Source organism: Arthrobacter sp. 49Tsu3.1M3 (assembly GCF_900168135.1).
In the GTDB taxonomy this organism is placed as follows: Bacteria; Actinomycetota; Actinomycetes; order Actinomycetales; family Micrococcaceae; genus Arthrobacter.
On record NZ_FUZD01000002.1, the window covers coordinates 401,077 to 458,368 of the forward strand.

The window sequence follows — 57,292 nt, forward strand, 5'->3', positions numbered from 1 at the left end:
CGCAAGCTCGGCCAGGGAACCCTGGCGGCGTGGGCCCAATCACCGCCACCCAACAACCGCGATCGATTGCTCCGCAACCGCCGTTTTGAGCGTCCGAAACGGCACCTGCGGAGCAATCGATGAGAAGGAATGGAAATGACAGAGAACAAGCTGATCATCGGCACCGCGCCGGACTCCTGGGGCGTCTGGTTCCCGGATGACCCCCAGCAGACCCCGTGGGAACGCTTCCTGGATGAGGTGGCCGAATCCGGCTACAAATGGATCGAACTGGGCCCGTACGGCTACCTCCCCACCGACCCGGCACGCCTGGCTGAAGAGCTCAAACAGCGGGACCTGCAGATCAGCGCCGGCACCGTGTTCACCGCCTTCCACCGCGGCTTGGACCAGTGGGACACCGCATGGGAACCGGCCCGCAAGGTCGCCGAACTCACGGCCGCGATGGGCGGCGAGCACATGGTGGTCATCCCGGCGATGTGGCGCGACGACGTCACCGGCGAGCCCGTGGAGAGCGGCGAGCTCAGTGAACAGGCCTGGAGCGACCTCTTCGCCGGCCACAACCGGCTGGGCAAGACCCTGCTGGAGGACTTCGGCCTGCAGCAGCAGTTCCACTCGCACGCCGACTCCCATGTCGGCGCGCAGGAGGACATCGAGACCCTCCTCGCCGCCACGGACGCCAAGTACCTCAACCTCTGCCTGGACACCGGCCACGCCGAATACTGCGGCGCCTCCAGCCTCGACCTGATCAAGAACTACCCGGACCGGATCGGCTACCTGCACCTCAAGCAGATCAACCCGGACATCCTCAAAAAGGTCAACGAGGAAAACATGACCTGGGCGGCCGCCAACCTGGCCGGAGTCATGACCGAACCGCCGAACGGCCTGCCGGACCTGCGCGCCGTCATCGAAGCCGTCGAGGCGCTCAACCGGCCGATCTTTGGCATTGTGGAACAGGACATGTACCCCGTGGCCTTCGACGTTCCGATGCCGATCGCCAAGCGCACCCGGAACTACCTGCTCTCCTGCGGCTCCCGCACCGCCGTCAACTAGAACTGAGGACAAGATCATGACTAAGACCCTCCGAGTAGCTGTCATCGGTGCCGGCCGTATGGGTGCCGACCACATCCAGCGGCTCAACACCCGCATCCACGGCGCGGAAGTCGCTGCCGTCGTCGACGTCGACCCCGCCCGGGCGCAGGCAGCCATCGAGGGCATCCCGGGCGCCGTCGCCCTGGCCGACGCCGAGGAGGCCCTCAACAACGGCGACGTCAACGCCGTGCTGATCGCCACCCCCGGTTTCCTGCACGAGGACATCCTGCTCAAGGCGATCGCCAAGGACATCCCGATCCTCTGCGAGAAGCCGCTCACCCCGGATGCCCAGTCCTCCTGGAAGATTGTCGAGGCCGAGCAGAAGCTGGGCCACAAGCGCATCCAGGTCGGCTTCATGCGCCGCTTCGACGCCGAATACGCCGCCCTTGGCAAGATCATCCACAACTCCGAACTCGGCGAGCTGCTCATGCTCCACCACCAGCACCGGAACCCCACCACCCCGGCGGGCTTCACCAACGAGATGCTAATCAACGACTCCGTGGTCCACGAATTCGACGCCATCCGCTACTTCACCGGCGAAGAAATCACGTCGGTCCAGGTCCGCCTCGGCAAACCCACGAGGAACGCACCGGCCGGTCAGCACGACCCGCAGCACGTGCTGATCGAGACCGAATCCGGTGTCCTGGCCGACGTCGAGATCTACGTCAACGCGAAGTTCGGCTACGAGGTGGCCACCCAGGCCTCCTTCGAGGACGGCATCGTCAGCATCGGCGGCGACAAGGGCCCCTACACCCGCAGCAACGGCCACTGGGGAGGCAACGTCACCCCCGGCTTCGAGGAGCGATTCGGGGCGGCGTACGACGTCGAAATCCAGTCCTGGGTCGACGCGGCCCTGCGCGATGAGATCGGCGGCCCCACCGCCTGGGACGGCTACGCCACCGCCGCCTGCTGCGAGGCCGGCGTCGAGGCGCAGAAGAACGGCGAAAAGGTCGCCGTGAAGCTCAACGCCAAGCCTGCCCTGTACCGCTAGGAACCCTGCCGGCCGGCGCCGCCTCCTGCCAAGGACCGCGGCGCCGGCCGCCCGCACGCCCGCCAGATCCACAATGGAGTGTCCACCGTGAAAATCGCCCTTGACCCCACGCCGTTCCACCACAGCCACGGACTCCTCGAGTTCCCGCGCGTGGTGGCCGACCTCGGCTACAAGTACATGCAGATGACCCCGCACGCCGACTTCATCCCCTTCTTCAACCACCCGAAGGCCGACGACGAACTGGTGGGAAAGCTGAAGGCGGCCTGCAAGGACGCGGGAATCGAGATCGCATCGGTGCTGCCCGTGCTGCGCTGGTCGGGACCGGACGAGGACGCACGCGAGGCCGCCGTCCGCTACTGGAAGCGCGCCATCCAGATCACCGTGGACCTCGGCGTCCGCACCATGAACACCGAGTTCAGCGGCCGGCCGGAGAAGGCCGAGGAATCCGAACGCGCCTTCTACCGGTCCATGGAGGAACTGCTCCCCATCATCGAGCGGGAAGGGATCGACCTGCTGATCGACCCGCACCCGGACGACTTCGTCGAGGAGGGCTTGGCCGCGATCCGGGTGATCCGCGGGCTGAACTCGAAAAACGTGGGCTTGGTCTACGTGGCCTCGCACAGCTTCCATATGAAGAACGCCCCGCTGGAGATCATGCGGGCCGCCGGGGACAAGCTCCGCCTGGTCCACGTCGCCGACACGATGGACCACCACGCCTCCCACGGCCTGCGCTACATCACCAACCCGCCCGGCAATCCCGTCCGCGTGCACCAGCACCTGAAAATCGGCGACGGCGACGTCAACTGGGACGAGTTCTTCGGCGGCCTGCAGGAAATCGGCTTCCTGGACCGCGAGGACACGGTGATGGTCTCAAGCGTCTTCGCCGAGGACGACCACGCCGAGGAGGTCTCCCGCTACCAGCTGGAGACTATGAAGCAGCGGATCGCGAAGGCGAGCCTATGACGAAGTCTGACGGCACACTGACCACCGCAGCGCCGGCCGGGGCCGGCTCCACGGCCCGGGAAACCCGAACCGCCGGCGCCTCGAACCCCCAGGGATTCCTGCGCCGGGTGGCACTTTTTTCCACGTTTGGCGGACTGCTGTTCGGTTACGACACCGGCGTCATCAACGGCGCACTGCCGTTCATGCAGCGGGATCTTGGCCTCACCCCGCTGACCGAAGGGCTGGTGACCTCCACCCTGCTCTTCGGCGCGGCATTCGGCGCCATTTCGGCGGGCCGGCTCTCGGACCGCTTCGGCCGACGCAAGACCATCATGGGACTCGCGTTGATCTTTGCGGTCGCCACGATCGCCTGCTCCATCTCGCCCGGCACCGAACTCCTCATCGCCTCCCGCACCCTGCTGGGACTTGCCGTCGGCGGGGCGTCCGTGATCGTTCCGGTCTACCTCGCGGAAATGTCCCCGGCAGCCCAGCGCGGACGAATCGTGACCCAGAACGAGCTCATGATTGTCACCGGACAGTTCCTGGCCTTCACCTTCAACGCCGTCTTGGGCAACGCCTTCCCGGAGGCCTCCCACGTCTGGCGGTGGATGCTGGTCATTGCCACGCTCCCGGCCGTGATCCTGTGGTTCGGCATGCTGCTGCTGCCCGAAAGCCCCCGCTGGCTGGCCTCGGCCGGGCGCTTCGGCGAAGTTCTTGAGGTACTGCGCCGGACGCGGGCCACCGGGGACATTTCCACCGAGTTCGACGAAGTCCGGCAGGCCGCGCGGGAAGACTACCAATCCAAGCTCGGCACCCTCCGCGACCTCACGGTCCCGTGGATCCGTCGCATTTTCGTCGTCGGACTCGGCATGGCCGTGATCAACCAGATCAGCGGCGTGAACGCGATCATGTACTACGGCACCTCCATCCTCTCCAGCTCCGGTTTCGGCGACCAGGGCGCCCTGATCGCGAACGTCGTCAACGGCGTCACCTCGGTGGTCGCCGTCGTCGTCGGAATGTCCCTCATGTCTCGTTTACCCCGAAAATCCATGCTGATCGCCGGTCTGATCGGCACCTCCACGTCCCTGCTGGCCATCGGCATCATCTCCATGGCCATCCCGGAAAGCACCCTCCGCGGGTACCTGGTGCTGGTGTTCATGGTGACGTTCCTGGCCTCGATGCAGTCATGCATCGGCACGGTGACGTGGCTGACCATGGCCGAAATCTTCCCGCTGCACGTCCGTGGCATTGGCATGGGGATCTGTGTCTTCGTGCTGTGGATGATCAACTTCCTGATCGGATTCTTCTTCCCGCAGATGGTGTCCTGGATTGGCGTCTCCGTGACGTTCTTCATCTTCGTCGCGATCCAGCTGGCAGCCATCCTCTGGGTCAAACGTGTGGTTCCGGAGACCAAGGACAAGTCCCTGGAGGACCTGGAACACTTCTTCAAACAGGCTGCTGCCAAGCAACCCGTCAACGCATAGCCCCAGCACATACAAAAGCCCCGCCCCCGGTTTGTCCCCGGGGCGGGGCTTTCGCGTGCTTTGGTGCGCTGCCGCGCTGGACCGCTGCCGTACTGGACCGCTGCCGCGCTAGACCGCGGCGTGCAGCCGGGGGAGGGCGTCGACCAGCGGCGCCAGTTCGGGGACTTCCTGGGCCTCGGCCAGCGCCCGTTCCAGCGTGGCGTCGTGGACCGGCCTGCTCTGCTCGAGCAAGGCGATGCCACTGGGGGTGAGCTCGGTGTAGATTCCGCGGCGGTCATCCGCGCACAGGATCCGGGTCAGCAACCCGCGGTCCTCGAGCCGGTTGACCAGGCGCGTGGTGGCACTCGCGCTCAACGCCGTGGCGCGGGCCAGCTGCTGCATCCGCATGTGCCAGCCGTCCTGCCGGCTCAGCGCATCCAGCACGGTGTACTCCACGACGGAGAGCTGCGCCTCGGCCTGCAAGGACCGCTCCAGCTCGGCCTCGATCAGCCCGTGCAGGGCCGCCAGGGTCCGCCAGCCTTGCGCCCGGACCTCGACGGCGTCGTCCTTGATGCCCATCAGGTGTTTCCCTTCAACTCGCGTGCCCGGCGGGGTGGTGACGGGCACATCAAATAATAGTTGCTTGCGCGCTGTATCTGCTTGTGCAAAAATAAATAACGCGTCTGCAACTACTAGCTTACGCGCCATACCCCATCCGTACAGCTTTGTAAGGAGCACCTCCATGCCTGTTGGCCTGATAGCACTCGCCCTCGGCGGGTTCGGCATCGGACTCACCGAGTTCGTCATCATGGGCCTGCTGCCGCAAGTGGCCGCAGACTTCCACGTCTCCGAGGCCACCGCGGGCTGGCTCATCTCCGGCTACGCGCTCGCCGTCGTGGTCGGGGCGCTGGGCCTCACCGCCGCCGTGACGCGTTTCGAACGCAAGCCCGTGCTGGCCGTGCTGATGGTGCTGTTCATTGCCGGCAACCTCGTCTCGGCGCTCGCACCGGATTACCCGGTCATGATGATCGGCCGCATCATTGCCGCGTTGTCGCACGGCGCGTTCTTCGGCATCGGCGCCGTGGTGGCTGCCAGCATGGTGGCGCCCACCAAGAAGGCCGGCGCGATTGCGATCATGTTCACCGGCCTGACGGCTGCGAATGTGCTGGGCGTACCGTTCGGCACCATGCTGGGACAGGCCGCGGGCTGGCGCTCCACGTTCTGGGCGATCACCGTGATTGGTGTCCTCGCCCTGGCCGGCATCCTCGCCCTGGTGCCCAGAACGGGTTCGGGAGATTCTGCCTCCGGCGGACTCCGCGGCGAGCTCCGTGCTTTCCGGTCCGGGCAGGTCTGGCTCTCCATCCTCGTCACGATCCTTGGCTACGGCGGCATGTTCGGCGCCTTCACCTACATTGCGTTCACCCTCACCGAGGTCACCGGCTTCTCCGCCGCCACGGTCCCGTGGCTGCTGATCCTCTTCGGCGTCGGGCTCTTCATCGGCAACACCGTCGGCGGCAAGGCGGCCGACAAGAACGTGGACCGCACCCTGCTCGTGGTGCTCGCCGCCCTGGTGCTGGTGCTCGTGGCCTTCGCCCTGACGGCCGGCAACCAGCCGGTGACGATCGCCACCATGGTGTTGCTGGGCGGCTTCGGCTTCGCCACGGTTCCGGGACTGCAGATGCGCGTCATGAAGTACGCCAGCAGCGCTCCCACCCTGGCCTCCGGCGCCAACATCGGCGCCTTCAACGTCGGCAATGCCCTGGGCGCCTGGCTGGGTGGCGTCACCATCACCGCCGGGCTCGGCTACACCTCGCCGATCTGGGCCGGCGCCGGGATTACCCTGCTGGGCCTGGCGGTGATGGTCTTCGCCGCGGCTCACGCCAAGCGCCTGGCGGCGGCTGGCGGTTCAACCGCCCCCGCCGCGGCAGCGGCGGAAGCCGGCGCCGATCTTCACGCCACCGAGGCTGCAGCCGTTGTCCGCTGACCTCCCGAACGCACCCACAGGAGACACCATGAGTTCCATTCCCCCTATCGTCCTCAACAACGGGGTGCGGATGCCGCAGTTGGGCTTCGGCGTCTTTCAGATTCCCGACGCCGAGACCACCGAGGCGGTAGCGGCGGCGCTCGACGCCGGCTACCGGAGCATCGACACGGCTGCCATCTATGGAAACGAAGCCGGAACCGGCCGCGCGCTCGCGGAATCCGGGATCGCGCGGGAAGACCTGTTCATCACCTCCAAGCTGTGGATCGACGACCTCGGCTACGAACCAGCCCTGGCGGCTTTCGACGCGAGCCTGGACAAGCTGGGTCTCGACTACCTTGATCTTTACCTGATCCACTGGCCCGCGCCGGCGTCGGACCGGTACGCCGACTCCTGGCTGGCCCTTGAAAAACTCCATGCCGACGGCCGGGTCAGGGCCATCGGCGTTTCCAATTTCGAACCGGGGCACCTGCAACGGCTGATCGACATGGGCGGAACGGTGCCGGCGGTCAACCAGGTGGAGCTGCACCCGGCCCTGCAGCAGCACGCCGTGACAGTGTTCAACGCGGCACACGGCATTGCGACGGAGGCCTGGAGTCCGTTGGCCCAGGGTGCACTGCTGGCAGATCCGGCCATCAACGAGATCGCCGCGCGGCACGGCAGAACCCCGGCGCAGGTCATTCTGCGCTGGCACCTGCAGCAGGGCAGGATCGTCATCCCGAAGTCAGTGACGCCGGCCCGGATCCGGGAAAACCTGGAGGTGTTCGGCTTTGAGCTTTCCGCGGGCGAACTGGCAGCCGTGAATGCCCTTGAGCGGGACGGGCGCACCGGACCGCACCCGGCCACGTTCAATGGCTAGCTGTCAGCGCTGGAGCCAGGCCGGAGCCGGGGCTGGCGGAGCCGGGGCCGGAACCGGGGCCGGAACGGCCTGACGGCCTAGCGGCTGAACGGCAACCGCGGATCCAGGTCCTGGCCCTCCCAGGTCTGGCGGATCCAGCCGTGGTGCGGGTCATCGCTGATGAGCCACTCGCGGACCGGGCCCGGGCCGGCCATGACGTTGAGGTAGTACAAGTCGTAACCCGGGGCAGCCATGGCGGGCCCGTGCCAGCCGTACGGCACCAGGACGACGTCGCCGGTCCGGACCTCGGCCGCAACGTCGATGGGCCGCTCGTCGGAGGCATAGACGCGCTGGTAGCCGATGGCGTCGTCGGCGCCCGGTCGTTGCGGGGCCCCGGGCGTCACGCGGGTTTCGAAGTAGTAGATCTCCTCGAGGTTGGTCTCGCCGTCTTTTTCCTCATCGTGCTTGTGCGGGGGATAGGAGGACCAGTTGCCGGCCGGGGTGAGGACCTCGCAGACAATGAAACGGTCCGCCTCCAGCGCGGCGGGGGTGCCGAAGTTGTGGACCTGGCGGGAGCAGTTGCCCGCCCCGCGCAGTTCCACCGGCGTCTCGGCGGCCGTGATGAGGCGGGTCGGGTAGGCAGCCTTGGCCGGGGCGGTGGCGACTGCCACCCGTCCGCCGTCGGCCGAGGCGATGGCCACCGCCTTGCCGGCTCCCGTGTAGAGCACGTCGCTGGGGCCGCTGAAGACGCTGACCCGGCCGGCCAGGGGATAGTCCTGCCCCTCGACGGTCGCCACGAAAGTGCCGTTGAGCGGGATCACGATGCGTTCCTCCGCCGCCGCGTCGAGTTCGACGGGGGCGCCGGCTGCCAGCGTGGCGACCTTCAGCCCGGTGTGTGCCCAGCCGTCCACCTCGAGTTTGGAGTCGGACGTCCCGATGGAGATGTCCCAGTTGCCGTCGGCGGCGGTGCCGAACGGATAGACCCAGTTGGCCATGGAAGCTGCCCTTTCGTTGTCGCGCCGGAGGTGGGCGTGTGTGTGTCCGGGTGGGGGCCGGTGGCGCCGATCGCTGGCGCCTCTCCAGAGGCCCATTCGTTGAGCGCCCTGTCGTTGACCGACCAGCCCTGAACTGCTAACTCTGGACGCTTACCTCTGGACCAGTGTCATTTCAAAGCTGTAGGAATCCGCCCTGTAGACGTGGTGGCCGGTTTCCACCATGCGCCCGGTGTCGTCCACCGCGGTCCGCTCCATGGTCACCAGGGCGGAGCCGGGGGTGGTCTCGAGCAGCGGCGCCTGGTAGTCGTTGGCGATCATGGCGCCGATCCGCTGCGAGGCCAGGCGGAAGTTCACGCCGCCGTTGCGCAGAATGGCGTAGAGGCCCTGCGCGCCCAGGGAAGCCTCGTCGAGGGCGGTGATGTCATCCCGCACCCAGTTCTCCATCAGGGCCAGCGGCTTGCCGCCCACTTTCCGGAGCCTGGTGAAGTGGTAGACCTTGGCGCCGGCCGGAAGCTGCAGAGCTGTCCGGATCACGGCGTCCGCCTCCTCATGCGAGAAGCTGAGCACGTCGGTGGTGGGCTTGCTGCCGTTGTTGCTCAGGTCGTCGTAGAGGCTGGAGAGTTCCAGTGGGCGGCGGACCTGGCTGGACACCACCTGGGTGCCGACGCCGCGCTTGCGGACCAGGAGGCCCGAGCGGACCAGCTCGTCCATGGCTTTTCGCATCGTGGGCCGGGACAGGTTCAGCTGGGCAGCCAGGTCGATCTCGTTTTCCAGCCGGCTGCCGGGTTCCAGCAACCCAGTGTGGATCGCTGCCTCGATGCCCTGGACCACTTGGTGGTACAGCGGCACCGGGGACGAGCGGTCGATCCGCAGATTCAGTTGATTCGCCACTGGGCTTGCTCCCTTGTGCTCCGCGGCGGCCGTAGTGCCGGCCTGGCCGCGTATGTCAGTGTATGTTCGCTTGATAGGACATACTGCCTTTTTCTGATAGTAGCAGTGCTGCCGAAGGGTGCCAAGGGCTGCCGCGACGGGCCTTGTTTGCGGGGGTCTGGCTGAAGGCGCTGGGCCGGCATGCCCCGCGAATAAGACATTTCGATTCCACTTCGTTACGTCAAAACATCCTAATGTCAGGACAAACTATTGACAACTGTGATTGGAGTCACCATGATCGGTTGTAGATGGCTCATGGACCGCCGCGATGAGGCGGCCGGCGTGGCCCGGAATCAAAGGAGATTGATCGTGACCAAGTTCTCGTGGCGGAAGGCGGCCCTCGTGGCGGCCGTTGTACCCATGCTGGCCCTGAGCGCGTGTTCCAGCACCGGCGGCAAGCCCGCCGACTCAGGCAACGCGGCCGGCGGAGGCCAGGCGGCCAGCACCCCCCGCATCAAGGTCGCCCTTATCACCCACGCCGCTGCAGGTGACACCTTCTGGGACATTGTTCGCAAGGGCGCCGAGGAGGCTTCGGCGAAGGACAACGTTGAGCTCCTCTATACGTCCGATCCCGAAGCCGGGCGCCAGGCCCAGCTCATCCAGCAGGCCATTGACCAGAAGGTCGACGGCATCGCGGTCACGCTCGCCAAGCCTGAAGCCCTCAAAGACGTCCTGAAGAAGGCCACTGACGCCGGCATCCCGATTGTGAGCCTCAACGCCGGCGAATCGGTCTCCTCCCAGCTCGGAGCATTCACCCACTTCGGTTCCAACGAGCAGCTCGCCGGTCAAGCCGTGGGCACCAAGCTGGCCGCGGACGGCTACAAGCACCCGGTGTGCGTGATCCAGGAGCAGGGCCACGTCGGACTTGAGGCACGGTGCGCCGGTGTGAAGGCCAAGGTGCCCGGAACGGAGATCCTTTACGTCGACGGCAAGGATATGACCTCCGTTCAGTCCACCGCGACTGCCAAGCTTCAGGCTTCCAAGGACGCCGACGTCATCATCGGCCTCGGCGCCCCCATCACCCTGACCCTCCTCAAATCGGTTACTGACGCCGGCAGCTCTGCCAAGGTTGCAAGTTTCGACCTCAACGCGGAGCTTGCCCAGAAGATTGTGGATGGTGCAGTCCTGTTCACCGTGGACCAGCAGCCGTGGCTGCAGGGCTACGGCGCCGTTGACGCCATCTGGCAGAACAAACGCGGCGGCTTCAACATCGGCGGCGGCCAGCCTGTGCTGACCGGCCCGGCGGTCATCGACAAGTCCAATGCGGCTGATGTCCTGACCTTCGCCCAGCAGGGTATCCGCTAACAGCCCGCTGGCCGGGCCGGCCCTGGCCGGCCCGGCAGCTAGGAGACTTATCATGACCGTCACCCAGACCAAGACAGAGTCAGCGGCGCCCGATGAGCGCGTCGCCAAGCGCAGTCCGTTCCAGAAGTTGCTCGGACGTCCCGAGGTCGGTGCCCTGGTGGGCGCGATCGTCCTCTTCATCTTCTTCGCGTTGGTATCCCCGACCTTTACCCAGCCCGGTGCCCTGGCGACCATCCTGTACGGGTCCTCCACGATCGGGATCATGGCGGTGGGGGTGTCCTTGCTGATGATCGGCGGGGAGTTCGACCTTTCCACCGGCGTCGCCGTGATCACCTCGGCGCTGACCGCGTCGCTGTTCAGCTGGTACTTCACCACGAACGTCTGGGTCGGCGTCGGCCTGGCCCTGGTGGTGTCCTTGTCCGTCGGGTTCATCAACGGCTGGATCCTGATCAAGACCAAGCTGCCGTCCTTCATCGTCACCCTCGCGACGTTCCTGATGCTGACCGGCCTGAACCTGGGCCTGACCCGGCTGATCGGCGGTTCGGTGTCCTCGCCCTCGATCTCGAATATGGACGGTTTCGCCTCGGCCCGGGCGGTGTTCGCCTCCTCGGTGAGCATCGGCGGGGTCGATATCAAGATCACTGTGCTCTACTGGTTCGCGCTCGTCGCGGTCGCGACCTGGGTGCTGATGCGGACCCGGGTGGGGAACTGGATCTTCGCCGTCGGCGGGGACGCGAACGCGGCCCGCGCCGTGGGCGTGCCGGTCAAGGCCACCAAGATCGGTTTGTTCATGGCCGTGGGGTTCTGCGCCTGGATCCTGGGCATGCACAACCTCTTCGCGTTCGACACCGTGCAGTCCGGTGAGGGCGTGGGCAACGAGTTCCTCTACATCATCGCCGCGGTGATCGGCGGCTGCCTCCTGACCGGCGGGTACGGCTCGGCGATCGGCGGCGCGATCGGCGCGTTCATCTTCGGCATGGCCAACAAGGGCATCGTCTACGCGCAGTGGAACCCGGACTGGTTCAAGTTCTTCCTGGGCCTGATGCTGCTGCTGGCCACCATCGTCAACCTCATCGTCAAGCGCCGCGCGGAACTGAAGTAGAAGGGCCCCGGAACCATGAACGCCAAAGAGATCGACCAGCAGACCCTGCTGCAGAACGAAAACGACCCGCTCACGCACACCCCGGTGCACCTGCTCTCCCTGGACGGGGTCGGGAAGCACTACGGGAACATCATCGCCCTCTCCGAGGTCACCATGGCGGTGGACAACGGCCGCGTCACCTGTGTCCTGGGCGATAACGGGGCGGGCAAGTCCACGCTGATCAAGATCATCGCCGGGCTGCACCAGCACGACGCCGGGGTCCTGAAGGTCATGGGGCAGGAGCGGAAGTTCAGCTCCCCCCGGGACGCCCTGGACGTCGGGATCGCCACGGTCTACCAGGACCTCGCGGTGGTGCCGCTGATGCCGATCTGGCGGAACTTCTTCCTCGGCTCGGAACTCACGTCCGGGTTCGGGCCGTTCAAGAGCATGGACGTGGAGAAGATGAAGGAGATCACGCTCGCCGAGCTCGCCGCGATGGGCATCGACCTGCGCGATGTGGAACAGCCCATCGGCCAGCTCTCCGGCGGTGAACGCCAGTGCGTCGCGATCGCCCGGGCCGTGTATTTCGGCGCGAAGGTCCTGATCCTGGACGAGCCCACCGCGGCCCTGGGCGTGAAGCAGTCCGGCGTGGTCCTGCGCTACATCCTGCAGGCCCGCGACCGCGGCCTCGGGGTCATCTTCATCACCCACAACCCGCACCACGCCTTCCCCGTCGGGGACCGGTTCCTGCTGCTCAAACGCGGCAAATCGATCGGCTACTACGACAAAAAAGACATCACCCTCGACGAACTCACCGCCCAAATGGCCGGCGGCGCCGAACTCGCCGAACTCGCCCACGAACTCGAACAACTCGGCGGCCACAGCGACGTCGTCAAGGAAGTCCAGGGCGAAGTCGCCGACGTCGCCCAGACCACCGGCAATACCTACCAGTAACGGCCGCCCCAACTTCTGAAAGGACAAGCCTTTGGCTTACCTCAACCGCACCCCGTCCGACGTCGCCCTGCCGGTGCGGATCGGACTTATCGGCTCGGGCTGGATGGGCGCCTTCCACGCCGAGAGCATTGCCCGCCGGGTCCCGGGCGCCGTCCTTGCCGCCATCGCGGATCCGAACCTGGAATCCGCCGGGGCGCTGGCCGGCGCCCTGGGCACCAAGAAGGTGACCGCCGACGCCGCCGACCTCCTGGCCGACCCGGCGATTGACGCCGTCGTCATTGCCAGCCCCGCGCGATTCCATTCCTCCCTGATCGGCCAGGCCGCAGCGGCAGGAAAGCACGTCTTCTGCGAGAAGCCCGCCGGCCAGGGGCTCGAGGAGCTCGACGCCGCCCTTGACGCCGTCGACGCCGCCGGAGTGCACTTCCAGATCGGCTTCAACCGCCGGTACGCCGCAGACTTCCAGGCGGCCAAGAAGGACCTCGCCGCCGGAATCGTGGGGCAGCCGCAACTGCTGCGTTCGCTGACCCGGGACCCGGGCACGGGGAGCATCGGCCACGCCGCAAGGATCCCTGCGTGGACCATCTTCCTCGAAACCCTGATCCACGACTTCGACACCCTGAACTGGTTCAACGAAGGCGCCGAACCTGTGGAGGTCTATGCGGTGGCCGACGCGCTTGTCGAGCCGGGACTGCGGGACCAGGGGTTCCTGGACACCGCCGTCGTGACCATCCGCTACAGCAACGGCGCGATCGCCGTCGCCGAGGCAAACTTCAGCGCACTGTACGGTTACGACATCCGCGGCGAGGTCTTCGGCTCCAAAGGCATGGTCCAGGCCGGCCGCGCCACCGAAACCGCCGCCCGCCGGTTCACTGTCGAGGGGATGTCCGCCGACACCCCACGGCTGAACGTCGAGCTCTTCCGGCAGGCCTACACGGACGAACTGGTGGACTTCGCCGACGCCGTGCGCGCCCGGCGTGACGGTACCGCGACGGAGCCAAAGCCCTTCACCCTCACCCCGGGAGCCAGTGACGCCCGGCGCGCACTGGCCATGGCGCTGGCCTGCATCGAGTCCGTCAAGCAGGGGACCCCGGCAACGGTCAACCCAGTGGCCCTCAACGAGAACGTGGTCCTCTGATGCGGCTCGCCGTGTGCGCTGAGATGGTTTTTACGGACCTGCCGTTCACGGAGCGGGTGAGCCGGCTCCACGAGGCCGGCTTCGACGTCGAACTCTGGGACTCGCGGCCCAAGGACATCGGCGCGCTCAAGGCCACCGGGGCGGTGTTCTCCTCCATGACCGGATACAGCTCGGGCAGCCTCGTGGATCCGGACACGGCGGACGAGGTGGTGCGGACCGCCGAGTCCCTGATCCCCACCGCCCTGGAACTTGGCGTCAGCCGGCTGGTGGTCCACCCGGCGGAACTCGTCGACGGCCACGCAGCCAGGCCTGTCTACCGCTCCAGCGGACACATGTGGGCCACCGGCGCCCGGACCCTGGAACGGCTCGGGAAGCTCGGTGAGAAGTACGGGGTGACGTTCTGCCTCGAGAACCTCAACACCATCCGGGACCACCCCGGCATCCCGCTGGCACGGGCCAAGGACACCCTGGCGCTCGTGCAGGCTGCCGGGCACCCGAACGCCAGGCTCATGCTGGATCTCTATCACGCCCAAATGGGGGAGGGGAACCTGGTCGAGCTCGTTCGGACCGCCCTGCCATACATCGGCGAGATCCAGGTGGCGGACGTTCCGGGCCGCTGCGAACCCGGAACCGGGGAAATCAACTACGCGGCCGTCGCCAGGGCGCTCGCGGACGCAGGCTACGAAGGGACCGTGGGCATGGAAGCGTGGGCCAGTGGCGAGACTTATGCGGCCCTGGAGGCCTTCCGTTCGGCGTTCACGGTGCCCGCACTAAACATGAGAGTAGAAGTATGAAGGACGTCATCCTTGGACTCGTCGGCGTTGGGCGGATCGGGGTCATGCACGCCAACAACATCGCCGCCCTCAACGAGGTCCTGAACCCGCAAGGGATCCGTGTCCGCCTCCGCCTCACCGACGTCGCCGAAGAGCATGCCCGGACGGTGGCAAGCGGTCTCGGTGCCGAATTCCTGCCCTCGGTCCAGGCGCTGCTGGCCTCGGGGCTGGACGGCCTGGTCATCGCCACCGGAACCGGGACCCACCCCGAGCTCATCAGGGCCGGCGTGGACGCCGGGATCCCGGTGTTTTGCGAAAAGCCCGTGGCCCTGAACGTGGCCGACGCCCTGCCGGTGCTTGACTACATCCGGGACCGGAACGGCGTGGTGCAGATCGGGCACCAGCGCCGGTTCGACGCCGGCTACCTGGAAGCCCGCCGCGCTTACCAGGCCGGCGAGCTCGGCTGGATCCATTCCCTGCGTGCCGTCACGTGCGACATGGCGCCGCCCCCGGTCGAGTTCCTGGCCAGCTCCGGCGGGCTCTTCCGTGACTGCTCGGTCCACGATTTCGACATCCTCCGCTGGCTCACAGGCCGCGAAATCGTCGAGGTCTACGCCAAGGGCTCCAACAACGGGGATCCGGCCATCGGTGAAGCCGGCGATGTGGACACGGCCCTCGCGCTGGTGACGTTCGACGACGGCACCGTGGGAACGGTTTCGGCGACCCGCTACAACGGGGCGGGCCATGATGTCCGGCTGGAAATCCAGGGCTCCCGCGGCTCGCTGATGGTGGGCCTGGACGACAAGACGGCGCTGGCCTCCGCCGAAGCGGGGATCGCTTTCCCCGCAGGGAAGCCGCACCTGACGTTTGCCGAACGGTTCGAGACGGCGTACCGCTCCGAAATGGAGGCGTTCGTCGAACTGATCCTTGGCCGCCGGGACAATCCCTGCACTCCGGAAGACGCCGTCGCGGCCTCCCGGGTTGCCGATGCCGCCCAGGAATCGCTGGCCACCGGCGCCCCGGTCAAGGTGACGGTGAGCGTCGCCAGCTGACCACGGCCCGGGGTTTCCGGTCCTCGGCGCTCAGGGCCGGGTGCGGCACACCTCGACGAAGGCCCGGAACGGCGCGAGCCGCTCCCCGGCCGGGAGCTCCTGGGCCTCGGGGTGCCACTGGACCGAGGACACCCAGCGCTCCGGATCCTCCAGCGCCTCGACAGTCCCGTCCTCGGCCACGGCCGTCACCCGCAATCCTCCGGCCACCCGGGCCACAGCCTGATGGTGGCCGGAGGCGATCTTCACGTTAACGGCACCGGAACCGCCGCCGTAGAGCGCGGCCACCCTGGAACCGGCCCGCACCGCCACCTCGTGCCAGGCCCACGGGCCGGACCCGTGAACCGGCGCGGGCTCGCGGTGCGCCACCGTGCCCGGTGCCATGTCCTGGATGAGCGTCCCGCCGTACAGCACATTGAGCAGCTGATGCCCGCGGCAGATGCCGAACACAGGCAGCCCGGCGTCGATCGCAAGACGCGCCACGGCGAGATCCAGCGCGTCCTGGGCAGGGCTGATGTCATAGCAGACGTCGCCGCGCAGCTCGCCGTAGAGGGCGGGGTCGAGGTCGCCGCCGCCGGGAAGCACGACGCCGTCAAGGGAGGCCAGCGCCGCGGCGAGGCCGCCGTCGTCGGGCTCCAAAGCGCCGAGCAGTACCGGTTCGCCGCCGCCCTCGCGCAGCAGCTCCACGATGTACTCAAACAATGCGTTGGCTTCCGCCACGCGCGGGTCGGGATCGGAGGAACTGCTGAGGCGGACGGGAACGCCGATGCGCGGCCGGCCGCGAAGGGGGTTGCGGGAAGTCTGCATGCCTCATTCTGCAACACGATCGCGGACTAGGATTACTAGATGAATCCCCGCTATCTCGTGTCCCGCAGCCGGTACATCGCCGCCGCCCCCGAAGCCATCTTCGAGGTGCTCGCCACGCCTGCCCTGCACAGCGTGATCGACGGCTCGGACACGGTGAAGGGCGCCCAGCCGCGCGGGCCGCGGCGGCTGTACCTCCGCGCCAGGTTCGGCATGCAAATGAACATGCGGGTGAACTACAAGATCCTCAATACCGTCTGCGAGTTCGAGGAAGGCCACCGGATTGCGTGGCGGCACTTTTACGGCCACGTGTGGCGCTACCTGCTCGAACCATCCACGGGCAAGGACGGCACCGCGGGCACCCTGGTCACCGAACAATGGGACGCGCGGCGGGTCCGCGGCAAGAGCCTGCTCCGGATGGCCGGCTACCTGCGACGCCATCCGGCCAACCTGGAGCAGACGCTGGCCAAGCTCGACGCCTACATGGCTGCGCACCCGGACATGGGTAATGTGGATGGCAGCACGAAACGAGACTGAAGGTGGGAACTGGGATGGGCCGCAGGACACTGGTCGACGATCTCGTCGACGGCCTGCTGACCGAAATCCTTGACGGAAAGCTCCTGCCCCACAACCCGATTCCGCCCGAGGCCGACATCGCCAAGGCCTACGGCGTCAGCCGGCTCACCGTGCGTGAGGCCCTCAAAGCCCTCCGCGCGCAAAACATCCTCTATGTGAAGGCCGGCCGGGGAACCTTCGTCAACCCCACGGACAACTGGACCGGCCTGGACGCGATCTTCAAGGCAGCCTCCCATGGCAATGCGGCCGACCAGGTCTCGGTGGGCCTGATTGAGATGCGCCGCATGGTGGAGACCGGGGCCGCCGCGCTCGCCGCCAAACGCTATACCCCGGAGCAGGCCGAGCGCATGCGCGAGTGCATCGCGGACATGAAGCGCTTCCACGACTCCGGCGACCTGGACCGTTTCGTGGAGGCGGACATTGGTTTCCACGACGCCGTCCTGAAGGCGTCCGGCAACCCCTTTGTCCGGGCCTTGTTCGCCCAGCTGGGCCAGCTGCTGTACGTCACCCGGCGCGAAACGTCGGCCGTCGAGGTGATCCAGCAGCACGCCATCGATTACCACCAGCGGGTCCTGGACAGCATCCTGAGCGGCGACGCGGAGCGGTCCCGGCAGGCGATGGATGAGCACATGGACCAGACCAATGCGGACTACGAACGCTACGTCCGGGGCGCGAAGTCCTGACGTCCACCTTGGACTCTTGACGTAATCCGAATCACATCCTAAGATTTTGGCTAGTTCCTGAATCAGATGTCTGACATCTGACTCAACAAGTATCCTGCAGCACGCGCTTCCAGGCGGGCAGGATCACCACCCCAATCCACCGCGTTCCTCACCCGGCACAGCCGCAGGGCAGGAAATCACTTAAGAAGGTCGATGATGACTTCATTAGCCCCCAAGTCCTTCGGACTCGGCGAACTGGGCGACCGCACGCTGCGCAAGGTCCGCCGCCGCGTCATGCCCCTGATTGTCCTGCTCTACTTCGTTGCCTACCTGGACCGCAACAACGTCGGATTCGCCAAACTCACCATGAGCGAGGACATCGGCCTGAACTCCGCTGCCTACGGTCTGGGCGCCGGCATCTTCTTCCTCGGCTACGCCCTCCTGGAGGTTCCCAGCAACGCCGGCATGTACCGGTTTGGCGCCCGGAAATGGCTGGCCCGCATCCTGATCACGTGGGGCATCTTCGCCACCGCCATGTGCCTGGTGAACGGTGAAACCACGTACTACATCGTCCGGTTCCTGCTCGGCGCCGCCGAGGCTGGGTTCTTCCCGGCGATCCTGTTCTACCTGACGCTGTGGTTCCCCGCCGCGCAGCGCGTCACCGTGCTGGGCATCTTCATCCTTGCCCAGCCCGTCTCCAACGCGCTCGGCGCCCCGGTATCCGGGCTCCTGCTGCAGATGGACGGCGTCATGGGCCTTCAGGGATGGCAGTGGCTCTACATCATCGAAGGCATCCCGGCGATCGCTCTCGGCCTGCTGACGCCCATCCTCATGACGGACCGTCCGCGGGACGCGAAATGGCTCGAAGCCGACGAGCGCAACTGGCTCACTGCCACCATGGACGCCGAACTGGCTGCCAAGTCCCAGTCGGGCAAGCACAACTTCATGGCCGGGCTCAAGGACAAGCGCACCCTGGTCTACTCCGCCCTGTACTTCGGCCTGGTGTGCGGAATCTACGGCCTGGGTCTGTGGATGCCAACCATCGTGGCGGCCCTCGGAAAGTTCTCCACGGCAGAGGTCGGCTTCATCGTCTTCATCCCCTATGCCGTGGCCGCAGTATTCGTCTACTTCTGGAGCAAGCGCGCGGACCGGACCGGCAAGCGTGCCTGGCACGCCTCGGTCAGCATGGTGCTCGCGGGCGTCGGACTCGTGGCCGCCGGCTACCTCCTGCCGGTCAACCCGTTCCTCGCGATGGTCGGCCTGACGCTCTCCGCCATGGGGATCTACGGGGCGATCGCCCCCTTCCTCTCGATGCCCTCCGCGGCACTGACCGGTGCGGCTGCCGCTTCCGGGCTGGCCCTGGTGAACTCCCTCGGAAACCTCGGCGGCTTCATCTCCCCGTACGCGGTCGGCCTCCTCAAGGACGCCACCGGAAGCAACCAGAGCGGGCTCCTGTTCCTGTCCCTGTGCCTGTGCATCACCGCCGTGGCCACCTACCTCTACGCCCGCCGGCGCCCCGAAGGCGACGCCGGCCTTGACCCCGCGGTCGCGGCGGCTGCCGCCGTCGACCCGGCCAAAGTATCCTGATCCGAACCCCTGAAGGAATCTTCGTCATGACATCAATTACCCCGTTCCCCACTGAACGCACAGTGGTCCTGACCGGAGCCGCGTCAGCCCGCGGCATCGGCCGGGCCGCCGCCGACCGCCTGGCCAGCGAGGGCTGGTCGATCGCAATCCTGGACATCAATGCCGAGGACGCCAGCGCCGCTGCCGCCGAAATCGGTTCCAACCGTGCGGTCAAGGCCATCGGCGTCGGTGCGGACGTCTCCGACGCCGCGTCGGTTGACCAGGCCATCACCGAGATCGAGGGCTCGCTGCCCCCGATCGTCGCGCTGGCCAACCTGGCCGGCATCAGTTCCCCGACGCCGTTCATGGACACCACGGTCGAGGAATGGGACAAGGTCTTCGCCATCAACATGCGCGGGTCCTTCATCGTCTCCCAGCGCGTACTCAAGGGGATGATCGAGCGCAAGCTCGGCCGGATCGTGAGCATCTCCTCGATTTCGGCGCAGCGGGGCGGGGGCACCTACTCAAAGGTCGCCTACAGCGCCTCCAAGGCCGGGATCATCGGATTCACCCGCGCCCTGGCCCGCGAGGTGGGCGAGTTCGGGGTCACTGTCAACGCCATCGCCCCCGGCCCCATCGACACCGACATCATGGGCGGCACCCTGAGCGAGGAACGCAAGGCGCAGATGTCTGAGGGCATCATGATGGGTCGGGTCGGCAGCCGCGAGGAAGTGGCGGCCCTGATCGCCTTCCTGCTCGGCCCGGACGCCGGTTACATCACCGCGGCCACCTATGACATCAACGGCGGCCTCCAGGTCTCCTAACCCGCACGCACCCCCGTTGCGCCAGCCTTTTGGGCCTTAAGATCCCGGAATGGCCACCAAGAGGGACAGCGCAACGGGGGAGCTTGGCCACGGTCTAGGCTGGCTCCATGAGCGCCGCCCGCAGCCTTCACCCCAGCCCCCGCACGTTGGAGGTCGAGAGCCTTGCCGGTTTCGACCAGCTGGTCGCGGCGGGGGCCCGCAGCATGCACGGCTGGCATGTCCAGTCGCTGGACCTGCGGGGCCGGCGGGCACAGCTGGAGGCGCTTGACGCCCAGGGCGCGGTCTTCCTGGGCTGCAGGTTCGACCACGGTGTGGAGGATTTGCTGCGCGGCCGGGGCGCCCTCATCTTTCCCCGGCTCACGGCCGTGCCGTTCAACCCCTACCGCGGGCAGCTGTACACACCGCAGGAACTCTATGCCGGGATCGCCACCTCACCCTACGAGGACACGCTCGACGCGCGGGTGTACCAGTGGAGCATCCGGCCGGGGCAGCGCCGCCGGCTGGATGCGACCCTGGCCGCCGCCCTGCATGACCATTCGATCGGCGTGGCCCTCGACGAACTGGCCGGCACCTATCTTCGCGCCGGCCGCACGATGGTGGGGGTCATGGGCGGGCACATTGCCCGCCGCGGCACCGCCGTCTTTGAGGGAGCCGCGCTGCTGGGCCGGCTGCTGGCCCGCAGCGGCCGGGTGGTAGCCACGGGCGGCGGCCCCGGCGCCATGGAGGCCGCGAATCTTGGCGCCTTCCTCAGCGAAGCCCCCGAGCCGGACTTCCGGCGGGCCCTGGCCGACCTCGCGGCGGTGCCGTCCTTCCGCCCTTCGGTGGCCGCCTGGGCGCGGACGGCCGCGGCGGTCGCCCGACGCCACCCGGAGGGTGTGCCGTCGCTGGGGATTCCCACGTGGTTCTACGGTCATGAACCACCGAACTTCTTCGCCACCCATGTGGCCAAATACTTCGCGAATGCCATCCGGGAAGCCATCCTGCTTGAACTGTGCAACGGCGGCATCGTCTTTTTGCCGGGTTCGGGCGGCACGGTCCAGGAGATCTTCCAGGACGCCTGCGAGAACTACTACGCCGCTCCGGAAACCGTCACTCCCATGGTCCTGGTGGGGCACGAGCACTGGCTGCGGCGATTCCCGGCCTGGCCCCTCTTGCAGCGCCTGGCGTCGGGGCGCCGGATGGAGGGAAGGATCTTCCTGGTCGATACGGTCGAAGAAGCCCTTGAGGCGCTGGAGCGCTAGCGGGTCAGAGATCCTTGCGGCACTGGGCGTGGCCGAGCTCGTAGAGTCCGTTCAGGTCACCGGCGGCAAGCCCGTCCGGGGCTCCGATCTCGGGGTACATCAGCTGGGCCGGGTCATCGACGTGCTCCAGGCCCATCACATGGCCGAGCTCGTGCAGGATCACGGCCGTGGCATAGGCCGCTCCCTCGGCGCGGTCCAGGTCTTCCGCGATTTGCGGGGCATCGAGCTCCAGGCTGCCGGTGACGAAGCTCTTGGGGCCGTCGCCGAAACTGAAGTGTGTGCTGCCGCCCGTGCCGATCACCGGGCCTTTGAGCTGCGGTGCCTGCTCCGGGGTGGTCCAGGCGATCAGCAGCGGCGCCCACCGGTCCCCGTAGCGATCCTTTTGGTAGGGCGCACGTGTGGGTGAGGGGGCCTCGGACGTGGGGCCGTCATTGATGAAGGTGATTCCGGTGGCCTCCGAGATCGTCCGGATCGAGTCGTCCACGAGCCGCTCGGCACCCGGCGGGGCCAGGGCGGCATTGATGACGTAGTGCAGCGGCCGGCACGGCGAGTAACCCACGGGAGTGCCGTCGTCGTTCGTTGCGAGGAACTTGTACGAGGTGCTGGCGGCTTCCGGTTTCCGGGCCGTGCCGAGGGGGTGGTCCTGCTCCTCGAGCCCGGGCGGGGGAGTGTCCGTCCGGTCTTCGCCGGCCGGCACGGCGGGCTGGCCGGATTTCTGGCCCGCCTGCGGCTGTGCCTGCAGGTCACTGCCTGCGCTGTGCCCGGCGTTGTTCCCCGTTCCTCGGGAGACCTCGAAGAGGCCCGTGAACCGGGGATCGCCGTAGACGAGGCCCGCGGTGAGGAAGGCGCCGGCGGCGATCAACGCAGCGGCGGCGAGGTTCCTGATGATCCGCAGAGCGGTGGCTGGCCGGCTGTGCCGAGGTCCGCGGTCCCGAAATTCAGGGCCGTCCACTAGCCAACCACGGCGCCGAAGGCCATGCCCAGCAGGTACGTCACGCCGGCGGCGCCCATGCCGATGGCCAGCTGGCGCAGGCCGCGGGTGGCGGGCGAGGTGCCGGAGAGCAGGCCGACGACGCCGCCGGTGAGCAGCAGCGCCAAGCCGACGAGGGAAGCGGAGACCACCAGTGCGGCGAGTCCAGTCATGCCCAGCAGGAAGGGAATGATGGGCACGATCGCGCCGGAGGCGAAGAAGCAGAAGCTCGACGCCGCCGCGCCCCAGGCGGTGCCGACCGCCTCATGCTGGTCCTCGCTTTCGGGCAGTTCCGGACGCAGGGACAGGCTGGGATCGCAGTCGCAGTCCAGCAGGCCCATCCGCTCCGCGACGCGGTGCTCGGCGGCCTCGCGGGACATGCCGCGGGCCAGGTAGACGAGTAGGAGTTCGTTGTGCTCGATATCGAGCAGCGGCGCCGCCGCCAACGTGATCTGGGTGGGTCGGGTCGCGGCGAGGAGTTCCCGCTGCGACCGCACGGAAATAAACTCGCCGGCCCCCATGGACAGTGCGCCGGCCAGCAGCCCGGCGACGCCGCTGAGGAGCACCACCTGGCTGCCCACGCCTGAGGCCGCCATGCCCATCACCAGGGACAGGTTGCTGACCAGTCCGTCATTGGCGCCGAAGACGGCGGCGCGGAATGTTCCGGCCAGCCGGTTGCGGCCCCGTGTGGCCAGCCCGCGGACCACTTCTTCGTGGATCTGCTCGTCGGCGACCATGGCCGGGGTGGCGAACGATTCGGTGGCGTAGGGGGAGCGGCTCTCCGCCCGCTGGGCCAGGGCCAGGACGAAGACCGAGCCGAAGTGCCGGGCCAGGAAGCCCAGGAAGCGGCTCCGAAGTGAGGCGTGCCGGTCCTTGCCGGCGTGATCGCCCAGCAACTGGAGCCAGTGCGCTTCGTGGCGTCCCTCGGCCTCGGCCAGCGCCAGCAGGATGGCGCGCTCCTCCCCGGCGCGGTTCTGCGCCAGGTCCCGGTAGACGGCCGCCTCGGCACGTTCATCGGCGAGATACTGGCGCCAGCGCTTGATGTCCGCTGCGCTGGGCGCTGCGCCGGCGTCTGTTGCGGGCGACGGGCTCGGTGCGCTGACGGGAGCGGCAGTGGAGGAAACCGCCTCGGGGGCAGCAGAGGCGTGCGGCGATGCGGGACGCGGGTCCGTGTCGCGGACCGAAGAGGGCTGTGTCGGGTGGTGCTGCGAAGAATCGTTGCGGTCCGATTCGGTGTGCTGAGACACGAAAAACTCCTGGGTTTGGTCGGGCATGGTCCGGCCCCATTGCGACTCCAGAGTACCCCGTATTTCCGCGCTTTTCCGGCTGGCAATCCTCAGTGGAAAGTTTAGGGCGGCCGTAACTGCCCCGCTCCGGCGGGGCCGCCCGCGACCGCTTTCGGGCCGCAGTTGTGAGCCCTTGACCGCCCGGGTCCGCGGTGTTCGAATGAAACCCAGGGCGGGCTCCCCGGGGCCCTGCCGCCACCGAAGCCGCATGGAGGTTGCATCATGGATAGCACCGCATCACATCCCATCCAGCCGGCCCGGGAGTCACTCGAGTCCGATCCCGCGTACGACTACGCCGAGGACGCGCCCGTCAGTGATGCCGCGGAGACCGAGGACGAAGAGCTTCTCGAAGAGGCCGACCGGCTCGTTCCCCTGGATGCGGAAGACTTCCTGGGCGACGAGAAGCCGGTGGTGCCCGTGGAAGGTGAAGAATTCCTTGCGCCCGAAGAGAACGAATGAGTGGCCAAAGGCCTTAAAGCCCGACGGCGGTACCTTCCCCTGCGAAGGGGAGGCACCGCCGTCGGGCTTGAGACGCGGAAAGTAAACCAGCGGAACCTAGTGCACCGGAACGGTAATCGATTCGTCCTCGGATGCCTCGCCGGCAACCCGGCGCTTCCAGTTTTTCATGACCGCGGGATCTGTCGGCTTGGTCAGCAGTGATACCGCGATGTAAACGACTGCGGAGGCCGCCAGGCCGAAGTAGATCGGCTCGTTGGCGTAGATGCCGTCCAGCGGTACCTCGGCGTTGATCTCCAGGATGATCATGGTGCCGAGGGTAATGACTGAGCCCACGGCCATGGAGGCCGCCGCTGCGTGACCGGTGCCGCGCTTCCAGACCAGGCCGCCGAGAATGGCCACAAGGAGGCCGCCGACCAGGATGTCGTAGGCGATGGTGAGCGCCGCGACTACGTCCTTGGTGATGACGGCGATGACGATCGCCACGATGCCGAGCCCCAGGACCCACATGCGGTTGGCCTTGACGTCGTGTTCCGGGTTGTCGGTGTCGGCGGTGTTGATGTTCTTGCCGAACCAGCTGGCGACGAACGGCAGCACATCGGCGCGGGCCACGGTGGCGGCAGCGATGAGTGCGCCCGAGGCGGTGGACATCATGGCGGCGACGGCCGCGGCGAGCACCAGGCCGCCGATGCCGATCGGCAGGATCTGCGTGGCGACCTCGGCGTAGACAACGTCCTTGCCGAGGTTGGCGACGTCGATGTCCGGCAGCGCGACGCGGGCGCCGAGGCCGATCAGGGCGCCGGCCGCGCCGTAGAGAATGCAGTAGACGCCGGCTGTAGCGCCGCCCCAGCGGGCTACTGTCGGGGTCTTGGCGGTGAAGACGCGCTGCCAGATGTCCTGGCCGATCAGCAGTCCGAGGGTGTAGACCACAAAGTACGTGATGATCGTCTGGACGCCGATGCCGTCAATCTGGAAGAAGCTGGCGTCAACGCGGGCACGGATGCCGTCGAGTCCGCCGGCGGCGTTGAGGGTGAACGGCAGCATCAGGACGAAGATGCCGACCGTCTTGATGACGAACTGGACCTGGTCCGCCAGGGTGATGGACCACATGCCACCGATGGTCGAGTAGACCAGCACGATCGAGCCGCCGACGGCGATGGCGAGGGCGCGGTCCCAGCCGAAGAGCACCACGAAGATGGTGGCGTACGCGCTGGTGGAGGTGGCGCACAGCATCAGCGTGTAGGCGAGCATGACGATGCCCGAGGTCTGCGTGGACTTGGTGCCGTAGCGCAGGGTCAGCATCTGGGAAACCGTGTAGATCTTCAGCTTCTGGATGGTGGGGGCGAAGAGCAGGCTCAGGAGCAGGACGCCGGCCCCGATTGCGACCACGAGCCACATGCCGGAGATGCCGAACTTGTAGCCCAGGCCCACGCCGCCGACGGTGGAGGCGCCGCCAAGCACAACGGCGGCCATGGTACCGGTGTAGAGGAACGGGCCGAGGCGGCGGCCGGCGACCAGGAAGTCGCTATTGTTCTTGGTGCGGGACTTGCCCCACCAGCCGAACGCCAGCATGGCGGCCAGGTACACCACCACGATTGCGATGTTGACGAAACTTGCGTCCATTAAGGGCTCCTCGGAGCTGGTTGGCAGCGGTTGCGCATTGCCGGGCCTCAACAGTGTGTTCGGCAAGGCTGCTGCTGCGTGAAGTTGGTTGGAGGAGGATGTCCATCGGAATCTCTCCGGTATTGCCCAATAGGCAACACATGTTGCCCAAAAGAGTATGTTGTGACCCCGGTAACAGTCAAGGCGCAGCGCGTGCCGCCGCCGCATCCGCGTCACGAAGGCCCGCTCCCGCTAGGATTGCTCCAATGATGGGGCCAAGCGGCCAGCCGTGAAAGGTTCCTAAATGAAGGCTCTACCAGTTGAACCGAGCAACGTTCCCGTTGCCATCGGTTCGCGGATCCGCGCCGCCAGGCAGTCCCAGCGGCTCACCATCGAACAGGTCGCAGACGCCACCGGCCTCACCAAGGGCTTCCTGAGCCGGGTTGAGCGGGACCTCACGTCGCCCTCGGTAGCCTCCCTGGTGACGCTGTGCCAGGTTCTGTCGATCTCAATCGGCGACCTCTTTGCCGCCCCCGAAACGCACCTCACGAAGCAGAATGAGGGGCCCCGGATCTCCCTCGGCGGCGAGGGCATCGTCGAGCGGCTGCTGACCGCACGCTCCGAGCGCCGCGTCCAGATCATCCAGGCCGTGATCGAGCCGCGCGGGCGCGGCGAGTCGGAACTCTATGCCGTGGACTGCGACGTCGATGTCCTGCATGTGGTCAAGGGGAGCATCCGCCTGATCCTCACGAATGAGGAATTCGAGCTCAGCACCGGCGACACTGTTACGTTCCCCGGCCGGGAACCCCACACCTGGGTCAATCCCACCGACGACACCGTCGAGGTGTTGTGGGTGCTGGTACCCGCCGCCAGCCGCTGACGGCAGGACCGCAGTCACCGCAAAAGTAGCCACCGCAAAAAGTATCCACACGGCGCAATGCGCAGATACAACAGGACGTGCGGAAGCCGTCCGCGTCATCAACTGGGGGATCCATGAACCGCAACAACGTCTTTCTGTCCCTGGCCCTGGCCGTCGCGCTCGCGGCCGCCCTTGGCCTGAGCGCGTGCGCCGCTGGGGGCCAGCGGGCCGGCGAAACGGCAAGCGGCCCCGCCCGTGAAACCGCGGCCCCGGCGCAGCAGGAATCCGGCGCGGCCGCCACGACCGCCTCCGCCGCCACTTCGGCCCTGCCATCGCCCGCCCCGAGCGCCTCCGCTACGCCCGTCCCGGCCGCGCCCACGGCCACGGCCAGCGCGGTGGCCGGCGTGAAAACCTTCACCTTTCCCGACGGGCACCTCTCCTTCTCCTATCCAAGCGTTTGGTCCGTCCGGTTGGTGGGCTCGCCCGGGAACGCGGCCAAGCTGCGGGGGGTGCAGGCAGTCGTCGCCGACGCCACCGGCAACGAACTGGCTTCCGTCACCAGCAGCACCAGCGCCAGCAACGCTTCCGGCCCGGTGGCCCGCACTGTGCTGGACACTGCTCCGGTGCCGGGGCTGAAAGATGTGGACGGCGAACAGTTGGCCTTCGGCTTCGCGTTCGATTCCCTCGCCGACCAGTCGGATTTCCACATGAGCGTCCGCAAGCAACGCGACTTCGCGCCAGCGGTCGCTGACTCCGGCTCCGCCTACGTCAGCTTCGCCAACGGCGGGGCGGAAGCCAAGGTGCTCTTCGGCAGCCCGGCGTTTGCCTCCGTCGACGCCGCTAAAGCCTGGATGACCACGGAGCAGTACAGCCAGCTCAAGCGCCTGCTGCTCACCCTCAAGTACAGCTGACCCCGCGTCGGGCCGTGGTGAGATGTACGTCACATCCCGGCAATCTGCCGGAAACCGCAATTTAATGCCCGGAGCCGGCACGTAACGTGCCCGCAAGAATGGGAAAGCCTTCCCGAAACACGCCGTGAGTAGCGTCAACTGCGGGGGGACGTCCGTCAGTCCCAAACGTCACATGGTCTCGCCGCATCGGCGCCCTCGGAGCGCCGGCACTCGAGGAAGGCTCCCGCTATGAAGTTCTCTGTGCTTGCAGTAGGAATGGCAACGGATCCGCAGGTCCTTGACCCCGGATCGACCGCGTGGATGCTCACGGCATCCGCCCTGGTCCTCCTGATGACCCCCGGTCTTGCGTTTTTCTACGGCGGGCTCGTCAGAATGAAATCCGTCCTCAACATCATGATGATGAGCTTCGGCGCCATGGGCGTGGTGGCCGTCGTCTGGGCCCTGTGGGGCTATGGCCTGGCTTTCGGCCCGGATGCGTTGGGCGGCTTCGTCGGGGATCCCTTTACCAACTTCGGCCTGAGCGGGCTGACCACCAGCATCGGCTCCAAAGCGGCAGGCCTGCCGGACATGATCTTCGTCGGCTTCCAGGCCACGTTCGCCATCATCACCGTCGCGCTGATCAGCGGCGCGGTGGCCGAGCGCGTCAGGTTCGGCCCCTGGCTCCTCTTTGCGGCCCTTTGGGTCACGCTCGTTTACGCGCCGATCGCGCACTGGGTCTGGGGCGGCGGCATTTTCGGACCCACCGGCATCATCGGCAGCAAGATCTCGGCCCTCGACTTCGCCGGCGGCACGGTGGTCCACATGAATGCCGGCATTGCCGGACTCATGCTTGCCGTGGTTCTGGGCAAGCGGCTCGGCTTCATGAAAGACCCCAACATCCGCCCGCACAACCTGCCGTTCGTGATGCTCGGCGCAGGCCTGCTCTGGTTCGGCTGGTTCGGCTTCAACGCCGGCTCGGAACTCGCCGCCGACGCCACGGCCGCCCTGGCCTGGACCAACACGCTGCTTGCCACTAGCGCCGCCCTGCTGGGCTGGCTGCTCGTGGAGCGGCTGCGCGACGGGCATGCCACATCGCTCGGTGCCGCCTCGGGAGCCGTCGCGGGACTCGTGGCAGTCACCCCGGCCTGCGGATTCATCGACCCCGTCGGCGCCATCCTGATCGGCGTGATCGCCGGAGCCGTCTGCGCGCTCGCCGTCGGGCTGAAGTTCAAGATCGGACTGGACGACTCCCTGGACGTCGTGGCCGTGCACTTCGTGGGCGGCCTGTGGGGGACTCTGGCCCTCGGATTCTTCGCGCTTCCGTCCGCCAAGACGGCCGGCGGCCTGTTCTACGGCGGCGGCCTGGCGCAGTTCTGGCCACAGATTCTCACCGCCCTGATCGTCACGGCATGGAGCGCCGCCATGACCACGCTGATTGGCTTCGCGATCCATAAGAGCATCGGCATGCGCGTTTCCGAGGCCGACGAGCTCTCCGGCATCGATGTGACGGAGCACGCCGAAACGGCGTACGAACTCCTCATGGTCGGCGGCAGCTTCCACCCCGGTGACCCGCACGCCCGGACTGATGCGGCCGAGGCCCATGCGGCGGCCCACGCCGGGACCCAGGCCGAAGCCCCGGCCGGGACCCATGCCGAGACCGGGGCCGAGGCCGAGGGTGAAGCCGTCCGCGGCAGGGTGTCGTCATGAAACTCGTCACGGCCATTGTGCGGCCGGAACGGGTCGCGGCCGTTAGCGCGGCGCTGGAGCGGGCCGGGGTCAACGGCCTGACCGTGAGCCAGGCCAGCGGCTTCGGCCGGCAGCGGGGCCATACCGAGGTGTACCGGGGCGCCGAATACAGCTCGGACCTGCTGCCCAAGGTGCGGCTCGAAGTCCTGGTCGACGAGGGCGCCCTCGGCGCCGTCATGGCGGCCATTGAAGAGGGCGGGCGCACTGGCCGCTTCGGCGACGGCAAGATCTGGATTATCGAGGTGCGCGACGCCGTCCGCGTGCGCACGGGGGAGCGGGGTGCATCGGCCATCGCCTGAAGCGGCTGGTAAACAAATGATGCGCAATACGAAACTTCGAGTGTATGATGGCTGTCACAACCGTCGGTCAATCCTCGAAGGAGAGGCTTCTTTTGGAAGAGCTGCGCATCGAGGCCAATGGCAACCTTGGCCCCATCGATTCATCCCGCGTCCCACGCTACGCCGGGGCTGCCACATATGCCCGCCTGCCGCGCCTGGACCAGGTGGCCAAGGCAGACGTCACGGTGGTCGGCGTGCCCTTCGACACCGGCGTCTCATACCGTCCCGGTGCCCGCTTCGGGGCGAACCATATCCGCGAGGCCAGCCGCCTGCTCCGGCCGTACAACCCGGCTTGGGACGTCAGCCCCTTCGAGAACATCCAGGTTGCGGACGCCGGCGACATGGCGGTCAACCCCTTCAACATCAACGACGCCATCGAAACCATCCAGCAGAACGCCCTGGACCTGACCGCGTCCGGCAGCAAACTCGTCACCCTCGGCGGCGACCACACCATCGCCCTGCCGCTGTTGCGCGCCGCCGCCGAGCGCGCCGGCGGCCCCATTGCCATGCTGCACTTTGATGCGCACCTGGACACCTGGGACACCTACTTCGGCGCCGAGTACACCCACGGCACACCCTTCCGCCGCGCCGTCGAGGAAGGCATCCTGGACACCGAGGCCATCAGCCACATCGGCACCCGCGGTCCGCTCTACGGCAAGAAGGACCTCGACGACGACCACCGCTTCGGCTTCGGCATCGTCACCTCCGCCGACGTCTACTACCAGGGCGTCCTGGAGACGGTCGCCAAGGTCCGGGACAGGATCGGCAACCGACCGCTCTATATTTCCGTGGACATCGACGTCCTTGACCCCGCGCACGCCCCGGGCACCGGCACGCCGGAAGCCGGCGGCATCACGAGCCGCGAGCTGCTGGAAATCATCCGCGGGTTCCGCGGCATGAACCTCGTCGGTGCCGACGTCGTCGAGGTCGCCCCGGCCTACGACCACGCCGAGATCACCGGTGTGGCGGCAAGCCACGTCGCCTACGAACTCGTGACGCTGATGGCGGACCGCGCCGTCGAAGGGGACCGCTTCGGCGCCCCGAACGGCTACGCTGCCCAGGCTCTCGGCCAGGACTCCCACCGCCCCGCCGGCTTCGGTTCCTCGGTGGCTTCGCCGGTGGCTTCGCGATGACCGGCGTGCGCAACGGCGGGGACCTCGTCGTCGAGACCCTCGAGGCGCTCGGCGCCAAGACGGTCTTCGGCATCCCGGGCCAGCACGCCCTGGGCCTGTTCGACGCCATGGGCCGCGGGAACCTGCACTTCGTCTCCTCCCGGGTGGAAAACAACTCGGCATTCGCCGCCGACGGCTACTCCCGCGCCACCGGCGAAGTCGGCGTGCTGTTCCTGTCCACCGGCCCGGGCGCGCTGACGTCCCTGGCCGGGCTGCAGGAGGCCTACGCCACCGGCGTTCCCATGGTGGTCGTGGCCAGCCAGATCCCGTTGGAGGGCCTTGGTGCCCGGCGCAAGGGCATGCTGCACCAGCTCGATGACCAGAAGGCCTCGGCCGCGAACGTCACCAAATCCCAGCGGCTGATCCAGCACGCCTCCGGCATCCCCTCGGCCATCCAGGATGCCTGGACCGAGGCGATCTCCTCGCCGCAGGGCCCCGTGTGGCTCGAAATCCCGCAGAACGTCCTGCTGGACCCCATCATGGTGCCTCCCGTCGAGGACGCCCTCGCCGAAGCGGCCGACAACCCGCCCCGCGTGGAACTGGTCCGCGAAGCCGTGAAATGGCTCTCGACGGCGGAACGTCCCGCCATCATCGCCGGCGGCGGCACCCGCCGCGGCCATGCCGAAAAGTCGCTGCTCTCGATCGCGGAGAAGCTGCGGGCGCCGGTGATCTGCACCCCGGGCGGCAACGGCGCGTTCCCGTGGAACCATGAGCTCTCCCTGCAGTCCTGGATCGAGGACCAGTACATGACGGAGGTGCTCGAAGACGCCGACGTGCTGATCGTCATCGGCTCCTCCCTGGGCGAGGTCACCTCCAACTACTTCACCTTTGAACCGCGCGGCCGGATCATCCAGATCGACGCCGAGCCCCGCGTCCTGGAGTCCAACCGCCCGGGACTGGGCATCCGGGCCGACGCCGGCCAGGCCCTGGCCGCCCTCGACGCCGCCCTGACCGAACCGCACGGCGAACGCGCCGACTGGCACGGCACGGCTCCCGAGGTGCTCGTCAAGGACACCCTGGCCAAGGTCAAGGCCCGGCTCGAATCCCAGGACCTCGGCAAGGAACTGAAGTTCATGGCCGACATCCGCGAGGCCGTTCCCGCGGCCATGCAGACCTTCTGGGACATGACCATCTCGGCCTACTGGGGCTGGAGCTGCTGGGATGCCCGCGACGGACAGTTCCACTCCGCGCAGGGCGCCGGCGGTCTGGGCTTCGGCTTCCCCGCGGCTATTGGCGGCGCCGTTGGGCTCGAAACCACCGGCACTTCCGCCGGCGCAGCTGCCGGACACGCCAGGGTGCTGGCCGTCTCCGGCGACGGCTCGGCGATGTACTCCATCTCCGAGCTCGCCACCGCCAAGCAGCACAACGTCCCGGTCACCTGGCTCATTGTGGACGACGGCGGCTACGGCATCCTGCGCGAATACATGGTCGGCGCCTTCGGCAAGGCCACGGCCACCGAGCTCGCCCGCCCCGACTTCGTCAAGCTGGCAGAGTCCTTCGGCGTCCCGGCCGTCCGGGTGGCCCCGGAGGACGTCGGGGACGCCCTGAAGGCGGGCTTCGCCGCGGACGGCCCCAACGTCGTCGTCGTCGAAACCCTGCTCCAGATGTTCGGCCCCACCCACCTGGCCACGTAGCCGGAAGAACACCCCAGCAGCACTGCTGCACAGCGCGGACCGGCCGGGTCTGCCCCTCACCGCGAGGGGCAGACCCGGCCGGTCCGCGTTTGCTATTTAAGGGTCTTGCGGGCCGCGCGGCACCTCCCACGAGAGAGTTAGTTTCCCGAAGTAACCATTTTCGTATATAGTTGCCTGGGGCAAACAAAAGAGGGGTGTCCATCATGTCAGTTGAATCCAATGCTGCAGCCAGACTCGTCTACCAGATCTTCGATCTCCAGCGCGCGGTCCGCTGCGTTGCCGCCGCCAGCCTGCGCGGGCAGGACACCGGGGTGGCCCTTCAGGGCGTTCTGCGCTTTGTGGGGGAGGGCGAATCCCGGGCCACGCATCTTGCGGAGCGGCTCGGCGTCAGCGCCCCGGTCCTCAGCCGGCACATCGCCGACCTCGAAGAGCACGGCTATGTGGTCCGCCGGCCGGACCCGGAAGACGGCCGCGCGCAACTGATCGCCCTGTCCGCCGCCGGCACGGAGAAACTGCGTGTCATCGAGGACCAGCGGACGGCCACCATCCAGGACCTGCTGCAGGACTGGAGCCAGGACGACGTCGAACTGACGGCGCGCACCCTCGAAAAACTTGCTGAGTCCCTCAGGACCTCAGCCCGGGCAACGACGGCCGGACCCACGAATACGACCGAAATTGTTGAGGAGTAGATATATGGCTAGCCACGCCGCCGCCACAGGGCCGTCCCCGGCCCCGTCGGACGTTCCACAGGGGGCATCCCGCGCGTCCCAGACCGCCGCAGAACCTGTGGCGATGACCCACCGCCAGATCATGGAGGCCCTCACCGGGCTGCTGGCGGCGTTCTTCACCGCCATCCTGAGCAGCACGATCGTCGCCAACGCGCTGCCCACCATCATGTCCGAACTCAAGGGCACCCAGACGGACTTCGCCTGGGTGATTACCGCCGCGCTCCTGGCCAACGCGGCAACCACCCCGATCTGGGGCAAGCTCGCGGACCTCTTCAACAAGAAGGTCCTCGTCCAGCTGAGCATCGTGATCTTCGTGGCGGGCTCCGTTATGGCCGGCCTGTCCGAGACCATCCCGCTGCTGCTGACCGCCCGTGTCATCCAGGGCATCGCCATGGGCGGCCTCACCGCCCTGGCCCAGGCCATCATCGGCTCCATGATCCCGCCGCGCGACCGCGGAAAGTACTCCGGCTACATGGGCGGCGTCATGGCCGTGGGCACGGCAGGCGGCCCGCTGCTCGGCGGCTTCATTGTCGACAGCCCGCTGGGGTGGCGCTGGACCTTCTTCGTCTGCGTCCCGCTCGCCGTGGTCGCGCTCATCCTGCTGCAGGTCACCCTGAAGATCCAGCACGTCAAGCGCCCCGCCAAGATCGACTGGCTCGGCTCCATCCTGTTGACCTCCGGCGTCAGCCTGCTGCTCATCTGGGTCTCCTTCGCCGGCAACCCCGACTACTACGACTGGTGGTCCTGGCAGACGGTCGCCATGGTGGGCGGCGGCGTCCTGCTCCTGGGCCTGCTGGTGCTGGTGGAGTCCCGGGTGGCCCAGCCGATCATCCCGCTCAAGATCATCTCTGAGCGGACCACCGCCCTCGCGATCCTCGCCTCGGTGGCCGTCGGCGTGGGCATGTTCGGCTCCTCGACCTTCCTTGGCCAGTACTTCCAGGTGGCACGTGGGGCCACCCCCACCGAGGCCGGGCTGCTCACGCTGCCCATGATCGCCGGCAACCTCATCGGGTCGGTCGCGTCCGGCATGCTGATCAGCCGTACCGGCAAGTGGAAGCGGTACCTCGTGGCCGGCGCCATCTTGCTGATCGGCGGCCTGGGCCTGGCCGGCAGCATGGACCACACCACTGACCTGTGGCTGACCGGTATCTACACCGCCATCCTCGGCGTCGGCCTGGGCCTGCTGATGCAGAACCTCGTCCTCGCCGTCCAGAACACGGTTCAGGCCAAGGACATCGGCACGGCCAGCGCCTCTGTGGCCTTCTTCCGGTCCGTCGGCGGTGCGATCGGCGTCTCAGTCCTCGGCGCCGTGCTGGGCAACCGGGTCAAGGAGCTCGTCGTGGAGGGGCTGGCTTCGGCCGGCATCCAGGTTCCCGCCGGATCCGCGGGGGCCAGCATGGACCTCAAGGACATGCCGGCACCGATCCGCGACATCATGCGTGCCGCCTACGGCGACGCGATCGCCGAGGTCTTCCTGATCTCCGCAGTCGTCGGCCTCGTGGCGCTGGTGGCCATCCTGTTCATCAAGGAACGCCCGCTGCGCCGCACCGTCGACGTCCGGCCGGAACCCGCCGAAGTCGCAGGGGACGCCCCGGATGCCGGCATGGCCGCGATGGCCGGTGCCACGGCCCCGTCTCTGGGGAACACGGGTTACACCGGGACCACAGGTAACGACGCCGTCGGGGCAGCGCCGTCCGCCGGAACCGGCATCGTTGACCTGGACCGGGAATTCATCGAGGTGCTCAGCCGGGACCGCGCCGAATCCCGCTTCCCCGATGCCGCCCGCCAGCGGACCCGGACCCTGGTGGCCGAGGACCGGCCCGAGGCCGCCGACGTGGTACCTGTCATGCTCCAGACCCAGCGGCTCCTCGCGGAGCAGCAGCTGCTGCTGGCGGACGCCCTGCGCGCCGTGCACGAGCAGGCCGCCGAGCAGCGTGCGATCGCCGCGGAACAGGCCCGGGTTGCCGAGGAGCTTACGGCCCTGCGCCGGCAGCTGGCCAAGCAGCGCAAGATGCAGCGCGCGGCTGCCGACTATATCGCCACCCACGGCCGGCACCGCACCGAGTAGCGCCGGCTCGCAGAACCGGACCGCAGAGGCCCTGCCGCCGCCCAAGGGGCGGCTGCGGGGCCTTCGTGCGGCACGACGGTTGCGGGGCAGACCGCGGCAGCCGCTTAAGTACGCCGTTTGGATGATATTCAGCCCCCGAGGTTCCTCCCGGGTGAGGGATTTCGTAGAGTTGGGTGGCTAAGGCTGTCGGTCCCATGGGCTAGTCTCCAATCAGCTTTCCAATAAACTTCAGTATTTTGCTTTCCCCCTAATTTGGTCTCCCTATAATTCAGTCTTCGTAAGGACTCGTGGGCATGCTCGTTACCCTCATGCGGCGCTATTCCAAGCCGTATCTGCCATACATCGCGGCTGTGGTCGTCTTCCAGCTGGCCTCGACCATCGCGGCTCTGTACCTCCCCAGCCTCAATGCCCAGATCATCGACGAGGGTGTCTCCCGCGGCGACACGGACTACATCTGGCGCACCGGCGGCGTCATGCTCGGCGTCGCGCTGATCCAGGTGGCCACCGCGATCGCCGGCGTCTACTTCGGTTCGAAGGCGGCGATGGCGTTCGGCCGGGACCTGCGCCGCGGCGTGTTCCGCAAGGTGAGCAGCTTCTCGGCGCGGGACGTCAACCTCTTCGGCGCCCCCACCCTGATCACCCGGGGGACCAACGATGTGCAGCAGGTCCAGATGCTCATGCTCATGGCGCTGAACTTCATGGTGGCCACACCCATCATGTGCATCGGCGGGATCTTCATGGCCCTGCGCGAGGACCTTAACCTGTCCTGGCTCGTCTGGGTGTCCGTGCCCCTGCTCGTGGTCGTGGTGGGCTACCTCGTGGTCCGGCTCATGCCGCTCTTCCGTTCCATGCAGGAGAAGATCGACCGGCTCAACGGTGTCCTCCGCGAGCAGATCATCGGCATCCGCGTGGTCCGGGCCTTCGTGCGCGAACCCCACGAGGCCGAGCGCTTCGGCTCGGCCAACCAGGACCTCACCGACGTCTCGCTGAAGATCGGTTCCCTGTTTGTGCTGATGTTCCCCGCCATCGGCATGATCCTGCACATCTCCACGGCCGCCGTGCTGTGGTTCGGTGGCCAGCGCGTCGATGCCGGCGAGATGCAGGTCGGCTCCCTGACCGCCTTCCTCCAGTACCTCCTGCAGATCCTCATGGCCGTCATGATGGGCACCTTCATGGCCATGATGATTCCCCGCGCCTCGGTCTGCGCCGACCGGATCGGTGAGGTGCTCGACGTCGAACCCTCCATCCACGAAGCGCTCACCCCGGTGGCGCCGGCGGCAAAGGCCGGCCGCGTTGAATTCCGCAACGTGACCTTCGCCTACCCCGGCGCCGAGGCTCCCGTGCTCAGCAACATCAGCTTTACAGCCGAGCCCGGACAGACCGTGGCCATCATCGGCTCCACCGGCGCCGGCAAGTCCAGCCTGCTGGCCCTGCTCCCGCGGCTCTACGACGCCGAGTCGGGCGAGGTCCTGCTCGACGGCGTCCCCGTCACCCAGCTGGACCGCGCCGAGATCACGCAGCGCGTGGCCATGGTGCCGCAACGGCCCTACCTGTTCTCCGGAACCATTGAGCACAACCTGCGCTTCGGCAAGCCCGAGGCCACGGACTCGGAACTGTGGGAGGCCCTGACGGTCGCCCAGGCCGCGGAGTTCGTGCGCGAAAAGAAGGGCGGCCTCGCAGCGCGGATCGCCCAGGGCGGCACCAACGTCTCCGGCGGCCAGCGGCAGCGGCTGTGCATCGCCCGCGCGCTCGTCACCGAACCCAAGGTCTTCCTGTTCGACGACTCGTTCTCGGCCCTCGACGTCGCCACCGATGCCAGGCTCCGCCGGGCGCTCAAGGCCAAGACGGCCGATGCCACGGTGATCATCGTCGGGCAGCGCGTGTCCACCATCGCCGATGCGGACCAGATCCTCGTGCTGGACAACGGCAGGATCGTGGACCGCGGAACACATGAGGAACTGTTGGAAAGCTCCAGCACCTACCAGGAAATCGTCGAATCCCAGCTGAGCGCAGAGGCAGTGGCATGAGCACCAACGAGAAAGTCTCCACCACGCCGCCCGCCGCAGCCGGCACGGCCGCGGCCGACACAGACGCAACCGATCTCCTCGACGATGACTTCATCGAAGAGGAGTACACCCCCGGCGAGGCCGACGGCGGCATGTTCGGCGCAGTGCCGGCCAAGAAGGCCCAGCACTTCTGGCCCTCGGCCAAACGGCTCATGGGGCTGCTGAAACCCGAGCGCGCCGGCATCATCGCCGTGCTCGCCATGGTGACGGTCGCCGTCGTCCTCAACGTCATCGCCCCGAGGATCCTGGGCCAGGCGATGGACGTGATCTTCGCCGGAGTGGTCGGCAAGCAACTCCCGGCCGGGGCCACCAAAGAGCAGTTCATCGAAGGACTGCGCTCCCAGGGCCAGGACAACTTCGCCGACATGCTCGCCAAGATGGACGTCGTGCCGGGCGCCGGCATCGATTTCCAGAAGCTCGCGTTCCTCATCAGCGTGGTGCTGGTGATGTACTTCGTCGCCAACATCTTCCTGTGGCTCCAGGGCTATGTCCTCAACGTGCTGGTCATGCGCGTAGTCCGCACGCTGCGCGACGACACCGAGAAGAAGCTCAACAAGCTGCCGCTGAACTACTTCGATACCCGCCAGCGCGGCGACATCCTCTCCCGCGTCACGAACGACGTCGACAACATCCAGCAGGCGCTCCAGCAGGCCTTCGCCCAGCTCGTGAACTCGGCCCTGACGGTCATCGGGATCGTGATCATGATGTTCATCGTGTCCTGGCAGCTGGCCCTGATCGCGCTCGTCGCCCTGCCGCTCTCCGGCGTGGCCGCCGGCATCATCGGCGCCCGCAGCCAGAAACTCTTCGCCGCCCAGTGGAAGAACACCGGCGAGCTCAACGGCCAGATCGAAGAATCGTTCTCCGGCCACGACCTCGTCCGCGTGTTCGGCCGCGACGCCGACATGCTGGCCCGCTTCGACGAGCGCAACGAGGAACTCTACAAGGCCAGCTTCGGAGCCCAGTTCGTCTCCGGCATGATCATGCCGGTCATGCAGTTTGTCTCCTACCTCAGCTATGTCGGGATCGCCGTCGTCGGCGGGCTGCGCGTGGCCTCGGGCAGCATGAGCCTGGGCGACGCCACGGCGTTCATCCAGTACTCCCGCGAATTCACCCAGCCGCTGGGCCAGATGGCCGGCATGGCCAACATGCTGCAGTCCGGTGTCGCCTCCGCCGAGCGGGTCTTTGAATTCCTCGACGCCGACGAACAGGACGCCGAGACCGCCACCGAGCACCTCCCGGCGAAGACCGACGGGCACGTCGAGTTCAAGCACGTCACCTTCAGCTACACGCCGGACAAGCCGCTGATCGAGGACCTGTCCTTCACGGCCGAGCCCGGACACACAGTGGCGATCGTGGGACCGACCGGGGCGGGCAAGACCACCCTCGTCAACCTCGTGATGCGCTTCTACGAGCTCAACTCCGGCAGCATCACCCTGGACGGTGTGGACATCACCCGGCTGAGCCGTTCGGAGCTGCGCTCCAAGGTCGGCATGGTGCTGCAGGACGCCTGGCTGTTCGGCGGAACCATCTACGAGAACATCCGCTACGGCAAGCTGGACGCCACCGAAGAGCAGATCATGGCGGCGGCCAAGGCCACGTTCGTGGACCGCTTCGTCCGGGCGCTGCCGGACGGCTACAACACGGTGATCGACGAAGAGGGCAACAACGTCAGTGCCGGCGAAAAGCAGCTGATCACCATCGCCCGGGCCTTTGTGGCGAACCCGTCGCTGCTGATCCTGGACGAGGCCACGAGCTCCGTCGATACCCGCACCGAAGCCCTGGTCCAGAAGGCCATGGCGGCACTGCGGACGGAACGCACCAGCTTCGTCATCGCCCACCGCCTCTCCACCATCCGGGACGCGGACACCATCCTTGTCATGGAGGACGGGCAGATCGTCGAGCAGGGGCGGCACACCCAGCTGCTGGCCCTGCAGGGCGCGTACTACCGGCTGTACATGTCCCAGTTCGCCGGTGAGGACGCAGACTCTGCCGTGGCGGATTCCGCGGAGGACGCGACGGCGGTGCGCAGCTGAGCGCCGCAGGCCCCGCCGGGGCAGGCACAGCCGCCGGGAACGGCCCCGCTGGGGAAAACACAGCCACGGAGCCCCGGCGCCTTGAGGTGGGGGTGCCGATGCGCTGGAGCGACATGGATGCCTACGGGCACATCAACAACGTCCAGATTGTCCGGATCCTCGAAGAAGCACGGATCGCGGCGTTCGGGCCGCCCCGGGGTCCCGGGCTGCCGGGAACCGAACCGCTGGTGCCGCTCTTCAATGAAATTCCGGAAGGGACGCTGGCGCTCGTGGTCGAGCACAAGATCAGGTACGTCAGGACCCTTGAGTACAGGAACGTGCCCGCCGTCGTCCAGTTGTGGATCGGGGCGGTCAAGGGCGCCAGCTTCGACATCCACTACCTGGTGCAGGATCCCGTCACGCGGGAGGACTGCGTCCGGGCCACGAGCCATCTTGCCTTCGTGGACGAGGCAACCGGCAGGGTGCTGCGGCTGACGCCGGAGCAGAAGGACCGGCTGGCCCCCTACACCCGTGCCCATCCGGTCCCATAGCCTCTATCCCGGTGCTCGGCCCGGCTCCTAGAATGAACAATCCCGACGCATAAGGAGGCGTGGTCGTTGTGAACATGGGCCAGAACATGCACAAGAAGCACACGCGCAAGAAAAAGTGGAACGAACTCTCGCCGATGGCACGGTTCGGCACCATCTCCGCTGCCATCGTCCAACTCTCGCTGCTGGTCGCGGCCCAGACGGACATCAGCCGACGCCCGGCTGCGCAGATCCGCGGCAGCAAGGCCATGTGGCGGCTTGCCACGCTGGTGAATTTCATCGGTCCGGCCTCGTATTTCACCTTCGGCGTGAAGCGCCGGCCCGGCGCGAAATCGGGTCTGCTGCCCGCCCGTCCCTAATCTACTGGCCGGTAGTTTTGGGGCGGCGTTAAATGGGCGCGTTCAGTTTAAGCCTGTAAATTGAACGTATGACCCCAACCAAGAAGCCTGCCCTGCACCGCGCCCTCGGTATCTCCAAGGAGATTGAAGACGCGGCGTGGTTTGTGCTGGGCCCGGGGTTGCTCGGGAAGGCGTCCCCCTTGGACGGCCGCACCAAAACGTGGTCCGTCCCGGCTGCCGCGGAGTTGCTGGAACGCCTCGAACGGGGCGTTCCGGATCCCAAGGCGCCGATGATGACCAACCTGCGCCAGAACCTGGAAGACGCCACCCGCGGTGCGAAGCAACTGGCCGTGGAACTGCTCTTCCTCCAGTCCCTGCCGCTGGCCCACGAGGTCAAGTCGCTGAAGGTCAAGCGGGCCCGCGTCGCCGAGGCGGCATCCTGGCTGGAGCCTGCGCTGGAGCTCCCCGACGAGCTCTACGCGGGCATGACGGACCACGGTGTAATCCGGGACCGCACCGCGGAATTCAACTGGACCATCTGGGACCACCTGAAATGGCTCTGCCGCTTCGTGCAGCACGTCGCACAGCGGCCGGCCCATGTCGTGCAGGCCGCGGTCAAGGATCCGCTGGCCTTCCACCGGCTAGTCGCCGGGACCCCGGATGACCAGCCGGCCATCCGCCGCAGTATTGAGTTCCTGGTCTGGCCCAGCTATTTCGAACCCGTGGTGGCCGATGTCGAACGGCAGGAGATTCGCGACGCTTTCGCTTCCCTCGTGGGCGGGGCCAAGGGGGACAGCGACGAGGACATTTCGGCGGACATCCACCGGATCCGCCTGCACCTGGACCAGCAGGCCGGGCAGCGGATCGACTGGTACTCACGCCAGCTGGTGAGCCAGTGGCGGAAGGTCGGCGATCCCGGCCGCCGCGCCTGGCTCCTGCGCACCCACCACGACAACGCCGAGCTGCTGGGGGAGTGGCGGGACGAGGAAGCGGTGACGCTCGACGTCGAACACCTCCGCCTCCTGGACCCCGGCGTCACCGCGGGGCTGGTCCAGAACGCCGTTGACGAGGACTACAAGCACCTCGGCTACGTGGAGCGTGAGGACACCAAGACCGCAGTCTTCGCCTTCCTGACCGTCATGAAGCCCGGTGACCTTGCGCTCTACCAGAGCTCGGGCAAGGTCCGGATCGGCGTGGTCCTCGGCGAACCGGAACATGCCAAAGACAACCGCCAGCTCCGCCGCAAGGTCCGCTGGTTCGATGAGGAGCACGACGCCACCGGCCTGCCCCGCCACGTGCAGCGCCAGCTGACTACTTCCGGCAACATCGTGGACATCACCCGCGTGATCCAGGCGCTCGAGGCGCTCCTGCCGGCTGAAGCGGAAGCCGAGGACGGCGACGGCGCCGCGCCGGATGCCGCCGTCGAACCGGCTTGTGACGGGTTCCGGCCGCTGACGCCTGAGTTCGCCGCCTCCCTGCACATGGACCTGGAGCCACTGCAGGAAATCGCCGAACTCCTTGAGGAGAACCGGCAGCTGGTGCTCTACGGTCCGCCCGGAACCGGCAAGACGTACCTCGCCAAACACCTCGCCGCCGAGCTCGCCGGCGACACTACGGACGAGCGGGTCAAACTGGTCCAGTTCCACCCGTCGTACGCCTACGAGGATTTCTTCGAGGGCTTCCGCCCGGACAAGACGGACGAGGGACAGGTGTCCTTCAAGCTCGTGGCGGGACCGCTGCGCCGGCTCGCCGAGGAAGCGGCCAAGCCCGGGAACGAGAGCAAACCGTACTTCCTGATCATCGACGAGATGAACCGGGCCAACCTCGCCAAGGTGTTCGGTGAGCTGTACTTCCTGCTCGAATACCGCGACGACCGCATCTACCTGCAGTACAGCCCCAACGAGCCGTTCACCCTGCCGGACAACCTTTACATCATCGGCACCATGAACACCGCGGACCGCTCCATCGCGATGATGGACGCGGCCATCCGGCGGCGCTTCTCCTTCATCGAGCTGCACCCGAAGACGGAACCCGTGAAGGGCTCGCTGCTGCGCTTCCTCCAGGCCCGGGACCTGGACACGACGCCGGCCCTGCTGCTTGACGCTTTGAACGACGCGATCGACGAATGGGACCGCGACCTCATGATCGGGCCTTCCTACTTCATGAAGAAGTCCGCGCAGACGCCCAAGGGCCTGAGCAGAATCTGGAAATACGAGCTCATGCCGTTGCTGGAGGAGCACTATCACGGGCAGCTCAACCGTGCCCAGCTCGAGGAACGGTTCGGACTGGAACAACTCCTGGGCCGCCTGGCGCATGCCTAGGCTGGCCGGGGACGCCGTAGCGCTGGACCGCAATGCCTCGGACCGCGGAGCTGACCGCAGTTCGTCGGACGGCACGGCCTCGGACCGACGGGCGTCATCCGGAGCCGGCCCGGCCGGGCGCGTTTCATCAGGTCGCGGTTCATCAGGTCGGGGTTCATCCGGACGCGGCGGCGCGGCGGAGGCCTGCCGGCACATTGTCCTCGACGAACTCTCCGTCGGCGTCGTGGAGCGGCTTGATCCGGACACTGCCGCCTACGTCAACGCCAGCGGCCTGGCGAAGGCCTCGCCGATGGGCATGGGTCTGTACCGGGTCGAACCTGTGGGGACCGTCGGCTCGGTGCGCACTCCCGCCGTGCAGCTGGAGGTGCGCCCAAAGGGTCGGCTCGGGCTGAGCCGTTTGCTGTTCCTGCTCGGCTACGCGGGGGACCAAGGGTTCCGGGACGAATCTGTCGCCGCGGTGGAGCATACCGACCTTTGGAGCGCCCTGGCCGAATCCCTGGCGCAGCTCGCGGACCGGGCGCTGAGCCGCGGCGTACTGCAGGGGTATCTCATGGTGGAAGAATCCCTCCGGACCGTCAAGGGCCGGATCCGGATGTCGGACCAGATCTCCCGCCGGCCCGGCATGCTGGTGCCGCTGGAAGTCTCCTATGACGAGTTCACCGAGGACATCGCGGAGAACCGGATTCTGCGCGCCGCACTGGAACGGATGTCCCAGGTGCCGCGGGTACGGCCGGAAGTCTTGAGCCGCCTGCGCCAGCTCAAGGGAAAGCTCGACGCCGTGACGCGCCTTCAGTCCGGCGCGCCGCTGCCGCAGTGGCGGCCCAGCCGGATGAACACCCGCTACCACGCCGCTCTCCGGCTCGCCGAACTGATCCTGCGGAACGCGTCGGCGGAGGCTGGCGACGGCAAGCAGCAGTCAGCGTCGTTCGTGGTGGACATGGCAAAGGTGTTCGAGGACTTCGTGGGAACAGCCCTGCGCGAAGCCATGGCCGCCTACCCCGGAGAAATGCGGTTGCGCTACAACGCCCTGCTAAACGAGGCCGTCCGAGACTCGGACCGCATTGTGGTGCAGCCCGGTGCCGTCCACTTCCTCGGCGGCCGGCCCGTGATGGTGTACGACGCCAAGTACAAGGCCGCGGCCGACGTCGGCGCGTCCATTTCGGGCGACCACTACCGGATGCTGGCCTACTGCACATCCTTGCGCGTGCCGACGGCGTGGATCGTTTACCCGGGAGCCGGGGAAATCAAGCTGCGCCGAATTCTCAATACCGACATCGACATTGTCGAGTTCCCGCTGGATCTGTCGCTGCCGCCGTCGGAAATCCTGGCCGCGGTCGCAGATCTTGCCCAGCAGTCCTGGGGCGAGGTGCTCCGGCAGGCCAGTATCGACCGGTCCGCCGGCTAGGCGGATTCCTGCTGGTCGGCCACTGTCCGCAAATGTTCCAGGAGTGCCTTTTCCGGCTGGCCCGGGTTGTTGGCGACGTGCCACTGGAGTTTCTCCCGCACGTCAGCTTCTTCCGGGTTGGTGCCAGCCAGAACCTCATCAATGATCGAGGCCGCCTGCCGGCGCAGCGGCTCCAGATCCGGGTTCGCTCCGCGGAACGGGCGGAGCCGGAGGCCGCGGAGCCTTGTGTGGCCGAGGCGACGGAACGGCAGAACCGTGGGGTCTGAATCTGCGGGGCTGTAATCTGTGGGACTGGAATCTGTTGGCGCAACAGCCGTTTCGGGCTGGTCGTTGGACATCAGCAAGTGCGGCATCGTGCGCTCTCCCGTGTTTGCAGTACGCGTTGGTACTGACCGAATAATGCCTATCGCCCCCGGAGTCGAATATTAGCTGAGGTCGTTCAGCCTGCACTGGAGGTGGGCCGCGCGACACGCGGGGCGTTGCTGCTCAGCGAAGGTCCTCAGGAGGGCTCGTCCCGGGCCGGGCTGTGGAGGAAAGGACTGTGGAGGGGAGGGCCCTGGAGGAAGGCATCGAGGCGGAGCTCCAACGCCGATCGGTCCTTCAGCTCGCATTCCCACACGGTGAGGACTTCCCAGCCATCGAGTTCGAGCTGAAGCCGCTGGGCGGCGTCGCGGTTCCGGGTGCGCGTGCGTTTGGTTTCCCAGAACTCGGCGTTTGCCTGGGGTGCGTGCTGGCCCACCCGGCAGTCGTGGAAATGCCAGAAACAGCCGTTGACGAAGATGACTTTGCGGCGGCCGGCGAAGACGAGATCGGGGTTGCCCGGGAGTTTGCCGCCGCCCGCGGTGCCGTGCAGCCGGTAGCGGTATCCCTTCGCGTGCAGCAGCCTGCGGACCAGCATTTCCGGCTTAGTGTTCTTGCCCCGGATCCTGGACATGTTCCAGCTGCGCCGCTCCGGAGTCAGCTTGTCCGCCATCGTTTAAGTCTAGGGCGGGTGCAAGGCCCTGTGCCGGGCAGCAGCCGCGGGGCGCGGGTCTGAGGTAGACCGGGGGCGGAGCGGCGTGCTGGAGGCGGACCAGGGAACTGCGGGCCGGTAGCCGCCGTCGGGCGTTAGATTTCCCGCTCCGGGTGTTCGCCGAACTGGAAGTGGCGTCCGCTGAGCGACGACGGCGTAATTTCCACGTAGAAGTCCTTCAACGTTGGAACCCACGGTTTCAGCCCCAGGGCCTCGGCCTCGGCGATATCCGCCGATTGGTCGAGCACGCGCGCAGTGCCGCGCAGGACCACTGACCATGCTTCGTCGGACAGGATCCCGTCCGTTTCGAAGAGCACCTTCGAGTTGATGGTGAGCTCGGCCAGTTTGTTTCCTGGGGCTGTGCGGAGGAATAGTTTCCTGCCGCTTGCCGCGTAGTTCACGGGGAAGATGTCGGGTTCTCCGGCCACGGTGACCACGAGCCTGCCGTGCTTTGTGCCCTCAATCAATGTCCAGGCTTGGTCGTCGTCCAGTTTGAGGATCGGATTGCCGTCTTCGTGTTCGAACATCATGGGTTCATTGTTCTGAATCAGGCCGTCGCTGGCTAGGGGCTAAAGGACTGGCAAAGGACCGCCGGGGTGTTCTGCCGGGGGTCTGCCGGTATGCGGGGCGGGCAGATGCTGCCTGTGGATAATTTTGACCGGCAAAATGTGATCTCAGTTACCCTTAAGCCACAAATTGGCTTCAATCGTCTTGATTTTCTATCGGGGGAGTAGCTGACCATGACATCTCGCACATCGCTTTCCGGTCCCTGGCGAGCCTGCGCGGTCGCTTGGGTGGCGATCTCCCTGATGTCGGTCACAGCGTGCAGTGGGGGTGGAACGCAGCCTCCAGGATCTCCGCCTCCTGCTTCGCAGAGTCCTTCAGAGCCGGTCACCCCGAGTGCAACTCCCACACCTACTGCCAGCTACAAGCCCGCCGATGCGACCGGCAAGGCGCAGAACGTGCCAGTGCCCGAGTTGCCGGAAGCTGCGAAGGCGGAGACAAAGGAAGGCCTGGAGGCGTTTGCGCGGTACTGGTTCAAAGAACTCAATTTCGCGTACGAGACTGGCACATCGTCAGGGTTGGAATCCGTGACCTCGACTGGGTGCGAGTTCTGCTCAAACATCACGCGTTCATTGAAGACAAATTATGCGGAGGGCCGATGGCTGGTCGGTGGCCATATTGAGACGCCTTCACTTAGCACGACCTTTGAATCCCAGGCCGACGGTCAGTATCAGATTGCTGTCCAGGTTCAGCAGACGAAGATCACGTATTTCGACCCTGGCGGATCGGAATTCCGGAAACCGACGCCGCCATCAGATACAGGCAACGTAATGCTGGCGGCGTTCAAGAATGGCGCGTGGCAAATTACCGCTCTCCATCCGCTCCGATGAGCGCGTCAGTGTTTCCACCCAGGCATAGAATTTTTAGGTTGCTCGCCGGCGCGCTAATCTGTGCGGGCTCCCTATCGCTACCCCTTGTTGCGATTGCTGATGAGGGAGGCATTGATTCAGGATTCGGAAACCAGGGGGTTGATGTCGGCGGTTGGAGACTGGATCCAGCCACCGGCAAATTTGTGGCCCTCCAACCGGGTGCTACATTCGCGGACCCCTTCCAGTACAAATACGAGCTCCAGTGCCATTTGGGCGGAGGCGACTTTGACGCCGACTGTCTCGCCGCCGCTGTGGACTGTTCGAACGGCCCAGACGGAAAGGCCGGCATTCCCGTTGTCTGGCTGAAAGCGCCGGCTGGCGTACCGAACCCGACATGGTCATTTCACTCCGGCCCAACGTGCCTCTTCGATCCCCGGCCGGCGGACTTGCTGCCAAGAATTGCCGCAATGATCCAGAGGGAGTTTCAGCGGCTTCCGATAACTGCGGGACTGTCTACGGCCCAACCCAGCCCGAATACGCTCCGGGGCGCCGAGACCAATTTTTTCGCCAGCGCCGCAGATCAGCAGTTCGACATCACGATCCTCGCCCAGGCCGTCCACGTCACCGCTAAGCCGGTCCAGTACTCCTGGAGCTATGGCGACGGCACCTCGCTCGGCCCGCAAACGGCGGCCGGCGGCCCGCTTCCGCAGGATCGCTGGGGCGAGAAGACCCTGACGAGTCACGTTTACGCCCAGACCGGAGACTTCCCGGTGGTTTTGACGACGCATTTCCAGGGAACCTACTCCGTCAATGGCGGACCGCCGCTGCCCATCCCCGGCCAAGGGCAATTCAGCTCGCCGCCGCAGACCGTCAGTGTCTGGCGGACGATCACCAGGAACTACGCAGACACGTGCCTGCAGAATCCCCAAGGCCAAGGCTGCCCCGGGGTTGTCCCGCCGCCACCCTAGTCCGTGGCTAGGCCCGCAATTCCCGGTCCACCCGTTCCATCCGGGCATTCACGAGCTGGCAACGCGGATCATCCGGCCCCAGCAGCGCAGCCACGGCAGCCGCAGTCGCCGTATCGAAGGACCCCATGTCGCTCGTGCACCACTGCAGCATCAGCCGGGCATCACCGCTTGACCGGACGGACGCCCCCACGGCTGTGTTGAGCTCGTCGCGCAAGAACCCGATCGCCAGATTGACCGAACGGGTGAGCAGTTTTGCCGGGTACGCCGCGAACGCCTCGGCAACCCGACCGTCCCGCAGATGACCGGCCACAACGGAAGTGTCTGTCATGACGTTGAGGGTTGAAGAGAATCGGTAGGGGTTCGCTTCCAGGACGTCGCCCAGAATGGCGCGGATCCGGTGCATCTCGGTCCGGATCGCCGCACCGGTGCCCGCATCGCCATGGATCTCGGACGCCAACTCTTCGGCACTCCAGCCCTGATCACGCGAGGCCAACAGGGCCAGGATTTCGGCGCGGCGCACTGTCAGCGGGCGGCTGATGCCGCCGTCGACCGCCGCGGATGGCGCCTCCCCCAAGAGCCGCAGCATGAGCTGGGGTCGGGCGCCGCCGTCGCGCACTGCCCGCTCGCCACCCGGTGCCCGCTGCCCCGAACGCCCGACGCCGCCGTCGGGTAACGGGGCCGATTTCAGCAGCTCCTCTGCGAGCCGCACTCCGCAACGCACCAGCCGCAGGCTGTCCGGCGTGACCGATTCGAACGGGCCGGAGACGTCCAGGACGCCGACGATGTCGCCGGTAGAAGGGTCGCGAATGGGAGATGCGGTGCACGCCCAGTCATGGTGTGTCCGCACGAGGTGCTCGGCCGAGAAGAGTTGGGCCGGGGCACCGGTCACCAAGGCCTCGCTGATGGCGTTGGTGCCCACCCCCGATTCGGACCAGTCGGCGCCCTCCACGAACTCCAGCGAGTCCGCGAGCCGCAAGGCCTGCTTGCTGCCGACACGCCACAGCACTTCGCCCTCGTGGTCGGTCACGATCAGCAGATGGCGTCCGGTCACGGTCTCATCGGCCAGAAGCTGTGACAGCGCAGGCATCACCGCGGCCAGCCGATGGCCGGCGCTGAGGGACCGCGCCTCGGAGACTTCATGCCGGTGTAAAGGCCGGTGCTGGTCCGGATTGATGCCCAGCGCCAGGGAACGCTGCCAGGACTTGATAAGCGACGGCGAGAGGTGCGGATCCGGAGTGCCCGAAATCGTGGTCTCGTGCGCCGCCCGGAGTATCCGGGCATACTCCGCCGGCGCGGAAAACCTGAGGTCCGAGGGATGCGTGATGGGGCCGTTGCCCTGCCGCATGCTCATTCTCTCAACTCGCCCTCGAATCGTCGCACCCGGCTGGGTCCCCGCCGCCGTCGGGCAACCTGCACCCGCCGACAGCTTGAGAGCTCCGTGTAACCCGATTGTAACCCCCTGTGACTTTTACTTGTGATGCGGGTCACTGCATGGTCTACGCGCCACGCAACGGGAGCGGCCCCCTGTCAGCAATGGAAAGAGGAATCATGCCAGAGACACCAAACGGCGTCGTCGGGGCGTGGTTGGCGCAGTTCGATGAGGCACTGCGCAGCCACAACACGGACGCCGCACTGGAACTTTTCGACGACGACTCGTACTGGCGCGACTTCGTCTCCTTCACCTGGAACCTCAAGACGCTGGAGGGCAAAGAGGACATCCGGCGCATGCTTGAGGCGACGCTGGACGAAGTGCAGCCCAGCAACTGGACCCTCGCCGAGGACGCCACCGGGGACGCCGCCAATGCCGAGGCCTGGGTGAACTTCGAGACCGCCCAGGCCCGGGGCTACGCCCATCTGCGCCTCCGGAACGGCAAATGCTGGACCCTGCTCACCACCATGCAGGAACTGAAGGGCTTTGAGGAAAAGAAGGGCCCCAACCGGGACAAGGGGGTCGCCCACGAGATCACCAAAGGCCGCAAATCCTGGCTGGAACAGAAGGAGGAGCAGGAGGCGAGGCTCGGCTACGAAGACCAGCCCTACACCGTCATCATCGGCGGCGGCCAGGGCGGAATCGGGCTGGGCGCGCGGCTGCGCAGGCTCGGAGTGCCCACCATCATCATCGAAAAGAACGAGCGCGCGGGCGACTCCTGGCGCAACCGCTACAAGTCCCTCCACCTGCACGATCCGGTCTGGTACGACCACCTGCCCTACATGAAGTTCCCCGACGACTGGCCGGTTTTCGCGGCCAAGGACAAGATCGGCGACTGGCTGGAAAACTACACACGGATCATGGAACTGAACTACTGGTCCAAGACCGAGTGCACCAACGCCCGCTTCGACGAAACATCCCAGGAGTGGGTGGTGGAGGTGATGCGCGACGGCGAACCGGTCACCCTGCGCCCGAAGCAGCTCGTCTTCGCCCTGGGTGTATCGGGGTACCCGAGCGTCCCCACGTTCGACGGCGCCGAGTCCTTCCTGGGGGAGCAGTACCACTCGTCCAAACACCCGGGCGGTGGCGACTGGACCGGCAAGAAAGCCGTGGTCATCGGCTCCAACAATTCGGCCCACGATATCTGCGCCGACCTCTGGGAACACGGCGCGGACGTCACCATGGTCCAGCGGTCCTCGACGCATATTGCCCGCAGCGAATCCCTCATGGACCTGGCTCTCGGCGGGCTCTACTCCGAAGAGGCGCTGGCCAACGGCGTCACCACGGAGAAAGCCGACCTGCTGTTTGCCTCCTTGCCGTACCGGATTCTGCCCGAAGCCCAGATCCCGGTTTACGCGGAGATGGCCCGCCGGGACGCGGAGTTCTACTCCCAGCTCGAGGCTGCCGGCTTTGACCTGGACTTCGGCGTTGACGGCTCCGGCCTGTTCCTGAAGTACCTGAGGCGCGGCTCCGGCTACTACATCGACGTCGGCGCCTCGCAGCTGATCATCGACGGCCGGGTCAAGCTGGCCAATGGCCAGGTCAGCAAGATCACCGGCAACTCCGTCGTGATGGCCGACGGAACGGAGCTGGATGCCGACGTCATTATTTACGCCACCGGCTACGGGTCGATGAACGGCTGGCTGGCTGATCTGGTCTCGCCCGAGGTGGCGGACGCCGTCGGCAAATGCTGGGGGTTCGGATCGGATACGCCCAAGGATCCGGGGCCGTGGGAGGGGGAACTGCGCAACATGTGGAAGCCCACCAACGTGGAGAACCTGTGGATCCATGGCGGCAATCTGCACCAGAGCCGCCACTATTCGAACTATCTTGCCCTGCAGCTCAAGGCAAGGATGGAAGGACTGCCGACGCCGGTCTTCGAGCTGCAGCCCACGCATCACTCGCGCTGACCGCACGCGCTGACTTACGTGGGTCGTGACAATCTCAGGCACGGCCACCAGACTGGGACTACGGCCCCGCTGTGAAAATCCAACTTTTGTTCCGTGGATGCGCCTGACCGGGCGCATCCACGGTCCTGGACTGCGAAGGTGAAACACCATGAAAGCAGCACGATTCCACGCCCGCGAGGATCTCCGGATCGAAGACATTCAAGAGCCGGAGCTGCGTCCGGGAACGGTGAAGATCGCCGTGGCCTGGTGCGGTATCTGCGGCACCGACCTCCATGAATTCCTGGAGGGACCCATTTTCACCCCGCCGCCCGGCCACCCCCACGGGCTCACCCACGAGGCCGCCCCGGTTACCCTCGGCCACGAGTTCTCCGGCACCGTCGAGGAACTGGGGGAAGGTGTCAGCGGTCTGGCAGTCGGAGACAACGTCGTCGTGGAGCCGTACTACGTCTGCAATGAATGCGGTCCCTGCCTCAGCGGCCACTACAACCTGTGCACCAAGTTGGGCTTCATCGGCCTGGCGGGCGGCGGTGGCGGCTTGAGCGAGAAGATCGTCGTAGACACCCGGTGGGTGCACCCTGTCGGGGACATCCCCCTGGACGAGGCCGCACTGATCGAACCCCTTGCGGTGGCGTATCACGCCGTCGGCCGGAGCGGCGTCAAAGCCGGGGACGTCGCCGTCGTCGGGGGTGCCGGACCCATCGGCCTGCTGACCGCCGCGGTCCTCAAAGGCATCGGCGTCACCACGATCGTCACCGAGCTGTCGGCCGCCCGCAAAGACAAGGCGGCTTCGTCCGGGGTCGCGGATCACGTGCTCGATCCGAGTGCGGAGGACGTCAAGGCGCGCGTGCTGGAACTGACCAACGGTGCGGGGGCCGATGCCGCGTTTGAATGTGCCGGTGTGAATGCGGTGCTGGACACCATGCTCGACGTCGTGAGGCCGGCCGGCGTCGTCGTCAACGTCTCGATCTGGGGGCACCCGGCCACGGTCGACATGCAGAAAGTGGTGCTGAAGGAAATCGACTTGCGCGGCACCATCGCCTACTGCGGGGACCACGAAGCCGCCATCAAGCTTGTCCAGGACGGAAAAGTCGACCTGAAACCCTTCATCACGGGGCGGATCGCCTTGGACGACTTGGTGGACAAGGGATTCGACACGCTGATCAACCACAACGACACCGCGGTGAAGATCATCGTCCACCCGTAGTGATCCGAGTCTCATGCGGGAATAGTTGCAGACGCCTCGCAGTTGCCGCCAGTGAACCCATTCACTGCGAAAGGAATTGCGCATGCTGTTTTCCCCGATGACCCTCGGCGAGCTGGAACTGCCCAACCGACTCGTCATGGCGCCGCTGACCCGTCTCCGTTCCGGCCAGGAAGGCATTCCGGGGCCCTTGGTTGCTGAGCACTACCGCCAGCGAGCCTCACTCGGCCTGATCGTCAGCGAGGGCACCTACCCGAGCCCGGCCGGGCGTTCGTACCCGGGCCAGCCCGGCATCGTCACCCCGGAGCAGATTGCCGGCTGGAAGAAGGTCACGGACGCCGTTCACGCCGAAGGCGGCCGGATCTTCGCGCAGGTCATGCACGGTGGCCGGGTTTCGCATGAGGACATCACCGGCGGCCACCAGGTGGTTGCGCCGAGTGCCATCGCCGTCGAGGCGGAGACCCGCACGTCCAAGGGCAAGCAGGCGCACCCCGTGCCGCACGCCCTGACCACCGACGAACTGCCCGGCGTCCTGCAGGAATTTGTCCAGGGCTCGCGGAACGCGATCGAGGCAGGGTTCGACGGAGTGGAGCTGCACTCTGCCAACGGGTACCTGCTGCACGAATTCCTGGCGCCGTCGTCGAACCAGCGTGACGACATCTACGGCGGCACGCCCGAGAACCGGGCGCGCTTCGTGATCGAAGTTGTGAAGGCTGTGGTTGAGGCCGTGGGCGCCGAACGCGTCGGCATCCGGATCTCGCCGGAGCACAACGTCCAGGGTGTCACAGAACTGGACGCTGCAGATGTCCGCGAGACGTACCGCCTGCTGGTGGATGCCATTGCGCCGCTGAACCTGGCCTACCTGAGCATCCTGCACAAGGATCCCACCGGCGAACTGGTCCAGGACCTGCGGTCACGCTTCAACGGCGCCTTCCTCGTCAATACCGGATTCGGCGTCATCACCACCCGGGATGAGGCCATTTCGCTGGTTGCCGACGGGCACGCGGACGCCGTCGTCGTCGGACGCCCGGCCATCGCGAACCCGGACCTCGCCCGGCGCTGGCGCGAAGGCCTGCCGGTCAACGAGCCAGACGCCTCCACGTTCTACGCCGACGGCGCCGAGGGCTACACCGACTACCCGGCCTACCAGAACTAGGGCCAAGTCCGGCGCGGTGACTCCGGCGGTGCCGAGTCGCAGCGCAGCGCACGCTTGGCTGGACATGCTCAGCCGCAGCAACGATCAGTGGGCAGAATGCCATTCTGCCCACTGATCGCATTTAACAATGAGCATGTCCCTCGTTGGTTGGGGCTAAGGCTGGACATGTCCCTCGCTGGAGTGTGCGGGTGAGCATGTCCCGTCATGCATTTCGGGCCACCGGGACATGTTCCTTCGACGACTTGGCCACTGGACATGTCCCTTGCCTGGCGCAGGGAATGGGCACGTCCCCCCCGGCCCCATGACGCGGAGCGAGGGGCATGTCCAGCGGTGGTGGCGGCAATTGAGCATGTCCCGGAGGGGCCTCGCCACGCCTAGTCCTATAGGATCTGAACATGCAACTAGCTTCCACCGGCAGCGGCTCTGAGGGCCGCCCCGCGGGCCGCCCCGTCAGCCGGCAGGTCCTGGCGGACCACGTCTACGAGGAACTTCTGGAGTCGTTGATGGACGGGCGGCTGGAACCCGGGGCAGCGGTAAGCATCGATGGGACCGCCCGGGAACTCGACGTTTCGCCCACACCGGTCCGGGAAGCACTTGCCAGGCTCGAACACACCGGCATGGTTCGCCGCGTCGCGCTCAAGGGCTACCGGGTCGCCCCGGTATTCACCCAGGAGGACTTCGCCGAACTCATGGAGGCCCGGCTCGCAATCGAGCCCGTGAATGCGCGTCTGGCATGTTCCCGGCTCACGCCAAGCCACCTCAAGGAACTGGCGCAGGCGGTCGCCGATCTCAAGGACGCCCCGCGCGGGCCCTCCTTTGCCGAGTTCCGCGGCTACCTCGAGGCAGACGAGCGGTTCCACCGGTTGATCGCGGAGCAGACGGGCAACCAGTTCATGGTGGCCGCCTACGCCGCCCTCGGCGGACAGATTCAGCGCTTCCGCCTGTTCGGGGGAGTGGGCATCACCGACGCCGATCACGCGATCGCCGAACACCAAGCTGTCCTGGATGCCTTGACCTCGGGTGACGCGCAGAGGGCCGAAGCCGCCATGGCCGACCACGTGCGCAAGGTCCGCGGCCGGGCCATCGCCGACGCCCCGGCAGACTAACCCGCCAGGCACTTTCACGGCCCCCTTCACACACGAGGTCATCCTCTATAGGATCTTCGATTGTTGCCGATATGCCCCAATGTGACCTTGACAACATCCTTTCGATAGTAAATCCTATAGGAAACAGGATTCCACGAAGGAGTGAACCCATGGCCTATACAGCCGAAAACTGGCCCATCACCGCAGCGCTCCTGCAGTTCGCGGGGACCGACGCGCAGGGCAACCACATCAACGACGCCGACGCCTCCGCCTGGGCCGAGGTCCTCACCGAGGTCAAGGACTCCGGCTTTGCCAATGCCGACCTCACGGACAGCTGGGTCCGCCCCGGCGACCTGAGCTCCGCGCGGCTTGCCGAGTTCAAGCAGACCGCGGACAACGTCGGCATCGGCGTCCCCGTCATCTCAGCCATCCGCCGCAGCGTGATCGAGGAAGGCAACTGGGAAGCCAACCTGGCGTACAGCCACCGCACCATCGACGCCGCCGCCGAGCTGGGCTGCGAGGTCGTCTCGTTCGGACTGCACCAGGCCATCACCGCCGAGCAGCAGAAGCAGCTCTGGTTCTGGACCGTCGAAGGGTACAAGGACCCGGTGGGGGACAAGGAAACGTGGGGCAAAGCTGTAAGCCGCCTGCGCGAACTTGGCCAGCACGCCGCCGAGGTCGGCGTCCTGCTCTCGCTCGAAATGTACGAGGACACCTACCTCGGCACCGCGGATTCCTCCGTTCAGCTGGTCCAGGACATCGGCCTGGCCAACGTCGGCATCAACCCTGACATCGGCAACCTCATCCGGCTGCACCGCCCGATCGAGGACTGGCGCGAGATGGTCGCCAAGACCCTCCCGTACTCCAACTACTGGCACATGAAGAACTACATCCGCGACGAGGACGTCGCCCGGGACGCCTACGTCGCGATGCCGGCCCCGATGGAAAGCGGCCTCATCAACTACCGCGAGGCGTTCAAGACCGCGCTCTCCGTCGGCTTCCAGGGCATCCTGTGCACCGAGCACTACGGCGGCGACGGCCTCAGCGTCACGGCCAGCAACCAGGACTACCTCCGCCGCCAGGTCCTGCCGAAGACCGACGGCTACACCCTCGGCACCAGCCAGGTGGCCCAGGGCCGGCAGCTGCCGGCAGCCACGGCACTCGCCAGCGTCTGACCTCGGCGTCTGAAGCCAGCTTCTGAACTCAGCGCCTGACCAGGCGCTGAACGGGCGCCGACACCGGCGCGTGGTGCGGCCGTCAAGCCACTTGGGGGGGCGGCCGCACCACCCCAGCTCTCTACCCACAGCATTAGTTCTCCAACACGGATTCAATGAGGAACCATGACCCAGATCTTCGACAATCCCGCTGATTTCGCGGATGAGGCACTGGACGGCTTCGTTGCGGCCAACCGCGGCTACGTGGCCCGCGTCGACGGCGGCGTCGTCCGCTCCACCGAAGTCCCCTCCGGGCAGGTGGCCCTAGTGGTCGGCGGCGGTTCCGGGCATTACCCGGCCTTCGCCGGACTCGTCGGGCCCGGCCTGGCCACCGCCTCAGCCTGCGGCAACATGTTCGCCTCGCCCGCGGCCGGCCAGGTCTACCGCGTGGCCAAGGCTGCCAACGCCGGCGGCGGCGTGCTGCTGAGCTACGGCAACTACGCCGGCGATGTCCTGCACTTCGGGCAGGCCCAGCTGCGCCTCAACGCCGAAGGCATCGAAACCCGTACCGTCCTGGTCACCGACGACATCGCCAGCGCCCCGCTGGAGCAAATTGAGAAGCGCCGCGGCATCGCCGGGGACCTGACAGTCTTCAAGATCGCCGGCGCCGCCGCAGAGGCGGGACTGAGCCTGGACGACGTCGAACGGCTGGCCATCCGGACCAACTACCGCACCCGGTCCCTCGGCGTGGCCTTCGACGGCTGCACCCTGCCCGGCGCGGAGGCCCCGCTGTTCTCGGTCCCCGCGGGGCACATGTCCCTGGGCCTGGGCATCCACGGCGAACCGGGGATCTCCGACCACCCCATGCCCACCGCCTCCGAACTGGCCGAACTCCTGGTCAGCCGGCTCCTGGCCGACAAGCCGGACGACGTCGGCACCCGCGTGGTCGCAATCGTGAACGGCCTCGGCACGGTCAAGTACGACGAACTTTTCCTGCTCTTCGGCAAGATCGAGAAGCTCCTCACCGCAGCCGGGCTCACCGTCGTCGAACCCGAATGCGGCGAGCTCGTCACCAGCCTGGACATGTCCGGACTGTCCCTGACCCTGCTGTGGCTGGACGAGGAACTCGAGCAGTACTGGGCCGCCCCGGCCGACACCCCGGCGTTCCGCAAGGGAAACCTTGCACCCCGTGCCCGCCGCGAACTCGCCGGTCCGGACGCCGAGGAGACCGCCGACCTCGAACGGCCCACCGCTGCGGCGGCAGCCCTCGGCCAACTGGCCGCCGACTTGCTCGGGCAGGTGCGGGACGTGGTAGTCGAGCATGAGGAAGAACTGGGCCGGCTCGATGCCATCGCCGGCGACGGCGACCACGGGATCGGGATGCGCCGCGGCGTGGACGCGGCAGTCACCGCGGCCCAGCGGGCTGCCGCGAACAACGGCGGCGCCTCGCCGTCGTCGGTCCTGACCGCCGCGGGGGAGGCCTGGAGCGAACGCGCCGGCGGCACCTCGGGTGCGCTTTGGGGCTCGGCGGTCATCGCGGCCGGACAGGCCCTGGGCAACCAAGACAGCTACAGCGGCGAGGACGCAGCCGCCGCGGTCACGGCCTTCGTGGACGCCATCACCGCGCTCGGCAAGGCCGAGCCGGGGGACAAGACCATGGTGGACGCCCTCTTGCCGTTCCAAGACGCGTTCCTCACCGCGTTCGACGCCGGCACACCGGTGGCCGGTTCCCTCGCGGCGGCGGCGGCCGCCGCCACCACCGCCGCCGACCGGACGGCCGGGCTGCGGCCGCTCAAAGGCCGGGCCCGCCCGCTCGCCGAGAAGAGCCTCGGCCACCCCGACCCCGGCGCGGTGTCCTTCGCCCTCATCGCGACCCGGATATCCACCCACACCGACACCGCAGACACAGGATCCCGGCCCGGCACCCCCGAGCCGGCGGAACAAGGAGCACAAGCATGAGCACAGCAACAGGCTGGCGCGTGGTCATCGGCAACGATGAGGCCGGCGTCGAATACAAGAACGCGCTGAAGGCGCTCCTCGAAGCCGACCCCCGGGTGGCGTCCGTCCAGGACGTGGGAGTCGGCGCCGACGACTCCACCGCCTATCCGCACGTCGCCGTCGACGCGGCCCGCAAGATCGCCGACGGCGACGCCGACCGGGCGCTGCTGATCTGTGGCACCGGCCTGGGCGTGGCGATCGCGGCCAACAAGGTCCCCGGCATCCGTGCCGTCACGGCCCACGACAGCTACTCGGTGGAACGGTCCGTCCTGAGCAACAACGCCCAGGTGCTCACGCTGGGGCAGCGCGTCATCGGGCTGGAACTGGCCAAGAAGCTCGTGGGCGAATGGCTGAGCCACCGCTTCGACGAA

At 66.8% G+C, this 57,292-nt stretch carries 52 protein-coding genes (1 of these 52 cut by a window edge); 41 read left to right on the top strand and 11 right to left on the bottom strand.

The genetic code is table 11. The features are described 5' to 3' along the window. Positions 1–135: 135 nt before the first annotated feature. The 4 genes from B5X90_RS04800 to B5X90_RS04815 all read left to right on the top strand — a co-directional run bounded on the left by B5X90_RS04800 (position 136) and on the right by B5X90_RS04815 (position 4,503). The gene (locus B5X90_RS04800) at positions 136–1,047 is read left to right on the top strand and encodes a sugar phosphate isomerase/epimerase family protein (protein ID WP_079550363.1); all 912 of its coding nucleotides are present in this window, start codon (positions 136–138) and stop codon (positions 1,045–1,047) included. A gap of 16 nt (positions 1,048–1,063) precedes the next feature. Further along, complete coding sequence (locus B5X90_RS04805) at positions 1,064–2,077, top strand: Gfo/Idh/MocA family protein (protein ID WP_079550364.1); 1,014 nt, start codon at positions 1,064–1,066, stop codon at positions 2,075–2,077. A gap of 87 nt (positions 2,078–2,164) precedes the next feature. Further along, positions 2,165–3,040, top strand: coding sequence for a sugar phosphate isomerase/epimerase family protein (locus B5X90_RS04810; protein WP_079550366.1), 876 nt, complete (start codon positions 2,165–2,167; stop codon positions 3,038–3,040). After that, positions 3,037–4,503: a sugar porter family MFS transporter gene (locus B5X90_RS04815; protein ID WP_079550368.1), complete on the top strand. Its 1,467-nt coding sequence runs from the start codon at positions 3,037–3,039 to the stop codon at positions 4,501–4,503. The genes B5X90_RS04810 and B5X90_RS04815 overlap by 4 nt, the downstream gene beginning before the upstream one ends. A 108-nt stretch (positions 4,504–4,611) precedes the next feature. Here B5X90_RS04815 and B5X90_RS04820 read toward each other — a convergent pair whose 3' ends face one another. After that, positions 4,612–5,061: a MarR family winged helix-turn-helix transcriptional regulator gene (locus B5X90_RS04820; RefSeq protein WP_079550370.1), complete on the bottom strand. Its 450-nt coding sequence runs from the start codon at positions 5,059–5,061 to the stop codon at positions 4,612–4,614. A gap of 163 nt (positions 5,062–5,224) precedes the next feature. Between B5X90_RS04820 and B5X90_RS04825 the strand changes: the two genes are divergently transcribed. Continuing rightward, positions 5,225–6,466, top strand: a complete 1,242-nt coding sequence (locus B5X90_RS04825; RefSeq protein ID WP_079550372.1) for an MFS transporter — start codon at positions 5,225–5,227, stop codon at positions 6,464–6,466. A 28-nt stretch (positions 6,467–6,494) separates the two neighbouring features. After that, a complete protein-coding gene (locus B5X90_RS04830) occupies positions 6,495–7,322 on the top strand; it encodes an aldo/keto reductase (protein ID WP_079550374.1) in 828 nt (275 codons plus the stop codon). 77 nt (positions 7,323–7,399) lie between these two features. Here B5X90_RS04830 and iolB read toward each other — a convergent pair whose 3' ends face one another. Further along, the gene (gene iolB / locus B5X90_RS04835; RefSeq protein WP_079550376.1) at positions 7,400–8,296 is read right to left on the bottom strand and encodes a 5-deoxy-glucuronate isomerase; all 897 of its coding nucleotides are present in this window, start codon (positions 8,294–8,296) and stop codon (positions 7,400–7,402) included. A 150-nt stretch (positions 8,297–8,446) separates the two neighbouring features. Beyond that, positions 8,447–9,187 (bottom strand): GntR family transcriptional regulator, encoded by a 741-nt coding sequence (locus tag B5X90_RS04840; RefSeq protein ID WP_079550378.1) that lies wholly within the window; start codon positions 9,185–9,187, stop codon positions 8,447–8,449. A 348-nt stretch (positions 9,188–9,535) separates the two neighbouring features. Here B5X90_RS04840 and B5X90_RS04845 point away from each other — a divergent pair, with 348 nt between their 5' ends. The 6 genes from B5X90_RS04845 to B5X90_RS04870 are packed head-to-tail and all read left to right on the top strand — an operon-like array spanning position 9,536 to position 15,526. Further along, positions 9,536–10,531 (top strand): substrate-binding domain-containing protein, encoded by a 996-nt coding sequence (locus B5X90_RS04845; RefSeq protein ID WP_143264659.1) that lies wholly within the window; start codon positions 9,536–9,538, stop codon positions 10,529–10,531. 52 nt (positions 10,532–10,583) lie between these two features. Further along, positions 10,584–11,633, top strand: coding sequence for an ABC transporter permease (locus B5X90_RS04850; RefSeq protein WP_079550380.1), 1,050 nt, complete (start codon positions 10,584–10,586; stop codon positions 11,631–11,633). A 15-nt stretch (positions 11,634–11,648) separates the two neighbouring features. After that, a complete protein-coding gene (locus B5X90_RS04855; protein WP_079550382.1) occupies positions 11,649–12,566 on the top strand; it encodes an ATP-binding cassette domain-containing protein in 918 nt (305 codons plus the stop codon). A 31-nt stretch (positions 12,567–12,597) separates the two neighbouring features. Then, a complete protein-coding gene (locus B5X90_RS04860; RefSeq protein WP_079550383.1) occupies positions 12,598–13,701 on the top strand; it encodes a Gfo/Idh/MocA family oxidoreductase in 1,104 nt (367 codons plus the stop codon). Next, the gene (locus B5X90_RS04865; protein WP_079550385.1) at positions 13,701–14,495 is read left to right on the top strand and encodes a TIM barrel protein; all 795 of its coding nucleotides are present in this window, start codon (positions 13,701–13,703) and stop codon (positions 14,493–14,495) included. Before B5X90_RS04860 ends, B5X90_RS04865 begins: the two co-directional genes overlap by 1 nt. Next, the gene (locus B5X90_RS04870; protein WP_079550387.1) at positions 14,492–15,526 is read left to right on the top strand and encodes a Gfo/Idh/MocA family oxidoreductase; all 1,035 of its coding nucleotides are present in this window, start codon (positions 14,492–14,494) and stop codon (positions 15,524–15,526) included. The genes B5X90_RS04865 and B5X90_RS04870 overlap by 4 nt, the downstream gene beginning before the upstream one ends. Before the next feature lie 30 nt (positions 15,527–15,556). On the opposite strand, the gene B5X90_RS04875 is transcribed toward B5X90_RS04870, so the two are convergent. Then, the gene (locus tag B5X90_RS04875) at positions 15,557–16,330 is read right to left on the bottom strand and encodes a gamma-glutamyl-gamma-aminobutyrate hydrolase family protein (protein WP_079550390.1); all 774 of its coding nucleotides are present in this window, start codon (positions 16,328–16,330) and stop codon (positions 15,557–15,559) included. A gap of 39 nt (positions 16,331–16,369) precedes the next feature. Between B5X90_RS04875 and B5X90_RS04880 the strand changes: the two genes are divergently transcribed. The 5 genes from B5X90_RS04880 to B5X90_RS04900 all read left to right on the top strand — a co-directional run bounded on the left by B5X90_RS04880 (position 16,370) and on the right by B5X90_RS04900 (position 21,196). Further along, positions 16,370–16,864, top strand: coding sequence for an SRPBCC family protein (locus tag B5X90_RS04880; protein ID WP_079550392.1), 495 nt, complete (start codon positions 16,370–16,372; stop codon positions 16,862–16,864). Between the two features lie 14 nt (positions 16,865–16,878). After that, positions 16,879–17,586, top strand: coding sequence for a FadR/GntR family transcriptional regulator (locus B5X90_RS04885; RefSeq protein ID WP_079550394.1), 708 nt, complete (start codon positions 16,879–16,881; stop codon positions 17,584–17,586). A 192-nt stretch (positions 17,587–17,778) separates the two neighbouring features. Beyond that, positions 17,779–19,152 carry an MFS transporter gene (locus B5X90_RS04890; RefSeq protein ID WP_372702868.1) on the top strand — a complete coding sequence of 458 codons (1,374 nt, stop codon included), beginning with the start codon at positions 17,779–17,781 and terminating at the stop codon, positions 19,150–19,152. A gap of 26 nt (positions 19,153–19,178) precedes the next feature. Next, a complete protein-coding gene (locus B5X90_RS04895; RefSeq protein WP_079550397.1) occupies positions 19,179–19,955 on the top strand; it encodes an SDR family NAD(P)-dependent oxidoreductase in 777 nt (258 codons plus the stop codon). Positions 19,956–20,062: 107 nt separating this feature from the next. Beyond that, on the top strand, positions 20,063–21,196 hold the full coding sequence (locus B5X90_RS04900) for an LOG family protein (RefSeq protein WP_079550399.1): 1,134 nt from the start codon (positions 20,063–20,065) through the stop codon (positions 21,194–21,196). Between the two features lie 4 nt (positions 21,197–21,200). Here the strand turns inward: B5X90_RS04900 and B5X90_RS04905 are convergent, their stop codons facing one another. Further along, the gene (locus B5X90_RS04905) at positions 21,201–22,148 is read right to left on the bottom strand and encodes a matrixin family metalloprotease (protein ID WP_256860050.1); all 948 of its coding nucleotides are present in this window, start codon (positions 22,146–22,148) and stop codon (positions 21,201–21,203) included. Beyond that, on the bottom strand, positions 22,148–23,413 hold the full coding sequence (locus B5X90_RS04910) for a VIT1/CCC1 transporter family protein (protein WP_256860051.1): 1,266 nt from the start codon (positions 23,411–23,413) through the stop codon (positions 22,148–22,150). The genes B5X90_RS04905 and B5X90_RS04910 overlap by 1 nt, the downstream gene beginning before the upstream one ends. Before the next feature lie 261 nt (positions 23,414–23,674). On the opposite strand from B5X90_RS04910, the gene B5X90_RS04915 reads away from it, so the two are divergent. After that, positions 23,675–23,911 (top strand): hypothetical protein, encoded by a 237-nt coding sequence (locus B5X90_RS04915; RefSeq protein WP_079550403.1) that lies wholly within the window; start codon positions 23,675–23,677, stop codon positions 23,909–23,911. 96 nt (positions 23,912–24,007) lie between these two features. On the opposite strand, the gene B5X90_RS04920 is transcribed toward B5X90_RS04915, so the two are convergent. Then, complete coding sequence (locus B5X90_RS04920; protein WP_079550405.1) at positions 24,008–25,531, bottom strand: sodium:solute symporter; 1,524 nt, start codon at positions 25,529–25,531, stop codon at positions 24,008–24,010. A 283-nt stretch (positions 25,532–25,814) separates the two neighbouring features. Between B5X90_RS04920 and B5X90_RS04925 the strand changes: the two genes are divergently transcribed. The 14 genes from B5X90_RS04925 to B5X90_RS04990 all read left to right on the top strand — a co-directional run bounded on the left by B5X90_RS04925 (position 25,815) and on the right by B5X90_RS04990 (position 43,635). Next, entirely contained in the window at positions 25,815–26,390 is a 576-nt protein-coding gene (locus B5X90_RS04925) for a helix-turn-helix domain-containing protein (protein WP_079550407.1), read from the top strand. A gap of 113 nt (positions 26,391–26,503) precedes the next feature. Then, positions 26,504–27,280, top strand: a complete 777-nt coding sequence (locus B5X90_RS04930; protein ID WP_079550409.1) for a hypothetical protein — start codon at positions 26,504–26,506, stop codon at positions 27,278–27,280. A gap of 228 nt (positions 27,281–27,508) precedes the next feature. Further along, positions 27,509–28,966, top strand: coding sequence for an ammonium transporter (locus tag B5X90_RS04935; protein ID WP_079550411.1), 1,458 nt, complete (start codon positions 27,509–27,511; stop codon positions 28,964–28,966). Further along, positions 28,963–29,304, top strand: a complete 342-nt coding sequence (locus B5X90_RS04940; RefSeq protein WP_079550413.1) for a P-II family nitrogen regulator — start codon at positions 28,963–28,965, stop codon at positions 29,302–29,304. The genes B5X90_RS04935 and B5X90_RS04940 overlap by 4 nt, the downstream gene beginning before the upstream one ends. Positions 29,305–29,396: 92 nt before the next feature. Further along, complete coding sequence (gene speB / locus B5X90_RS04945; RefSeq protein WP_079550415.1) at positions 29,397–30,476, top strand: agmatinase; 1,080 nt, start codon at positions 29,397–29,399, stop codon at positions 30,474–30,476. Beyond that, positions 30,473–32,149, top strand: a complete 1,677-nt coding sequence (locus B5X90_RS04950; protein WP_079550417.1) for a thiamine pyrophosphate-binding protein — start codon at positions 30,473–30,475, stop codon at positions 32,147–32,149. Before speB ends, B5X90_RS04950 begins: the two co-directional genes overlap by 4 nt. A gap of 203 nt (positions 32,150–32,352) precedes the next feature. Then, complete coding sequence (locus B5X90_RS04955) at positions 32,353–32,838, top strand: MarR family winged helix-turn-helix transcriptional regulator (protein WP_079550568.1); 486 nt, start codon at positions 32,353–32,355, stop codon at positions 32,836–32,838. Positions 32,839–32,941: 103 nt separating this feature from the next. Beyond that, entirely contained in the window at positions 32,942–34,945 is a 2,004-nt protein-coding gene (locus tag B5X90_RS04960) for an MDR family MFS transporter (RefSeq protein WP_079550419.1), read from the top strand. Between the two features lie 293 nt (positions 34,946–35,238). Next, entirely contained in the window at positions 35,239–36,972 is a 1,734-nt protein-coding gene (locus tag B5X90_RS04965; protein WP_079550421.1) for an ABC transporter ATP-binding protein, read from the top strand. Further along, positions 36,969–39,044: an ABC transporter ATP-binding protein gene (locus tag B5X90_RS04970; protein ID WP_079550423.1), complete on the top strand. Its 2,076-nt coding sequence runs from the start codon at positions 36,969–36,971 to the stop codon at positions 39,042–39,044. Before B5X90_RS04965 ends, B5X90_RS04970 begins: the two co-directional genes overlap by 4 nt. A gap of 98 nt (positions 39,045–39,142) precedes the next feature. After that, entirely contained in the window at positions 39,143–39,574 is a 432-nt protein-coding gene (locus B5X90_RS04975; protein WP_079550425.1) for an acyl-CoA thioesterase, read from the top strand. A gap of 59 nt (positions 39,575–39,633) precedes the next feature. Next, positions 39,634–39,930 (top strand): hypothetical protein, encoded by a 297-nt coding sequence (locus tag B5X90_RS04980; protein ID WP_079550427.1) that lies wholly within the window; start codon positions 39,634–39,636, stop codon positions 39,928–39,930. 68 nt (positions 39,931–39,998) lie between these two features. Continuing rightward, positions 39,999–42,230 (top strand): McrB family protein, encoded by a 2,232-nt coding sequence (locus B5X90_RS04985; protein ID WP_079550429.1) that lies wholly within the window; start codon positions 39,999–40,001, stop codon positions 42,228–42,230. Continuing rightward, positions 42,223–43,635 (top strand): McrC family protein, encoded by a 1,413-nt coding sequence (locus B5X90_RS04990; RefSeq protein WP_256860052.1) that lies wholly within the window; start codon positions 42,223–42,225, stop codon positions 43,633–43,635. The genes B5X90_RS04985 and B5X90_RS04990 overlap by 8 nt, the downstream gene beginning before the upstream one ends. Here B5X90_RS04990 and B5X90_RS21555 read toward each other — a convergent pair. From B5X90_RS21555 to B5X90_RS05005, 3 genes are all read right to left on the bottom strand, one after another. Beyond that, positions 43,632–43,988, bottom strand: coding sequence for a hypothetical protein (locus B5X90_RS21555; RefSeq protein WP_256860053.1), 357 nt, complete (start codon positions 43,986–43,988; stop codon positions 43,632–43,634). The two genes, B5X90_RS04990 and B5X90_RS21555, sit on opposite strands and share 4 nt — an antisense overlap. A gap of 146 nt (positions 43,989–44,134) precedes the next feature. Next, on the bottom strand, positions 44,135–44,608 hold the full coding sequence (locus B5X90_RS05000; protein ID WP_079550431.1) for a very short patch repair endonuclease: 474 nt from the start codon (positions 44,606–44,608) through the stop codon (positions 44,135–44,137). Positions 44,609–44,742: 134 nt separating this feature from the next. Beyond that, the gene (locus tag B5X90_RS05005; protein WP_079550433.1) at positions 44,743–45,177 is read right to left on the bottom strand and encodes a pyridoxamine 5'-phosphate oxidase family protein; all 435 of its coding nucleotides are present in this window, start codon (positions 45,175–45,177) and stop codon (positions 44,743–44,745) included. A gap of 279 nt (positions 45,178–45,456) precedes the next feature. On the opposite strand from B5X90_RS05005, the gene B5X90_RS05010 reads away from it, so the two are divergent. Both B5X90_RS05010 and B5X90_RS05015 read left to right on the top strand, forming a co-directional pair. Next, positions 45,457–46,041, top strand: coding sequence for a DUF6318 family protein (locus tag B5X90_RS05010; protein WP_256860062.1), 585 nt, complete (start codon positions 45,457–45,459; stop codon positions 46,039–46,041). A gap of 446 nt (positions 46,042–46,487) precedes the next feature. Further along, positions 46,488–46,988, top strand: coding sequence for a PKD domain-containing protein (locus B5X90_RS05015; RefSeq protein ID WP_079550437.1), 501 nt, complete (start codon positions 46,488–46,490; stop codon positions 46,986–46,988). Between the two features lie 7 nt (positions 46,989–46,995). Here B5X90_RS05015 and B5X90_RS05020 read toward each other — a convergent pair whose 3' ends face one another. Next, positions 46,996–48,333, bottom strand: coding sequence for a helix-turn-helix domain-containing protein (locus tag B5X90_RS05020; protein ID WP_079550439.1), 1,338 nt, complete (start codon positions 48,331–48,333; stop codon positions 46,996–46,998). 203 nt (positions 48,334–48,536) lie between these two features. Between B5X90_RS05020 and B5X90_RS05025 the strand changes: the two genes are divergently transcribed. The 7 genes from B5X90_RS05025 to B5X90_RS05055 all read left to right on the top strand — a co-directional run. Next, entirely contained in the window at positions 48,537–50,327 is a 1,791-nt protein-coding gene (locus B5X90_RS05025; protein WP_079550441.1) for an NAD(P)/FAD-dependent oxidoreductase, read from the top strand. A 148-nt stretch (positions 50,328–50,475) separates the two neighbouring features. Further along, a complete protein-coding gene (locus B5X90_RS05030; RefSeq protein WP_079550443.1) occupies positions 50,476–51,531 on the top strand; it encodes a 2,3-butanediol dehydrogenase in 1,056 nt (351 codons plus the stop codon). A gap of 82 nt (positions 51,532–51,613) precedes the next feature. Further along, positions 51,614–52,684 carry an alkene reductase gene (locus tag B5X90_RS05035; protein ID WP_079550445.1) on the top strand — a complete coding sequence of 357 codons (1,071 nt, stop codon included), beginning with the start codon at positions 51,614–51,616 and terminating at the stop codon, positions 52,682–52,684. 395 nt (positions 52,685–53,079) lie between these two features. After that, positions 53,080–53,790, top strand: a complete 711-nt coding sequence (locus tag B5X90_RS05040; RefSeq protein ID WP_079550447.1) for a GntR family transcriptional regulator — start codon at positions 53,080–53,082, stop codon at positions 53,788–53,790. Positions 53,791–53,939: 149 nt separating this feature from the next. Next, on the top strand, positions 53,940–54,944 hold the full coding sequence (locus tag B5X90_RS05045; RefSeq protein WP_079550449.1) for a sugar phosphate isomerase/epimerase family protein: 1,005 nt from the start codon (positions 53,940–53,942) through the stop codon (positions 54,942–54,944). Positions 54,945–55,109: 165 nt separating this feature from the next. Then, positions 55,110–56,882, top strand: a complete 1,773-nt coding sequence (gene dhaL / locus B5X90_RS05050) for a dihydroxyacetone kinase subunit DhaL (protein ID WP_079550451.1) — start codon at positions 55,110–55,112, stop codon at positions 56,880–56,882. Further along, on the top strand, positions 56,879–57,292 hold the 5' portion of the coding sequence (locus B5X90_RS05055) for a ribose-5-phosphate isomerase (RefSeq protein ID WP_079550454.1). It continues 69 nt past the right edge of the window; the window shows 414 of its 483 coding nt (coding positions 1–414); it begins with the start codon at positions 56,879–56,881; its stop codon lies off the right edge, out of view. The genes dhaL and B5X90_RS05055 overlap by 4 nt, the downstream gene beginning before the upstream one ends.

Coding starts and splice junctions, on each gene's coding strand:
- B5X90_RS04800 (WP_079550363.1), top strand. CDS start 136: ATGACAGAGAACAAGCTGATCATCGGCACCGCGCCGGACTCCTGGGGC.
- B5X90_RS04805 (WP_079550364.1), top strand. CDS start 1,064: ATGACTAAGACCCTCCGAGTAGCTGTCATCGGTGCCGGCCGTATGGGT.
- B5X90_RS04815 (WP_079550368.1), top strand. CDS start 3,037: ATGACGAAGTCTGACGGCACACTGACCACCGCAGCGCCGGCCGGGGCC.
- B5X90_RS04820 (WP_079550370.1), bottom strand. CDS start 5,061: ATGGGCATCAAGGACGACGCCGTCGAGGTCCGGGCGCAAGGCTGGCGG.
- B5X90_RS04825 (WP_079550372.1), top strand. CDS start 5,225: ATGCCTGTTGGCCTGATAGCACTCGCCCTCGGCGGGTTCGGCATCGGA.
- B5X90_RS04830 (WP_079550374.1), top strand. CDS start 6,495: ATGAGTTCCATTCCCCCTATCGTCCTCAACAACGGGGTGCGGATGCCG.
- iolB (WP_079550376.1), bottom strand. CDS start 8,296: ATGGCCAACTGGGTCTATCCGTTCGGCACCGCCGCCGACGGCAACTGG.
- B5X90_RS04850 (WP_079550380.1), top strand. CDS start 10,584: ATGACCGTCACCCAGACCAAGACAGAGTCAGCGGCGCCCGATGAGCGC.
- B5X90_RS04855 (WP_079550382.1), top strand. CDS start 11,649: ATGAACGCCAAAGAGATCGACCAGCAGACCCTGCTGCAGAACGAAAAC.
- B5X90_RS04865 (WP_079550385.1), top strand. CDS start 13,701: ATGCGGCTCGCCGTGTGCGCTGAGATGGTTTTTACGGACCTGCCGTTC.
- B5X90_RS04870 (WP_079550387.1), top strand. CDS start 14,492: ATGAAGGACGTCATCCTTGGACTCGTCGGCGTTGGGCGGATCGGGGTC.
- B5X90_RS04875 (WP_079550390.1), bottom strand. CDS start 16,330: ATGCAGACTTCCCGCAACCCCCTTCGCGGCCGGCCGCGCATCGGCGTT.
- B5X90_RS04880 (WP_079550392.1), top strand. CDS start 16,370: ATGAATCCCCGCTATCTCGTGTCCCGCAGCCGGTACATCGCCGCCGCC.
- B5X90_RS04885 (WP_079550394.1), top strand. CDS start 16,879: ATGGGCCGCAGGACACTGGTCGACGATCTCGTCGACGGCCTGCTGACC.
- B5X90_RS04890 (WP_372702868.1), top strand. CDS start 17,779: ATGATGACTTCATTAGCCCCCAAGTCCTTCGGACTCGGCGAACTGGGC.
- B5X90_RS04895 (WP_079550397.1), top strand. CDS start 19,179: ATGACATCAATTACCCCGTTCCCCACTGAACGCACAGTGGTCCTGACC.
- B5X90_RS04900 (WP_079550399.1), top strand. CDS start 20,063: ATGAGCGCCGCCCGCAGCCTTCACCCCAGCCCCCGCACGTTGGAGGTC.
- B5X90_RS04915 (WP_079550403.1), top strand. CDS start 23,675: ATGGATAGCACCGCATCACATCCCATCCAGCCGGCCCGGGAGTCACTC.
- B5X90_RS04920 (WP_079550405.1), bottom strand. CDS start 25,531: ATGGACGCAAGTTTCGTCAACATCGCAATCGTGGTGGTGTACCTGGCC.
- B5X90_RS04925 (WP_079550407.1), top strand. CDS start 25,815: ATGAAGGCTCTACCAGTTGAACCGAGCAACGTTCCCGTTGCCATCGGT.
- B5X90_RS04930 (WP_079550409.1), top strand. CDS start 26,504: ATGAACCGCAACAACGTCTTTCTGTCCCTGGCCCTGGCCGTCGCGCTC.
- B5X90_RS04935 (WP_079550411.1), top strand. CDS start 27,509: ATGAAGTTCTCTGTGCTTGCAGTAGGAATGGCAACGGATCCGCAGGTC.
- B5X90_RS04940 (WP_079550413.1), top strand. CDS start 28,963: ATGAAACTCGTCACGGCCATTGTGCGGCCGGAACGGGTCGCGGCCGTT.
- B5X90_RS04950 (WP_079550417.1), top strand. CDS start 30,473: ATGACCGGCGTGCGCAACGGCGGGGACCTCGTCGTCGAGACCCTCGAG.
- B5X90_RS04955 (WP_079550568.1), top strand. CDS start 32,353: ATGTCAGTTGAATCCAATGCTGCAGCCAGACTCGTCTACCAGATCTTC.
- B5X90_RS04960 (WP_079550419.1), top strand. CDS start 32,942: ATGACCCACCGCCAGATCATGGAGGCCCTCACCGGGCTGCTGGCGGCG.
- B5X90_RS04965 (WP_079550421.1), top strand. CDS start 35,239: ATGCTCGTTACCCTCATGCGGCGCTATTCCAAGCCGTATCTGCCATAC.
- B5X90_RS04970 (WP_079550423.1), top strand. CDS start 36,969: ATGAGCACCAACGAGAAAGTCTCCACCACGCCGCCCGCCGCAGCCGGC.
- B5X90_RS04975 (WP_079550425.1), top strand. CDS start 39,143: ATGCGCTGGAGCGACATGGATGCCTACGGGCACATCAACAACGTCCAG.
- B5X90_RS04985 (WP_079550429.1), top strand. CDS start 39,999: ATGACCCCAACCAAGAAGCCTGCCCTGCACCGCGCCCTCGGTATCTCC.
- B5X90_RS04990 (WP_256860052.1), top strand. CDS start 42,223: ATGCCTAGGCTGGCCGGGGACGCCGTAGCGCTGGACCGCAATGCCTCG.
- B5X90_RS21555 (WP_256860053.1), bottom strand. CDS start 43,988: ATGCCGCACTTGCTGATGTCCAACGACCAGCCCGAAACGGCTGTTGCG.
- B5X90_RS05000 (WP_079550431.1), bottom strand. CDS start 44,608: ATGGCGGACAAGCTGACTCCGGAGCGGCGCAGCTGGAACATGTCCAGG.
- B5X90_RS05005 (WP_079550433.1), bottom strand. CDS start 45,177: ATGATGTTCGAACACGAAGACGGCAATCCGATCCTCAAACTGGACGAC.
- B5X90_RS05010 (WP_256860062.1), top strand. CDS start 45,457: ATGTCGGTCACAGCGTGCAGTGGGGGTGGAACGCAGCCTCCAGGATCT.
- B5X90_RS05015 (WP_079550437.1), top strand. CDS start 46,488: ATGATCCAGAGGGAGTTTCAGCGGCTTCCGATAACTGCGGGACTGTCT.
- B5X90_RS05020 (WP_079550439.1), bottom strand. CDS start 48,333: ATGCGGCAGGGCAACGGCCCCATCACGCATCCCTCGGACCTCAGGTTT.
- B5X90_RS05025 (WP_079550441.1), top strand. CDS start 48,537: ATGCCAGAGACACCAAACGGCGTCGTCGGGGCGTGGTTGGCGCAGTTC.
- B5X90_RS05030 (WP_079550443.1), top strand. CDS start 50,476: ATGAAAGCAGCACGATTCCACGCCCGCGAGGATCTCCGGATCGAAGAC.
- B5X90_RS05035 (WP_079550445.1), top strand. CDS start 51,614: ATGCTGTTTTCCCCGATGACCCTCGGCGAGCTGGAACTGCCCAACCGA.
- B5X90_RS05040 (WP_079550447.1), top strand. CDS start 53,080: ATGCAACTAGCTTCCACCGGCAGCGGCTCTGAGGGCCGCCCCGCGGGC.
- B5X90_RS05045 (WP_079550449.1), top strand. CDS start 53,940: ATGGCCTATACAGCCGAAAACTGGCCCATCACCGCAGCGCTCCTGCAG.
- dhaL (WP_079550451.1), top strand. CDS start 55,110: ATGACCCAGATCTTCGACAATCCCGCTGATTTCGCGGATGAGGCACTG.